The following is a 56,972-nucleotide window of genomic DNA, read 5'->3' on the forward strand; positions in this document are numbered from 1 at the left end:
AGAATATCTGTTCAAAGTGGAACAGACCAGTACACAACTGGAACCAGACTTTAGCCCAGCTTTCTATTATATTTGGAGATAGGCTCAAGCTTAATATTTAAAGACTGACACAGTTAATGTAATACAACCGTTGGCGATCTGATATTATCCCGAAAGATATTCCAAAAGCTCAGCATTTGCGGCATTCTTAATTATTCTTGCTCTTGCCGGACCAACGTTATAAATTTTCTCGATTAACTCTGATTCCGTCTTATTGTGCAAATCCCTTAGGGTTTCTATACCAGCTTCATTTAGCTTTTCTTTCTGCCAGTGAGTTAAGAGTTGCAAAACAGAGATCGGTTTACTCATCATATTTGCCAAGGACTCTTTGAAATTCTCTTCAGATTTCATCTCCTTTTTGAGATCCGAAATAGCTCGGTATGCACTATGGTTTTTACCAAACTCAGGGAATTTCTTTACAGAAAGCGCATTAAAAAAAGCAATAGCCTCATTCGAAGGGTTTGCTTGCAATGCAATAATACATCCAAACTTAACCTCATATCTTGAGCCAAGTTCTGACCGAGTAGCCCGGATGCTTGAGTCGATCTTTCTGATTATACCTGTATAGGTTAACAGTCTCAAAGATTCTTTCACTGTTTCTGGGGAATCTTTATGGATCCAAAAATAAACGCTAGTCTCATTTAGGTCTTTCTCTTTCCTCGACTCATTGTATTTATTGATAGCCGAGAGAACCTCATTTTCTAAAAAATCTCTTCCCCAATCAATTAGCTTTTGATGGCCTTTATATTTTTCGCCTAATTCTGTATGCTCAGTCCAGATTTTCCCTCGGTAGAAATCCTTTATTAATGAATTCACCTCGTTTGTCCTGAATTTGGGCAGGTCTTGTATCGTCTTTAGTAACATACGTGGATTACCACCACAGCCAAGCGCCAGTGTGTTGAAGAGGCTTTTATTCTGATCAATGGTAACCTTTAATTTATCATCCGCCTGATTGTAAACAATCGCTTGAAAATATGTCAAATAGTCACTGTCTTTGATGTTCCTCTCTAGTTTTTTGAAAATACAATCATGTAACGGTTCAAATGAGTCACCAAAATATGTTACTCCGGGGTATATGGCCGCATTACAAGTGATAAAGGGAGATCTCAGGTCTTTATATAGGCTAAAAAATTGTCTTTGTTGTTCAGGGCGGAAAACATGTGCTGCTTCATCGAAAAAGAAATAGATCCTATCTAAACCATTCTCTTCGCATATTAATTGAATGGCATCTTTAACATCTTCAATGTCTGGCAAAAGATCAGTGTCTACATTGGATGCACCACGATATGAATTCTCAAAATCCTTAACTATTTTTTTAAGGTCATTCTCTATTTCGTCCTCCCGTTCCCTTTCATCATTGCTTAACAAATTGGATGAATGTTTGGAGACCACCAGTCCATTCTTTCTTAGCTTATTAATTAATGCCTTTAGCGATTTGGCTAACATCCAGTGGTAAAATTGTAAATGGTCGTCCGTATCAATCAGCGAGCTTATGTTAAATGAGACATAAACAGGGATGCTTTTCGGTTGATCTCTTTCAAGATTCAATTCCGCCACTCTCATTAAAAAGGATTTCCCAGTTCCTCTAGATCCTTCTAGTAAGCAGGGTTCTGGTGAAAGCAGTGATGAAAGAATATTCAAATCACTTTCATTCATCACAGACAGGTCTAATATATCCTCTGGCTTTATACTTTCAGTTCTTAAATAAAATGTCGACATCTATAGTTCTTTTGGCCCTCCCATAAGTTCTCTAATCGGCCCTATAAAATTAAGCTCTTCGGAAACGAATTCCATTGAATCTAACTGACTTGTTGGAAATGTTTTTAAATACCGACAGCAGTAAACGAATAGCAGTGTTTCCGATACTCTGCTAAAAAGTTCGAAGTAAGATTTTAGTAATTCAGAATTCATTTTGATTACAATACCGCTTTTGATCCAGGTTTGGAAGTTCCCATGTACGAATTCGGAAAGTGTCCTGTAGCTTTTTGAAGCTAAATCAAGGTATTCTTCAGTGAAGTCATCTAGCTCAGGAAAAAATGCACTTACAAACCTCTTAGACAAAACACCATTCTCTTCATCAATCAATTTAGACCATTTTATATCACTTTTTCCACTCAACCATTCGATGTGCTCCAATTTATGAATTGAAAAATAAGCAACGCTTAACCCCATTTCAAATGCTAATCTCAAAGTTGAAAAAGCTTGACGATATAAACCCAGCCCTAGACTTAAAGTTGCCGCCTCTAGTTGGCTGCTTACTGTCCCTATAAGTTCTTTTTCTTGCGAATCCGCAATGAAGTTGGAGAAATCATAGATGCAAGTAGATAAATGATGGGCATTACCAAACAGCTGTTTTTCTTTCATTGATTCCCTAAATATTTCCTGACACTTGGAATTAACTTCCGTAAAATATGTTTCGATATTCATGTGCTTCGTTTTTAGAAATTACTACCAACGATAGTATAAACCACACTCTGTCCAAGCCTTGGTGCCTATACTCTCTAAAGTCGTAGGTTGAGCCCCGTGCAAAACTCCTAGTCATTTACCCTATGTAAACTATCATTTTGCCCTTCCATTTCCTAACCCTCATCCGAGCAGATCAGCGGATCTACCTCTTTGGTAGTAATCTTCGTATAAATTGCTGCGGTTAGCCAATGCCCCCTACTCCCCTTCCTTCTTTTCCTTTGCCAGCTTCCTGAGTTCCTCCAGGGGTAGGTTGTGCAGGGCGGTGAGCCATTCCACGGCCTGCTGCTCGTCTTCTTTGCGGGCCAGCTGGTGCAGAGCATGGCCGGGCGGCACCACCTCCCTGCCCGGCGAGAAGCGAAACAGGTCGTTGGGTGTGCAGTTGAGTAAATGGCACAGCTTTTCTATGTGATCGAGCCGGATGGCACGGATTTCCTCATTGGCCATTTTGTGTGCCAGATTGGGCGAAATGCCATTCCGAACCAGGTAACCATAGGGCTGCCTGATCCAACGTACCCGAAGCACCTGCAGTAAGTTGAAAGTAAGCATGAGTTTGGCTTTTAGTATAAAAAATTTACCTTTTGTGCATGAACTACCCACTTAAAAGAATAGCCATTTCACTTAAATGGTAAGTAATTTAAATAAAAAACTATCTCATTTGACAAAAAATAGAAGCTATTTCAGCAAAATAAAAATCTGTTGAATCAACAAGGTAAGTTTGGTCATTTAAAAACTTAGTAAGAGGAGTAAAAGAAGAAGTAGTCTCATCTAAATACAGAATGCTCTGTCTATAAAGAGAAGTATAGCCAACCAAAAGACATAGAATGTCATCTAACCACATACTTATCTTGCCTTGAAGAGTAGTAGAGTCAATAAAATACAAAGTAAGTTCAATCGGATACAAGGTTTCTCGATACAAACACTTGCTCTGTAGGGTGTTTATTCCTTGCACCATTAGAAGCTCCGTCAAGCTTCAGTTGGCGGCGAAAGCTATCTCGCACCGCTCCTTTTCCAGCAACGACATCACCTTTTCCAGCTGAAAAACCTTTTTTGTTGCCTGCATCCTTTCGGCAGCTTCTTTCTTCAGGTCTTTTCGGTGGATGGCCTCCACGAATCGCCTTACCTCCTCTTTGTCGGACAGAATGAGTGCTGGAACCGTAGTTAGCTTATCGTTATCGTCTTTGGCCACCATGGTAAAGTAGCTGTTGTTGGTATGCTTCACCACGCCGTCCTTTACGTTCTCAGCCACCACGTGAATGCCCACCACCATGGAGGAATTGCCCACGTAATTGATCGACGCTTTCAACGAAACGAGATCACCCACCTCCACTGGTTGCAAAAAATCTACGGTGTCGACAGAAACCGTGACACAATAAGCCCCCGAGTGCTTGGTAGCACAGGCATAGGCCACTTTGTCCATAAGCGACAGCAGAATGCCACCGTGGATTTTGCCACCAAAGTTGGCGTAAGACGGAATCATGAGCTCAGTAATGGTGACCTGAGAGTAAGCTACGGTTCTGGGATGTGTGTGCATTTTGAGAGCATCTTATTTGAGAATGCCAACGCCTGACAGGCTACCGCTGGCACTCAACCTTTTGCCCAAATTAACCATAATTCCTTCCGTAAAAAATATTTCACTGCGCCGCAAATCAACGGATCGGGCAATCCCATATCTTTCCGCATTTATACACCATCAACCGTTGACCCTGAATGAAAAAACTCGCTCTTCACTGGCAGATTATTATCGGAATGATCGCCGGCGTTCTGGCAGGCCTTTTGGCCGGCTCTCTTGGCACCTCTGCATTCATCAGGGTTTGGATAAGCCCCTTCGGCACCATTTTCATTAACCTGCTGAAGCTGATCGCCGTGCCGCTGGTGCTGGTGAGCCTCATTGTGGGCATGAGCAACCTGAAAGACATCAGCCGGCTGAGCCGCATGGGTACGAAGACCTTCGTTTTGTTCCTTCTCACCACTATCATGGCCATCACCATTGGCCTCCTCACCGTGAACATCATCAATCCCGGCCTTTCTTTCTCCCCTGAAAAACGGGAAGAGCTGAAGGCGATGTACTCTTCGAAGGTGGAAGAAAGGAGTGCGATGGCGCAGGATTTTCAAACCAAGGGGCCGTTGCAGTTTGTGGTGGATGCCGTGCCGGAAAACCTGTTTATGTCGCTGGGCGATAACAAGCGGATGTTGCAGGTGATTTTCTTTGCCCTGATTTTTGGCATTGCCATGGTGATGCTGCCCGAAAAGCAGACGGAGACTGTCCGTAAGTTTTTTCTGGAAGCCAATGACATTGTGCTGAAAATCGTGGACATCATCATGAAGTTTGCTCCCTATGGTGTGTTTGCCCTGATGGCTGGCATGGTGGCCGACTTCTCAAGCGGCGGCGGGGTGCTTGAGCTGTTTCAGGCACTGGGGCTTTATTCCTTTGCCGTGATATTTGGACTATTCATGATGCTGCTGCTGGTGTATCCGCTGATGCTCAAAATTTTTACCAAAATCCCGGTGAAGAAGTTTTATCAGGACATTCTTCCGGCGCAGATGCTGGGCTTCAGCACCAGTTCCAGCGCAGCGGCGCTGCCAGTAACCATGAAGTGCAGCGAAGAAAAGCTTGGCCTCAGGGAAGAGGTGACGAGCTTTTGCCTGCCGATTGGCGCCACTGTGAACATGGACGGCACCAGCCTTTACCAGGCAGTGGCGGCTGTCTTCATTGCTCAGGCCTTTGGGGTTGACCTCAGCCTGGGGCAGCAGCTTACGATTGTGCTCATGGCCACGCTGGCCTCTATTGGTGCTGCTCCGGTGCCCGGTGCAGGCATGGTGATGCTGATCGTGATTTTGCAAAGCGTGGGGCTGAATGCTGAAGGCCTGGGGCTTATTTTTGCTGTCGACAGGATACTTGACATGTTTCGTACGGTGGTCAATATTACCAGCAATGTGACGGTGGCGGCCATCGTTGACCGGATGGAATACAAGCAAACCTAAACATCATTTGTTATGTTTGAGGAAGTATTGGCATTACTTTCGAAAACAATAAAAATGACGCTCAAAAAGTACCTTACCATTCTCCGGCTGGTTTACATTTCTCTCATGTCGACCCTGGCCCTCTTCACGATGGTTTCTTTCTTCGTTTTCTTCTCCGGCGAGGGGGCCACTATCATTCCCACGGGACTGCCCAAATATGCCATCCTCGCTGTGGCACTGGCGACACTGGCAGGGTGGACGTTTACAGGAAAGCTGCTGAAAACTGATCCTAACATTCCTTTGCAGCAAAGGCTACAGTCGTGGTACAACTACAAGGTGATCAGAGGGGCTGTGCTGGAAACAGTGGGCCTGATTGGCGTGGTTGGGGCTATCGTTACCTACGACCCGCTTTACTTTCTGGCACCTGTCTTCATTTTTGGCATTTTATTCACTGTTTTGCCCTCAGAAAGACGCATTCAGATCGACCTTGCCCTGAGTGAGGAAGAAATGGAAGAGTTGAAAAAACTGAATCAATAAAGAAAGATCGGTGGCAGGAAAAGAGCATTTGTACTTCATCATTCACAAGCCCTATGGTGTGCTGAGCCAATTCACCGACGAGGACGGTAATCCCGGCCTGGGCACCCTGTTCAAGCTGCCGAAGGATGTGTATCCCGTAGGCCGACTGGACACCGACAGCGAGGGGCTGCTGCTGCTCACCAACGACAAAGGGCTGAACGCCCGGCTGCTTCACCCCAGCAATGAGCACAAGCGCACTTATTGGGTGGAGGTGGAAGGCGTGGTGGATCACAAGGCACTGGAGGCGCTTGCCAAAGGCCCCGTGATCAGGATCAAGGGAAAAGAGCACAATAGCCTGCCGATTGAGGCAAAGGTGATACCCAGCCCCGAGGCGCTGGGAGAAAGAAATCCGCCGGTGAATCACCAAAAGTACCCCAACACCACGTGGCTGGAAATGAGGCTGATTGAAGGCAAGAACCGGCAGGTGCGGCGCATGACGGCGGCAGTGGGGCACCCCACGCTCAGGCTGGTGAGGGTGGCCATTGAGGAGTTGGGCCTGTTTCCATTAAAGTCGGGGGAAATTAGGCAGATTTCAGGAAGTGTTTTGATGAGAAAGTTACATTTGGGATAGAGGTGAAAGACTCTCTTAGCTACCTGAAATTCACCTGATCCTTTTGCCCTTAAGCCGGGCAGGCTCTTACTTTTTCATGACAAAAAGTAAGCAAAAGTCTACGAAAAATTAACGCACAAGCCAAGAACGCTCACCCAGCCACCATTTTTCGCCCGCCCTCCTTCAAGGGCACCATTCATCTTAATGATCTATCTTTACTGAAAGATACTTGGCTAACTCTTTTTTGAGCGCCATTGATCTCATTATTGTTTTTGTAAATCCGCTTAACATTCAATGAAATCGATAACCATCAACAATCTGCCCGACGACGTTGACGAAAAAGAAATGTCGATGATTGTGGCTGCAAAGCTGTTTGATCAAGGGAAACTATCGTCCGGTCAGGCGGCGGCTATCGCAGGGATTTCCAAACGGGAGTTTATCGAGAGTGTAGGAGAATATGGTGTCTCCGTGTTTCAACAATCGGCAGAAGACTTGCTTAATGATGTTGAAAATGCTGCGAGGAGAAAATAACGATGGAAAATAGCCTTAGACCTCCGTACATTGCTTACCACCATGCCGAGAGCCACAAATGAAAACTAACTTCCCCGCATCATTTTCGAACAGGCTGCAAGCACAAATGGGAGCCGAGGCATCGTTGCTGCTGGAGGCTTTGAGTACCGACTCTCCTACCTCCATTCGCATCAACACGGCGAAGTTTCATGCTCCGGTGCAGCTGGAAAAAGTGCCGTGGTCGACCAATGGGTATTACCTGCAGGAAAGGCCCTCCTTCACCCTTGATCCGCTGATGCATGCCGGTGCCTATTATGTGCAGGAGGCCAGCTCCATGTTTTTGGAAGAGGTCGTGAAGCAGTCGGTAGATCTTTCACAACCCCTGAGAGTCCTCGACTTGTGCGCAGCCCCGGGTGGCAAGTCTACATTACTTGCGTCTATTCTCAGTCAGGGTTCTTTGCTGGTGTCGAACGAGGTGATCAAAAGCCGGGCGGAGATACTGGCCGAAAACATGACCAAGTGGGGCGCTCCTAATGTGGTAGTGAGCAACAACGACCCCAGGGACTTCGACAGGCTGGAAGGCTTTTTTGATGTTATCGTGGTCGACGCCCCCTGCTCAGGCGAAGGCTTGTTTCGCAAAGACCCCAATGCCATCAATGAGTGGTCGCCCGACAATGCCCACCTGTGCTCCGACAGGCAACGAAGGATTTTGATGGACGTGTGGCCGGCGCTGAAACCAGGGGGCGTGCTGATTTACAGCACCTGCACCTACAACCCCGCTGAAAACGAGCAAAACATCCAGTGGCTCTCAGAGCAAACGGAGTTGGAGCCCGTCAGCCTGTCGGTAGACGCCGGGCTGAATATCAGGGAGGTGCAAGCTGCCAACAATGTGGTGGGTTACCAGTTCATGCCTCACCTGGTAAAAGGAGAAGGCTTCTTCGTTTGCGCAGTAAGAAAGCTGGATGGCGACGAATGGCAGGCTCCGAGAAAAGATAAGTCTCCGTTGGCCCCAACCGGCAAGAAAGAACAGGCAGAAGTAGCTCCCTGGTTGACCGACGAACGGGACTATTTCCAGCACTATGAAAACATTCTGGCGATGCCACAGGGCGATAACCCGGCCTGGGGGGCAGTGATCAGAGAGCTGCGCATTGTACAGGCTGGCGTGCTGGTGGCCGAGGTCAAGAAAAAGAATTTGGTACCTGCCCCTGCTTTGGCGCTATCCACCATTTTCAAAAAAGATACCTTCCCGGCCTGGGAGCTTGACCTGAGACAGGCTTTGCAATACTTGCGCAAAGAGGAATGGCCCATCGACAGAGAAAAAGACGGATGGCACCTGATGAGCTATGAACAACTGCCCCTTGGGTGGATCAAGCGGATTGCTACCAGGTTCAACAACTACTATCCGTTGCATTGGAGAATCAGGATGGAGCTGCCTGGGGAGTTGCCAAAGGTTGGTTTGTTGGACGTAGGTAACTAAGAAAGGTGATGATTTTGCCGGGCTGAAGGCAAGGCCATGTATGAAGACACACATGAGAAAAAATGGACTGCTGGCAGCCAAAGTGCTACCAGCATCCAATTAACGTAATAACTATTTGATTGAATCGCCTTTGTGAACGGTCATTTCCAATAAATCATATTGCTTCCCTATTTCTTCAGGATCAGGGCCTGGTAAGTGCCTTAAGTGCCTGTCGAAAAATGAGGTGGTTAGCTTAGTGACAATTTCCATTCCCTGATAAGGGTCAATGTCGCCAGTACCCGCAAGTGACTGAACGGGAATCATAAAGGGAATATCCATGAAATTCGGGTGCCCTGAATGGAGCAGTTTACTTTCATAGAAGTAGTCCGTGCTCTTGTTGAGATAAATATGGGAGTTAACGTCTTCATGTTCGGCAGGCCAATCCGCCGAAATATAGAGGAAAGGGATATAGTAAGTGCTGTCGATCGTGTTGCCCCATGAAATGCCATCCAAATTTGCCGCTGCTTTTACCCGGCTGTCCATAGTGGCCACCACACCGGCTGCCCCACCACCTACTGAATGACCAAAAACGCCGATTTGACTCAGATTTAGTTTGCCTTTCAGTACGCCGTCAGTGTTCCACTTTTCCAGCAGATCCATCGTGTAAATCATGTCTTCAGCCCATCGATTATCTACTCCGGCCATGAAATAATTCTTTGCTGCTTCCCGCACAATCGGATGCCTCTCTTCATAACTGAGACCACTTTTGAAGGCTTCAATCAATGGCTCGACCACTGGCTGAGATTCGGCGGAAATTTCGCTCTGGAAGTCATAATCAAAGTACTTTACTCTCCCATCAGGAAAGGTGGCGCCCAAACTTTCATAGGTGTGATTCATGTTGACGATCACATAGCCCTGGCTGGCCATCTCGGTCAACAAGGCATAGTATCCCGTTGCTTTTGACCCATAACCATGAGAAAAAATTAGCACGGGGAAGGGGCCATCCGCTACCGGAATATGAGGATAGACATAGGTTTTTACCTGATCAAGATAACTGTGCGCTGAGGGTGGCAGGCCATACTTGACAGAGAAGCCGGCCCTGCTTCCTTCATCTACATACTTCTCGCCTTTCAGCGATGAAACTTCCACATCGCTTGGATACCAGATTTTATACATCATCTCTCGCTTATCGGTAGAATCTTTGGTGATGATCTCATCACGCTCTGTTTGCACGTAAACCAATTCAGTACCCACGCTGTAAGGGCCCCGTGGTTCTGGCAAGGAGAAAACAGGGAGGAGCTTTGGAAGTGCCCAAGCAGGCAGTAGCAAAATAATCAATCCCAAATACCCGATCACCCTAACAAAGGACACACGGGGAGGCTCAGTGGCATCAACAGCTTTTACCCTCCATCCCACTAAAAGCGTGAGTAGGTAAGCAGGAAACATTTGCCAGCGCCAACCTTCTACAGCCAGGTGCAAGGCCAGCAACACCCCGAGGAATACTAAAACGTAATTGGCCCGAATGTGCCGGACAATGGGCCGCTTGACAAACGGTAAAATGGATACGACCAGCAAAAGGATAATCTCGAATGTTCTCATGCACCAGTTAAGTTTTGTAGGACAAAATGCTTTTTACAAAACTAGGCTGAGGGTGGTTCAGATGCGATGTTAAATCCGTGCGCAAACTCGTTATCCGTCGATTAAACCCAACATCTATGTCAGCTGTAATCCAAAAATGGGATTTTGCTAGCCCAGTAAGAAGAAGGTTGGCGCCTGATGTGCACCACCAGCTACCCTGGATGAACCAAACCGATTGCTACCCGTTTTAACAACTATTTTCCGCTACTTTTGAGGATAAGTATTGAGCTGCCGGAAGATTTAACTCCCTCATTTTTGAACCACCATGCTTAAAAACATCAACTTCAAACTTGCAGTCCACGCCATGATAGCCCTGCTATCGCTTGTGCTGGTGTACCACCTCACCATTATCACCGGCCTTATTCCTTATGAAGCCACCTGGGGTGGGCGACTTCAAAACAGGGAGCAAATGCTACGGTTCGAAACGGTCAGCATTTTGGTGAACCTGTTTATTCTTACCGTCATCCTGATCAAGGGAGGCTATTTGAAACTAAAACTGCCAACTATGGTATTAAAGGTTTTGCTTTGGGCGTTTGCTGTGCTTTTCGCTCTCAACACCGTAGGGAACCTGGCCTCCACCAGCGTGCTTGAACTTATCATTTTCACCCCGCTGACAGCCGCAGCGGCTGTCTTTTGTGCGAGGTTGGCGATTGAGCCATAAATAACCGCAATGGCGTGAGTCCTATACCAAGCTCTTTAGTTACTCCGCACTTTTATCGCTCTTCTTAGCGGCTTTGGCAGCTCTTTTTTCTTTTAGATTCTTGGCAGGCGCTTTCTTTGATTTATCATTATCCTTCGACATAAGCTTTTGATTTAAAGTGACAAAGAAGGTGATGTGCCTTTGTAAGATTTTTACATGTGAAGACACACGAAAAAAGACAACGCTTCTCCGATGCCAAGGTGAAGAAATGTAAGCGTTAAGGCGTTACACTATCAAAGGGCATTTTTACATATATCCCATGTTTGGGTAGTTGAATAAACATTCAGGTACAGAAACACCTAATCGGCGATGAAAACAAGACATGCCACACGTAAGGAAAGTATTCTGCCAGCCTTTTATCTAAAGTATTTCACAATCATCCGGGCACCCACATACGCCGAAGCAATTTGCACCCAGGCAATGATCGGGCTAAGCATATACACAATCGCCGGGAATTCCTTCCATAAAGTACTCAGCACCCAGGACACAAGCATGATATACAAAATATTACCAATGAGGGAGGGAATAAGTTTGAAGCCCAACGTGTAAATGGGATAAGAAAAGGTGGCCACAATGACCACCATTAGTCGGGTTATTTCTTTCGACCAACCTATTCTTGAGTAAATGAGAAAAATGGCAAGAACCATGAGCAAAAACAGGCCCAGCCACACATACCTGACCACATCGTTGATCCAACCTGGCTTATCTACTACCTCTTGAGCGGTGGCTTTCATTTTTGCTGCTATTAAGGTCTAAATTTCATCCTTTTGACTTGCTTCGTCTGCACTTTTCGCTGCAATAGATCACCTCGCTCCAATTGAGTTCCCATTTCTTTCGCCAGGCAAACGGCCTTTCACAAACGGGGCAAATTTTGGTCGGCAAATGCGGCTTTCTCATTTACTAAAATCTGGCACCTCACTCACTCTGGCATAGGGAAAATCGGCGACCTTCTCAAGTTTGTAATAGGAGTTTAGGCCTGAAATACCAACACCGTCTGCCACCCCCAGGTCAATATATCCCTGCTTATTTATCGCTTCGTCGGGCACAACCAGGTGTTCAATTTGCCCCACAATCATGGTTGTGCCTGTGGATTGGATGACGACATCTTCCACGTGCCTCAAACCGATTTTAAGCGTGCTTTCCTTCACAAAAGGCGCATGGAAATCATACAACGTCTCCTCCGTCAAGCCACAGGCATCAAACTCGGACACGGCATGATCAAATTTGGCCGACGTATAATGGGCATTCTTTATGAACGACGTACGAATATGATTGATGGTAAACCACCCATTGTCGAGGATATTCTCCTGCGTGTGCCGCCGCACCTCCTCGCTTGGGCGCACAATGAAACCTAAATAAGCTGGATTACTTCCAAGATGCACCACAGAGCTGATAATCGCCAGGTTGGCTTGGCCGGCATTCGACCGGGTACCAATTAAATTGCCCGGTTTTATACCGGAAATAGAATTGATGATATTGAGTCGCCTGACCTTTTCTGTATTGACTAAATCGGTTTTTGAGAGATACATCTTAGTTGTTTTGGGTAGGTGTTTATCGAACGAAAAAGGGTAACCGTTTGCTGATTTTATTGTGTGTAATCTGGCGTTGGCTGGTACATTTGAAACGATCGATCGCTCCGCTGCGCTTTTTCAAATGCTTTTGGCTGACGCCACTGTTCACCCGCTTGCGCCAAAGCCTGAAACTGGACGCTTTCAACGTCTTTCTCATAAGATCAATCACTTCTTTTTCTGGCAACTGAAACTGGTGTTCAATCGCCTCAAAAGGCGTGCGATCTTCCCAGGCCATTTCGATTACCCTGTCTATGTCATTTTGTGCGAGTTGGCTCATTGACGCTTTGCGTAGTAGCATTCATTCTAAGAACCACTGGGAACCAAAACTGTTTGTATTTGAGCCAGGAAAGTCTCGTACTATGTTTCTCAATAACTATTTGGAGTGACTAAACCCGATCGGCATGAGCTATTGAGCCTGCTCTTGACAGCTGGGAGATTTAGCCAGAGCTGCAAGGCTTCATCATTCCTGCCTCTTCCTCGCAGCCTTGAATTCACTTGCGTCGTACCATTTGGGGAAGTAATCTTCATTGGCCAACCTTAGGCCCACCTCAAACATCAACTGGGCATCAAATTGCACGCCGGTCAAATTGGTGGTCGCAGGGTCGTATTCATCGGAGGGTTGGTGGTACCTGTAAGTTTCATAGTGGTCAGCCATTTCTTTGATCTGCTCCACGGAGTAGTCAAACCCCTCATAGGTACCAGAGGCGTACAAAGCAGGAATGCCGATTTTGGCGAAGTTGAAGTGGTCGGAGCGGAAGAAGTAGCCTTTCTCCTTGTTGGGATCGGGGATCACATAGCGGCCCTGTTTTTTGGCAGCGGCGGCGGCATACTCATCCATTTCAGAGTGCCCGAAACCGGTAATCGTCAGGTCTTTCATGCGCCCGGGACTGGACAACGCATCCATATTGATATTGGCGACCGTTTTTTCCGGATCATAAATGGGATGCTCTGAATAATACGCCGAGCCTAGCAAGCCTTGCTCTTCGCCAGTTACGGCTATAAACACAATAGATCGCTTGGCCGGTGCTTCTTTTTTGAAGGCTTCAGCAATGGCCAGCAAACAGGCAGTGCCCGACGCATTGTCGACGGCGCCATTATAAATGGAATCGCCATCGATGGGACGGCCCACACCAAAATGATCCCAATGGCCGGAGTAAATAATGTACTCGGCCTTTTGGTCGGTGCCGGGCAGCAAAGCCACCACGTTTTTGGACACGTCTCTTTTGATGCTGTTGGTAACTTTTACAGACGCTGTGAAGCCAAGTGGCACGGGCTTGAATCCTTTGGTTCTGGCCATTTGGTTGTAATCTTTGTTCTCCATAGTGGTGGCGGCAAACAATTCGTCCGCTGCCTGGGTAGAAATCCACCCCTGCACATCGGCCACGGGCCGGTCGCTTTCCAGATTGAGCTGAGGGCCTGTCCAGCCCGACTGAATCACATTCCAGCCGTACGACGCCTTCTCGGTTTCGTGGATAATGATCACTCCTGCCGCTCCCTGTCGGCCTGCTTCCTCATATTTGTAAGTCCAGCGACCGTAGTAAGTCATTTCATCACCTTTGAATAGCGTAGAATCGCCCGACTTAAAACCCGGGTCGTTGACCAGCACCACGGCCGTTTTACCAGCCCAGTCGATGCCTTCGTAGTCGTTCCAGCCATACTCCGGTGCCACAATGCCATAACCGGCAAACACCAACTCCGATTTCTCCAGGCTCACTTCGGGCGTGGGCTTGAGCGTTAACGCCACAAAATCGTCGAAGTAGTCCAGCTCCATCTTTTTGCCAGCGCCCGCTATCACCATCTTTTCTGACGGCGTGCCTGTAATCTCCACCATGGGCACCTCCTGAAAATAGCTGTCGCCATTGCCCGGCTGCAAACCGAGTTTGGCAAACTCGTCTTTTAGATAATTCACTGTTTTCGTTTCTCCTTCGGTGAAAGGCATCCTTCCCAAAAATTCATCGGAGGCCAGCTGACCGATGTGCTGGCCGATGGTGGATTGCTCTACTGTGGCTGGGTTGGCTTCTTGTTTTGTTTCAGGGCTGCAGGCAGCCAGTACGGCTAGCAGTGCCAGGGAGGTATATTTTTTCATTGTGATCAGGTTCATGAGTGGTTTTAAAGTTTGCTAGCAAAAACACAGAATGATGGAGATTATTTCTCCATTATAAAAGTAGAGGCTTAAGGTGAGGTTCTCTGACTTGAATATAGGTTTAAAGGGCAAGGGGAGCAAATTCGAAGGGAACATGCTTATCAATAGCTTCGATAAACTGGTCAATGCCAGTTCTCGCTAGCCATTTTAGCGATAGTAGGAATAAGTAATTTTAAGAATTCAGGAAATTCAGAAAAATAAATCAACTGACCTTCCCTGGCAGACAGAATGTGATGTGGTTCTTCTTTATAGAAACTGGAATCAAAAAGGTGGACAAAATCGAATTGAGCGAACAACCGGTCGAGATTCTCAAAACCCAATTTATAACGCTCCTCAATTTCGTTGTCAGGCACAAAGTGACCCCCATTCTCCACTCTAATACGTACTCTCTCCTTCGCTTTTTCGACAGAGTCCAGGCAAAAAAAGAATAAATTTAACTCAAAACCCGCTGCACGGAACATCTCTGGCCAGTGCATTGGCGTTGAGTTAAAGTTTGTTTCATAACAAAAATCCCGCTGTAGCTTAATAGAGTTTGTCACCGAATCTTTTAGTAATTGCCTGGTTTTGTTGTGTGCAATCTCAGCCCGAAGTTCTGAATCATACATTGCGTTATAGACCTTCAGAAACTCCTTGTCGTAGTCAAATGATTCAACTCCTATTGGTGTAACTGCCTTGGCATAGGAAGACTTCCCAGATCCATTGCAACCGCCAATAACAAACAGCCTGGCCTTAGACATTAATTAAATTGGGGGGAAGGAGTAGGCTTTTTTGTCAACTTTTCGGAAGAAAGCTTTTCCTCATATACTTTGATTTCCTTTTTGATTCGAGGCATTTCCCTCTTGAACTTTTTCTGAAGCTCTTTCAAGAATTCTTCTATCGTGTTATGATCTCCCACACACAAATTTATAAAATTTCAAACTAAGCGGCAATGCTGTAGTGGTTTACCCAAAGCATTTAGCAAACATCGTCCACACTACCCTTGCGATTTGAAAATCAATCGTGGTGTCTTGAACCACTTCTTGTAGGAGATGATCAATCCAAACGGATGTATATCAATTGCCGAGCTATGCATTTGCTAACCTTAGTGTGTCGGGGGCTACTTGTAGTTTTTCTTATTCGGATCAGAGATACTACTGCGCCTTCGGGGTTTCTCCGAACAGATTAAAAATCCCGAAGAGCGACCGTATCAACTATGCGATGCTACTCTCTAAGTATCCCCGTTTCAAATCCATCGATACTCTCAGTATTTCTATTCTTCCAGTAGTCTTCAATTCCCTCAGTTCCTTGCTTTGTAGACCAGTCGTTTAAGATAGTTCGCTCTTCCTTGAAATCCATATACGGCACGGCAAATCCGCACGACGTTTGCACCAAATCGACATGCATTTCAATGATTTGCCTGGAGCCCGTGTTTTCAGGAAACTGACCGATATATTCCTGGAATTTGCTGTCTCGTTTATGATAGATCTTAGCGTTTCCATAAAGCCTGAGAATCAAAGGCTTCCCTTCAAATGCACAGAACATAACCGTCATTCTATCATTCTTCAATAAATGAGCGGCTGTTTCGTTTCCGCTTCCTGTTAAGTTGAGCCAAATAATTTTGTTGTCATCCAACACCCGAAAGGCATCGGTACCCTTGGGGGATATGTTCACCCGGCCTTCCCCGGCCGCAGTCCCCACAAAAAATATTTTTTGATTCTCAATGAATGTCTTCAATTCTGGTGTGATGGCATCTAATCTCTTCCCCATTCTTTTCTAATTACTGCCGCAAGCGGATGTCCCCGCCTATCGGGTGATGAAGGTATCGATTTCTGGTAAATTTCTGAGCTGAAAGTAGGTCGTTTTAGGGTGAGGAGGCCCTGCCTCGTGGATCGAGACACCCTGGATAACCTAGGAAGATCCCCCAGGGGTTCAGCCGACACTAGCTTTCACTTCTGAATTGTCTTCCGCAACATGGGCAATACGCTAGCGATGCTGGTCAATCAAAATCACATTGCCATCGGGATCGGTGACCATCATGCTGGCCGGGCCGGACGTTTTGGGGTCAATTTCCTTCCCCGTTTCAATGCTCTCACCTTTCAGGTGTTGCTGAATTTCTCTGATGTCATCGAAGCTTGCTATGTCTTTGCCATTTTCGTCCCAGCCTGGGTTAAACGTCAAAATATTGCCTTCAAACATGCCCTGAAACAGTCCGATCAGTGCATTCTCATTTTTGATGATGAGGTAGTTTTTCTCGACATCGCCCCCTAAGACAGTAAATCCGAGTTTTTCATAAAACTGTTTTGAAGCCCTTAGGTCCCTGACACTAAGACTTACTGAGAATGCACCTAGTTTCATATGTGTAAAATTTGTTTTTCAACGGCCACATGGAATAGCCAAAACCTTTTGGAAGCGATAGTCGACTGTTCTCCGACTTTATTCATCGTTCCACGCCGGTCCGCTGGGTAGGGTATTCCTTATGGCTATTTCATATTATTAAAATTTTCAGGTTATCACTTCAATCGCTCCAGCTTGCCTTTTCGCTTGACTATGTTTTTATAGTCCCACTGAATTTCTCTGGACTTTCCGAGCCATCGCTGCAATTTAGTTACATCGATTTCTTCAACGGCTTCGTAAAAAATAGATGCGTCTTTGAACTTCTCACCTCTTACAGCTAAATCCTCTTCTTCAAAATCAGCTCCGCTCCAAAACATCAGCCGCATCCCCTTCTTTTGCTTGCTGTACCCCACAATCGGATTGCCTTCCAAAAACCAAACAGGATGAGCATGCCAGATTTTGCTTTCGGCCTCCGTCAAAACGCTGTCGATTATGGTGGCAAGCAAGTCGCAGATTTCGTTGTCAACTGCCGCTTGGCTTTCGTTATACGATTTTATCCCTGCATTCATACTTTCAAAAAATTCGATTAGACGAGCATTCGTCTCCTTTCTGGAAGCACAATAGACCACAAGGGTTTTTTTTTCCCCAGCCCTACATAAACATATCTCTTAACAACAGCAATTCCAAGGTCTAAGATCAAGGTCGGGACAGCAGCTACCTAAGATGACGATCAGCAAAAAAATGCACAGCAGTGTAACAACAGTCCCCTACCTCCTCCTCCACCTTGCCCACTTTTAAACACACCTAACAAAGCAAAGATCGTTGTACTCGATGCAGGCATTTCTGACCATACCGTTACTACTCTTTCATTGTCATTGACATAAGAACATCCCTCCTCAGACTTAAAGCACTTGGCAATAGCCAGTGAAAATGGTTATACTCACAAAATTTTTGGTAGATAAGGATGCGGCAGGTGAGCGAAGGAAACAATATCGAAGAAGCGTTTAGGCTAGATCCCTTTTTTGAACTATCTCCTTATTTGCTGTGCATTGCCGGATACGACGGCTACTTCAGAAGAATAAACCCTGCCGTGTGCAAGCTACTGGGATACAGCCAGGAAGAACTATTGGCAAGGCCCATCAGCGATTTTATCTACCATGAAGACAGGCATCAAACAAAAGTCCACCGGGATGCGCTTTTAAAGAATGTTCCGCTGCTGGATTTCGAGAACCGATATGTAACGAAAGGTGGGGAAGTGGTTTGGCTTTCCTGGAATTCGATGCCCTACGATTCGAAGCAACTCGTTTATGCTATTGCAAAAAACATCACCCACAAGAAAAGGATAGAAGAAGGAAGAGAGGCACTGCTGGCTGACCTCGCCGAGGCAAACAAGGACCTGAAGCAACTAAATTACACGACCTCACATGACCTGAGGTCTCCGGTCAACAACCTCCTTACGATAGTTGATCTGTTGGGGAACTCAAATATTCAGAGTAAAGTTGCTCTTGAGCTAATTCCTATCCTTAAGTCTGCTACAGAGAACCTCAATCAAACACTCAACGACTACCTGAACATTATAAGCCAAAAAGAGAGCCAGGTTGCTCCGATTGAAGAACTCGACCTGAAGCAAGTGTTGAGCACTGTAGTCAACTCTATCAATTCTTTGGCGAAAAACGCCAACGCTCAATTTGAAATTGACTTTTCGGAAGCAACCCACATCAGATTTAACAGGGCCTACCTGGAAAGCATCTTTCTCAATCTTATTACCAATTCGATCAAGTACCGGAGGCTCGATGTGGCACCGGTGATCTCCATTTCGAGTATCAGGTCGCACAATGCCATCCAACTTGTTTTCGCAGACAATGGGCTTGGTTTTGACATGAGCAAAGTAAAAGGGAAGATATTCGGGCTACACCAGCGCTTTCACAACCACAGCGACAGCAAGGGCATCGGCCTCTACCTGGTGCATAGCCATGTAACAAGTCTCGGCGGAAGCATCGAAGTAGCAAGTGAAGTCAATAAGGGGACTAAGTTTACCATTTCATTCAACGAGTGAAATGGTAAAAATCACCTCGCCTCCACCTCAAATGGTATCCACAGCCACTTTGTAGGTCGGATCTTCCATCACATTCACATCAATCAGCTGATCGGCATTTTGCAGCAGTTGTTTGCAGTCGGGGCTCAGGTGCTTCAAGTGCAGCTTTTTGCCCACTTTCTGGTAGCGCTCCGTAATTTTGTTGAGGGCCTCTATGGCCGACATATCCACCACCCGGCTCTCGGCAAAATCGATAATGACCTCGTCGGGGTCGTTGGCCACATCAAATTTTTCATTGAAAGCAGCCACCGAGCCAAAGAACAGGGGGCCATATATTTCGTAGTGCTTTACTCCTTCAGCGTCGATGCTCTTTCTGGCTCTGATTCGCTTGGCGTTGTCCCAGGCAAAAACAAGTGCAGCAATGACTACACCCACCAGCACCGCCAGGGCAAGGTTGTGCAGAAACACAGTGACGAGCGTCACCATTACCATCACAAAAATATCGGACTTGGGCATTTTGTTGAAAGTCCTCAGGCTGGCCCACTCAAACGTGCCAATCGACACCATGATCATCAAGCCGGTAAGTGCCGCCATGGGCAGCTTTTCAACTAGGCCTGCGCCAAACATGATAAACACCAGCAACATCACAGCCGCCACAATGCCCGACAAACGGGCCCTGGCACCTGAAGAAACGTTGATAAGGCTTTGGCCAATCATGGCACAGCCGCCCATGCCGGAAAACAAGCCGGAAAGGATATTGGCAGTGCCCTGGGCCACTGCTTCCTTGTTTCCCCTGCCCCTTGTTTCGGTTATTTCATCAACAATGTTAAGCGTAAGCAAGCTTTCGATCAGCCCTACGCCTGCCACTATAGCGGCATAGGGAAAAATGATGGCTAGCGTTTCGAGGGTAAAAGGAACTGAAGGCAGGTGAAATGGGGGAAAGCCGCCCTGGATGGAAGCAATATCGCCGACCGTCTTGGTGTCGATGCCAAAGAAATAAACGATGCCAAATACCAAAAGAAGGGCGGTTAAAGCGGCTGGAACGGCTTTCGTCAGCCGGGGCAGCCCCCAAATGACGAGCATAGTCAATAACACGAACCCAAGGAATATGTACAGTTGGCTACCCGACAACCAGTTGCCTGCGTCATCTTTGAATTGCGCCAGCTGCGACATGAAAATGATGATGGCCAGGCCATTCACAAAACCAAAAATAACCGGGTGAGGTACCAGGCGCATGAACTTGCCGAGACGGAGCGTGCCAGCGGCCAGCTGAATAATGCCAGCCAGGATCACCGTGGCAAAAACATATTCTACTCCGTGAGACACCACCAGCGAAACTATCACTACGGCTACTGCTCCTGTGGCACCAGAAATCATGCCCGGTCTTCCGCCGAAAATGGACGTAATCAGGCCCATGACAAATGCAGCGTAAAGTCCTGTGAGGGGAGACAGCCCTGCAATCAAAGCAAACGCAACAGCCTCAGGCACGAGGGCCATAGCCACCGTAAGACCTGATAAAATTTCAGTTTTATAGTTGACCTTTTGTGAGAGGTCGAATAGGTTAAAATACTTTTTCATTAAAGTTTGATAAATGGCTTTTCACTCAGGGAATAGTGGCCCCAGGAGGAAATCAATATATTGTATTCGGAATTTATGGATGGGCGTTAAGCAGGTTGTTGGCTTGCCCTCTATTCATTTTCGGACTGCAAAGGTAGGGATAATCCGATGCAAACGAATCATTGGGTTTGAAAATACATCGGCTTATTTTGCATAGCTACCGCTTATATGCCCTCTTGTCGGTGCAAAGCAGGCACTTTGTGTATATTGTGATTTACCTGATCCTATTCAACTATGAAACTACTATCTTTAAAAACAGCCCTGCTCTGTTTCTTCCTCGGCTGCTTCCTCGGCTGCAGAGAACAAAGCGACAAGACATCAAACGAGAGCAAAACCTGGGTTTTTATCATGGCGGGCCAGTCGAACATGGCAGGACGGGGCGTTGTGGAGCCGCAGGATACGGTAACTAACCCCAGGATACTGACAATAGATTCGCTGGGTAACGTAATCAAAGCCAAAGAGCCGCTGCACTTTTACGAACCAAGCAGGGTGGGCCTCGACTGCGGCTTGTCTTTTGCCAAAACCCTTCTGTTTGAACTCCCAGGAAACGACACCATCATGATCATACCAACTGCTGTTGGTGGAAGCGCCATGTCGCAATGGCTGGGCGACTCTCTGTATCGCAACGTAAAGCTTCTCTCGAACTTCAAAAAAAAGGTGGCGATTGGAAGGCAGCACGGAGAAATAAAAGCCATTCTCTGGCATCAGGGAGAAAGCGACGCTAACGATAGGTCAATTGAAGCCTATCCGAGCAAAATTCCCCAGCTGTTGAGCACTTTCCGATCCATCGTTCAAAACGATTCATTGCCAGTGTTAATGGGCGAGCTTGGCAGCTATTCCAACAACAATGACTATTGGCAGATGGTGAACAGAGCGATTCACGAGTATGCTGCTAGCGACAAAAATGTATCGGTGATTAGTACACAGGATTTGATTCACAAGGGAGACACCATACACTTCAATTCGCAGGGGCAAAGGGAAATTGGGAAACGATTTGCGGAGGGTTATTTGAATCTGACTAAATCAGCTTCTGGAGGGTGAATTTTCCAACCAATACCCCTACCCTAAAGGGTGGACTGGAAAATTAACCTCGGCAAAAAAGTGACTATAAGTAAAAAAATGAAACGAATTTAATGACAATAGATGAACTACAGAACTTTAGATAAAACCAACTTCAATATCTCAGAAATCTCGCTTGGCACCTGGCAAGTGGGTGGTAAATGGGGCTCGCCATTTAGCGATGCCGAAGCTGACAAAATCATCAACACGGCTATTGATCGGGGTGTTAACTTCATTGACACAGCCGATGTATACGAGAACGGCCTGAGTGAAACGGCTGTAGGTCGGGTAGTTCGTTCCCGATCAGAACGCATTTACGTAGCCAGCAAATGCGGCAGACAAATCAGCCCGCACACTAGCGAAGGCTATCAGCCTAAAGTGCTCCAGAAGTTTGTGGAAGATAGCCTCAGGCGAACAGGCCTGGAAGCGCTGGATTTGATCCAGCTGCACTGCCCCCCTACTGAGGTCTACTATCGCCCCGAAATATTTGAGCTGTTTGAGCGACTGAAAGAGCAGGGGAAGATTCTTAATTTGGGCGTCAGCGTTGAAAAAGTGGAAGAAGCGTTGAAAGCCATTGAGTACGACAATGTGGCTACCGTGCAGATCATCTTCAACCTGTTTCGTCAGAGGCCTTCAAAGCTGTTTTTCAAAGAAGCTAAAAGAAGGAATGTGGGCATCATTGTGAGGGTTCCGCTGGCCAGCGGCTTGCTCACCGGCACCTACCATGCAAAAACAACTTTCGATTCGGGAGATCACCGAAACTTCAATAGGAATGGGGAAAAATTCGACAAAGGAGAGACTTTTTCGGGTATCGACTATGACCTGGGCTTGAAAGCCGTCGATGAACTGAAGGCACTATTTCCGGGCGTGACCAATCTGGCACCCATTGCTCTCCGGTGGATACTTGGCTTTGAGGAAGTAAGCTGCATTATTCCCGGCGCATCGAAGGTTGAGCAGGTGTTGTCCAATTTATCCACCTACGACACGCCGCCACTTACAACAGCGCAGGTAATGGCGATGAACAAAATTTATGAAGCATACATCAAAAAAGAGGTGCACCAATTGTGGTGAGTACCCATTTCCGAAGCACTAAATCAACTTTATGAAGTCAATTAATGCCTGTTTTTTCGCAATGTTGCTAATAGCTGGCAGCTGCTCAAGCCCGAAACCCACTCAGCCACCAGGCCCCAACCCTGCCATCGACAGCCTTTTTGAAGCGTACAATCAATTCAAGCTTCGGATCAACCCCATAGAAGCCACCAAAGCAGGTGAATCTGAATACAACGACAAGGTAGCCAACTTCATTGCTGACGACTACCAGGCAGACCTTATAGAGAACTACACCAATTTTCTGGAGGCCCTTAGTGAATTCGACTCCACCATGGTGAGCCCGTCGCAATGGATGAGCATGCAGGTGATGGCCTGGGATTGTAAGATCAAACGAGAGGGCCTCACCAATACAATTGTGACCATGGCATCGCCTATTTACAACCTGCCCAACTTCGAACTGATGCCCATCCTTCAAATCCAGTCGCTGCACCTTTACTTTTCGCAGCTAGCCGGGGGGCAAAGCGTTCAGCCGTTTAATACAGTGAAAGATTATGACAACTGGCTGAAACGGATCGATGCGTACCTGCCCTTTTTGGACACCTGTGTGGTAAAGATGAGAGAGGGAATCGCCACGGGCATCGTGCCTCCCAAAACCCTTATTAAGAAAACCATTCCTCAACTGGATGGCTTTATCAACGACCCGCTATCCGAGCACTTGTACTACGCCCCTATTCGCCAGATGCCTGAGAGCTTTTCGTCAGAAGAAAAGGAAAGGCTCGCCAGCGTCTACAGCGACGCCATTCAAAACAAGCTCAAGCCGAAGTACAAAGAGCTGCAAGACTTTCTCGTGAACAGCTATTTGTCTGCTGGCATGGAGACCTCCGGACTTGGGGCTTTACCCAATGGTCCCGAAACATACAATTACCTGTTGCGGCTGCACACCACCACTAACCTGACGGCCGATGAGATTCATGAACTGGGTAAAAGTGAAGTAAAAAGGATTTTGGCTGAAATGGAAAAAGCGAAAGCTGCGACCGGCTTTGAAGGCGACATGAAGGCCTTTTTTGAGCATGTGCGAACCAGCAAAAGCCAAATGCCTTACACCGAACCAGAGCAGGTGATTGCCAGCTTCAACACAATAAGGACACGTGTCGAAGCCAGACTGGTGGAGGTATTTGACCTGAAGCCCAAAGCCACTTTCGACGTGCGAAGAACGGAAGCGTTTCGGGAAGCCTCGGCCAGCGCAGAATATGTGCCAGGCAGCAAAGATGCCACGAGGCCAGGCACCTTTTATGTGCCCATCCCAGATGTAACAAGCTACAACAAGTTTTCAGATGAGGCCCTGTTTCTTCATGAAGCTGTACCGGGGCACCACTATCAGCTTTCGCTGCAGCAGGAAAACGCTGACCTGCCTGAGTTTCTGCACCCGGAGAGCCTGGGTGTGTTTGTGGAGGGTTGGGCCTTGTATGCCGAGTCGCTGGGTAAGGAGCTTGGGCTGTATGAAGACCCTTACCAGTATTTCGGCATGCTCAGCATGGAAATGCACCGGGCGATCCGGCTAGTTGTCGACACGGGCATACATGCCAAAGGCTGGACGAGAGAGCAAGCGATCCAATATTCGCTCGACAATGAAGCAGAATCCGAAGCCTCCATTATTGCGTCTATCGAGCGCTACATGGCCACACCCGGTCAGGCTGTTTCCTACAAAATAGGCCAGCTGAAAATTCAGGAGTTGAGAAAAAAGGCTGAGGCTACCCTTGGTGACAAGTTCAGCATCAGGGAGTTTCACAATCAGGTGTTAAACTCAGGGAGTTTGCCATTGGTTCTTCTGGAAAAGAAAATCAACGGTTGGATTGAGAAAATAAGGTAACTGATTGATAATAGAAACAATGGTCACAGTATCTAATATCAGTATGTTTGTACTACTATCAGTCTTCGCTTTACCCAGTGACGTAGGCAAACTTTTAATACCGCTCAAAGCGATCAACCGAAGTTCAACGAATTCCATAGTGCTGACCGACATTGGCGAATTTGGCTTGCTGAGAAAAGAAAGACCCGGCATTCCGGCGCACTATCACACTGGCATTGATATCAAAAGACCTTCAGACAACTATATCAGCGAACCCATTTTTGCCATCAGTGAAGGCGTGGTAATCAGCAAACGGACAGACGGGCCTTATGCCCAACTAATTATTGAACATCAGGATGAAAAGGGAAAATTTTGGACTCTATATGAGCATATCGCTGGTGTTGAAGTAGAGTTGTATCAACCAGTAACCCCCGACAGACCAATAGCACGGTTCATGAACACAATGGAGCTGGATAAACATGGCTGGCAGTTCGACCACTTTCATTTTGAAGTATTGAAAGTGGCACCAACTCCCCTCCAAAAAGACACAACGAAACCAGAAAGGTATTTTTCCTCATATACATTGGCTTGCTATACCAGAGAGGACTTGAGAAAGTACTTTCATCATCCTTTGGAGTTTTTGAGCGAGCGGTTATGACCGAATGCTGTAGCAATGGCTTCCGAGTCGCCGTTTTGTTAATGCTGCTGATCCAGGGCGAACCGCTGACGACTAGAAGAACTGATGGCTGAGAGTCCGTCAATTTTTCCTATTTTTATTGAACACCCAAAGTCAAGCATCTCTCAACTATGGCAAAGCCTACCCGTGTACTACTGTTCCTTTTTGTTTTTTGTTTTAACACCAATTCTACCACGGAAGCCCACCCCAGGCACTCCGACCCCGTGCTGGCTGAATTGAACGACTACCTCATGGCCATACAACTCCTGAGGGTTGACGACCCCGCTGCGGCAAGGTTATTCAATATCTGGGATGAGCTAAGGGTGGCATCGTGGAAGATTCGTGAGTTGACCGATGAGCAAAACTTGCCAATGGTCGACAGCAAGGTTATGAAGCAAGTAGGCGCAACCAGAGCTAAGCAAAAGCAGCTTTTGGAAGAATGCCGAGCCTACTTTGCCGGAATGGCCCGCAAAGGTCCTTCGTTAAATGTAGTGATTGATCAGTCGGTCAAAAGCACGCCAGAAGCACCGGTAGTAAATGTGCAAGTCGGGCATTTCAAAGTAGTGGTTATCGAAATTGAAAATCGACGAAGCGTAGCCACAAAACTAGCCATGAAAGCCGATTTGAGCGATGAGATATTGTTTTGGAATAAGACCATCACCCTGGCTCCGGAGTCAATTGGCTACACCTTTGCCGTTTGCACGCCGCTCACTGAGAAGGCATTGACTCAAATCATCCAAATGAGCGACAGTCTTGGAAACAAGGCGTCAGCCACCATACGGATGCAGGGTATCCCCATGCAGAATCCTCCATTTTCGCTGCTGCCTGCCAATAATGCGTACAAGGTAGTGCTTCCAGCGCCTGGGCGGTCGCCCGCCAAAAGGCATGCCCCATTTAAAGAGGGAATCAAATTCACGATTACCGATAAGCTTAGTGGCCAACCACTGGCCACTCGTATTGAGGTGAAAGACGCTGCAAACAAAAGCTATTGGACGCCCATTAAAGGGCCTTCCTACGCTGTAGGCCGAAACGAAAACGATGGCTGGAGGTCCATTTTTTGGGAATATCAGCCAGGCCCATACTTCTATATCGATGGCAAAGCGGAGCTAGGCGTGCCACCAGCGGGAAAAACTGCCACTGTCTATCATGGCTTTGAGTATAATCCGGTGACAGTGGCAGTACCTGAAAATGGCGTTGTGGAAGTAGCCATGGAACGATGGATCAACATGCCTGAGTTGGGTTGGTACTCAGGACAAACGCATATCCATACCACCGACGTGGGCATACCAGTTCAATTCAGTAAATACTGGCCTTTGATTTCCAAAAGTGAAGACCTCAATGTGTCGGCCATCCTCACCCTGAAAGGTGAATGGGAAACCCACGCCATTTATGCCAACGAATTTCCCATGGGCGAAAGAAAGGCGTTTAGTACAGCGGAGCATTTGATCACCTATGGAGAAGAGTTTCGAAACAACCCCTATGGTCATCTGGCCTTTCTGGGGTTGAATGAATTGATTCAACCTATTAGCTCCGGTGCTGTAGGTGAGCTGGGTGGCCCTGATTATCCACCCAATTCATATATTCTGGATGAAGCCATCGAGCAGGGCGCCACCACCATTGCCGCCCATTTTGGAAACTTCAAAGGCACAGACCAAATCAAAACGCCCTGGCCTTCCTCGGGATTTGAGATGCCGGTTGATATTGCATTGGACAAGATCCAAATGGCAGAAATAGCTGGCAACGGCGGGCAGCTCGATATCTGGTACGACATCCTCAATTGTGGCTTCAGAATACCCGCCACTGCGGGCCCCGACTGGATCATCAAAGATACGCCAAGGGTGTATGTGAACCTGGAGGACGAGCCCTTTACATTAGACAACTGGCGAAAAGGGCTACAACAGGGAAAAAGCTTTATCACCAACGGCCCTATGCTCTTTTTCACAGTGAATGGCGAGCAGCCCGGAAGTGTGTTGAAAGCTGGCAAAATGCCCGCAACCTTTGAGGTGATGACACAGGCGCTCACTCCCAAAGGAAATGTGCCCGTAGAGATTGTCTTCAACGGCAAAATGATTGCCAGCACTACTGATAAGATTACAAAAATTACGCTGGAAGACTCCGGCTGGCTGGCGATCAGGTGTGGCGGAGCTCACTCAAATCCGGTGTATGTAGACTTTGAAGGCAGGCCCGCTGGCTACGCCGAACCGGCACAAAGATTCATTGCCATCATCGACCGGCTCGCCGAATGGGTAGAAACAAAAGGCCTTTTCTATGAAGCCGACCAAAAGAAGCTTGTTCTCGAAGAGCTTGACAAAGGAAAAGCAGTATATGCTAAAATAATTGAGAAGGCGGAGAGGCTGGGAAGGAAGATAGAGTAGGCACCAGCCTGAGGAACACAAGCTTACTCTCACCAAGATGACCTGCAAACACTTCGCTCAATACATGAGGAGTTGGGCGATGCGCCTGCAAGAGATGTACACGAAAGCTTTATCGTGTATCCGGTCACCTAACCTCGATTCATTCAATTTTTACCGAAAGAGCAGCCCTGGTGCCAGACAGTCGATTATTTGATAACTGGACGGGCCTGATGATGGATAAACCAATTAAAAAACCAAAATTAGGGTGTTGAAACAAATTTTACTCTCATGAAAAGAAGACTCTTCCTCAAAAACACTGCGCTCACTGCCTCCTCAATAGCTTTTTTATCATCTTCGTCCTGGGCAAAGCTAAAAGCCGACCGATTGAGAACTGCCCACATCGGACTGGGTGGTATGGGAATGGCCGATCTGGACTCTATCTCCTCGCACAAGCTGGTGGATGTAACTGCCTTGTGCGACGTGGATGCCAATAACCTGGCCGCTGCCAACAAACTGCACAAAGGGGCAAAAGCATTTACCGACTACAGAAAGCTTTTTGATGAAATAGGCAAAAGCATTGATGCCGTGATTGTGTCTACGCCCGACCACACACATGCGCCTGCTTCGGTCATGGCCATGCAAATGGGCAAACCAGTATATTGCCAAAAGCCATTGACACACCATGTGTCGGAGGCCAGGGCTATGCGCAAACTTGCAGAAGACAACAAGTTGGTCACGCAAATGGGGATACAAATTCACTCATGGAACCAATACCGGGGAACCGTTGAATTAATTCAGTCGGGTATTATCGGAAAAGTGAATACTGTCAGGGCCTGGTCCAACAAAAACTGGGGATACGACGGCCCTGCACCGACGGGTAGCGACCCGGTTCCTTCCACACTTGACTGGAACCTCTGGCTGGGCACTGCACCGGAAAGGGCCTACAAGGAAGGCCTTTATCATCCTGGCAACTGGAGAAAGATGCTGGATTACGGCTGTGGCACCTTGGGCGACATGGGCGTTCACATTTTCGACACCCCTTACACTGCATTAGCGCTTGATGTACCAAAAACTGTCACCACAAGTTGCAGAAAACCCACGGGATTTGGCCACCCGGAAAAGAACGTGGTGACGTACGAATTCCCTGCCACAAAATTTACCACCGACAACTTCAAGTGGGTGTGGTACGACGGAGTGGATGCGCCTGACAGCCATGAAGAGCTTGCCATGCCAGGTAACGACAAACTTCCCAGTCAGGGTGCGATGTTTATTGGTGAAAAAGGCCGGCTACTTTTGCCCCATATCGATTATCCTAAATTGATTGTTGAGGGCAAATACGAAAAAGTTGATTTTCCAGACCTTCCGAAAGCTGATCATTACCACCAGTTTGTGGACGCCTGCCTTGGAAAAGACAAGACCAGTGCGCCGTTCTCATACGCAGCCAGGTTAACGGAGGCCATCCTTTTGGGTGTTGTTGCCAATCGCTTCCCTGACCAAACCCTGAATTGGAATAACAAAGGCCAAAAGTTCGATGAGGCAGCTGCCAACAAGTTGCTCGAAGTACCCTACAGAAAGTTTTAATGTTGATGACATAAGTTCCCATGCACCGGAAGAGTGATTTTCCGGTGCTTTCATGGAGATGGCAATTAACTACCTCGCCTCTGTCTTCAGGAGTATGGCACCCCCATCTGTCAACCCATTGTGTCGAAGAACTGCACCCAACGTCCACTTGTAACAAATCGCCGGATGGCCTTCAGATGTCGGAGAGAAATGACCTACATTTATTGCTTCTAATTGAATGGCACAGGTGCAGAAAATGGAGTTTAGCTAACTAAAGATGACATTTCCCAATGACATAGCGAAGCGAAACTGTGCTTACGTATTCCTGTTTAGCTTTCTGTTCAATTATTTTGGTATATGCACCATATTCGAAGTTCAGCAGTTCATTATACGACGGGAAGTAAAAGAGCAGATCGAGGCTGGAGTACCTGATGATAAGCTTCACAAGCTCTCTTTCGCAGTTGATCAAATACCTAACCTCGAGTGGGAAGAAGAAGGAAGAGAATTCCGCTTCAAAGGTCAAATGTACGACATCGTTCGCAGGGAAGTAGTAGCTGATTCGGTTTACTACTTCTGCATCAACGATGTGAAAGAAACCAACCTTGTGATGCTGGACGAGCTGGTGCGAAAACACATGGACGACGACAGTGGCCCCATTAGCAAAACCACAAGAAAGGTCACCAAAACGGTCAAGTCACTTAAATTTTCAGCCTCCGAAAAGTTGTTCACCTACGGGATACTTGTTCCAAAATCTACCATCGACTCATCATTTGCTCATTTCTATTCCTCACCATGCATCGAACTGGTAGGCCCACCCCCAAAATCTGTTTAGCCATTTCTTAGTGAACGAGGGTATTGCATCTTTTCTGTAGCAAAGATACAGGAGTGCTATGCCTGTGATTATTCAGAACAAACAAACAGATAAATAATGAGACACATATTTTTACTCACATTGAGTATGCTGGTGACGTATGCGTCATTGGCTCAGAATGGGCAGCTAAAAGGAAAGGTGGTTGATGCATCGACCAACGCTCCGCTGGCAGCTGCTACTATTGAAATTGACGGAAAAGGGAGAACAACCACTAATGACAACGGAGAGTTCTCGGTTGATTGCGCAGGTTCAGCCATCGTTCGGGTAAGCTACGTAGGCTATGAAACCTTTTCAAAAACAGCAGACTGCGCCACTGAGCTTGTCATTTCACTGATTTCTTCAACAAAAAGTCTCCAGGAAGTGGAAGTTACGGCTCTTTCAAACCCCAACCGGTCACTACTTGAGCAGCCCATCTCTATTGTGAAGCTGGGCAGCCAGGAGCTTAAGCGGTCAACGGGCCTTTTTCTCGATGACGCTATCAATACCAGCGTTCCCGGTGTGTTTATGGAAAGAAGAACGATCTCGGGTGGTCAGCAGATCAATATCAGAGGCTACGGCAGCGGAATGGGCTTCCGTGGTATTAGCAGTAACTTCGACTCTCAGGGGGTGAAGATGTATCTGAACGGGATTCCGATTACCGACGCCGAGGGCATCACAGTGATGGATGATGTTGACTATGGCTCGGTGAGTAACCTGGAGGTGAGCAAAGGGCCATCGGGCACTTTGTATGGGCTGGCAATATCCGGCGTTGTGAACCTGCAAACACAGAAAGCCGAAAAAGGCCAAACCTCTATTGGAGAAGACTTCATGGTAGGAAGCTACGGTTTGCAGCGCTCCACTACCCGATTGGCCATCGGAGGCGAAAAGTCATCGTTTCTGATTAACTACGGACACCAGAAATATGACGGATTTATGCCTCACACCAGGTCGCACAAGAACTTCGTGAACATGATGGGAGACTATGTGCTGAACGATAAGCAGAGCATGACCTCATACCTGGGTTTTAGCGACAGCTATGATGAGAGAAATGGTGAGCTAACGCAAGAACAATATGAAACTTTCGACTACTCCGGCAACAGCCGCTACATCGCCAACAATGCGCATTCGGCAGTTAAAACCTTCAGAGCCGGCGTCGGGCACACCTATCATTTCAACGACCATGTTTCCAACACCACTTCCTTGTTCGGTTCAGCACAAGAAATGGACAACAGCTCTGCCGGAGGCTGGACAGACAAAACCCCGCTGAATTATGGCTTCCGATCTACTTTTGACAAGCAGTTCAAACTATCTGAAGCCGTAACCCTTTCTGGCATTACAGGCGTGGAGATGCAGCAGATGGAGGCCTTTACAGCTGGCTATGGTATGGGCGCTGACAGCACCAACCTGAGTGGCTACAATGTCATTACAGCTATCAGAAGCAATCAGGCGACGACAAGCTCCACCTCCTCCTATTTTACTCAGTGGACTTTGTCGCTACCTTCGGATATCAGCGTCACAGCAGGCATTGGCATCAGCAACATGAAGCTGCGCCTGGAAGATCGACTTTGGGGACTTACCAACGACCACCCTGGGAATGCCAGGCTGAAAACCTATGAAAACACCTATAACGGGCTGGCATCACCTAACTTTGCCATCAATAAAAAGATCAGCAAAGTGGCCTCGGTGTATGCGTCTTACTCGGTAGGTTACAAGGCCCCGGTTAGCTCCAATATCCTGATTTCAACCACGGGGCAGCTCAACACAGGCCTGGAGCCGGAGAAAGGCACTCAGATCGAGATCGGCACCAAAGGAAGCATGATGGACAACCGATTGTTTTATACAATCGCAGGTTTCAATGCCAAATTCCAGGACAAGTTCACCAATGTAACCGTGCAGAACCCGTCGAACACTGCTACACTGTACTCTTACATTGTTAATGGCGGTAGCCTGAACAATACAGGGCTTGAAGTATTGGTGAACTACAACGTAGTGAGTTCCAATACCGGCGTCCTGAAGCTCTTGCGTCCTTTTGCTAACTTGACTTACTCTCACTTTACCTACGACAATTTCACCTATGAGACAATAGGCAAAAGCGTTGTTAATCAGGACAGCACGATCGTGAATGACTACTCCGGCAATGCGGTCACAGGCGTTTCTCCCGTGGTGTTCAATCTTGGCGTAGATGTAGATACGAAGCCTGGCTTGTACGGAAACTTGAACTTCAACTACCGTAGTTCTATGTTCTACACATCGGATGAAGTGAATGAAACAGAGGCCTACAGCCTGCTGAACATCAAAGCAGGCTTCAGGAAATCCTTCGGGCACTTCAATTTGGATGCTTATTTCGGTGCCAATAACATCACCGGAGAGCAGTACTACCAAATGGTGTTTGTAAACCAGATTCCTGACGCCTATATCCCAGCTCCCAACGAAATCAATTTCTTTGGAGGTGTGAACCTGAAATACACCTTCTAATCCATTTAAAGAGTAGCAGCCAGAGCGCCGCTACTCTCTTTTTTAAACCCGATTAACTATGAAAAAGCTATACTTAGTAGCCATTGTCGCTCTCCTGCTTGCAGGCTGTGGGCGCTTTGGCAATGAAGATAAAAAGACAAACAACGCTGAAAGGATCGTGTGCATTGCCAAGCAGTACACCGAGATCATTTTTGCACTTGGAGCAGAGAAGGACATCGCCGCAGTAGATGTCTCGAGCACCTACCCTCCTGAGGCCACAGAGCTACCAACCGTTGGTTACCACCGGGCTTTGAGTGCAGAGGGCGTGCTGGCCGCCAAGCCTACGCTCATCATTCACGACAATAATATCGGCCCTGAGCATGTCGTAAAACAGTTGGAGGATCTTAAAATCCCTATGAAAGTGTTTGACACCAAAGGTGAAGACATTGAAAGCACCAAGGCACTGATGAAGGAAATGGGCCAGTATTTTCACAAGGAAGCTACGGCCGATTCGCTTTGCAAAAAACTGGACGCCGATATGAAACTAGCGCTGGATAACACGGCCAATTATACCGATTCACTGAATGTGCTGGTAATCCATTTTGGTCAGGCATCCAACGTATTTTTGGTTATGACGAAGAAAAGCACCGCTGCCAAAATGATTAATTGGGCAGGCGCCAAAATGGCCGTAGATGACGAAAGGGGCATGCGTCAGCTATCTGCTGAGGTCGTGGCTGCGTCCAACCCCGATGTCATCCTCCTCACCGACTTTGGCTATGATAGACTGGGAACTTCAGAAAAGATCATGGAGCTGCCTGGCATTGCGGGCACCAAAGCCGCACAGAACAACAGAATTTATCGGGTGGAAGAACATGACATGGTGTATATCGGCCCCAGAACCGGGGAAAATGTACTGATGCTTCAAAAGCTAATTCATCAGGATGAAGCTCAACTTTAAAAAGCGGGGCGTCCTCCTCGTTCTGCTGATACTGCTGGCCATCACAGCCTTTCTTTCTGCCAGGTTTGGGGCCATCAATATCAGCTCTGATGAAATCAGCTCCTCGCTGGGCAAATATCTGAGCGGAGCCGATACCGACGCAAGTAGTATGCCTCTGAATGAGCGAATTTTCATGGATATACGATTACCCCGGGCTTTGCTTTGCCTGCTGGTGGGGGCCAGTCTGGCGGTGGGCGGCACACTCATGCAAGCTTTGTTTCGTAACCCCATTGTAGAGCCAGGGCTTATCGGAACGTCCAGCGGAGCTGCCTTTGGAGCTGCCCTGTATTTTGTGCTGGGTGCTACCTTCCAATTCAATACTGGTGAATGGACATTGCCATTGGCAGCATCGGCGGGTGCGGTAGCGTCCACTTACATGGTTTTTCTTCTTTCTGAATCAAAGGAAACCGGCAAAAGCTCCGTCGTCGTGCTACTGCTGATTGGCATCGCCATCAACGCCTTGTTTATGAGCGGGGTTGGCTTCCTCTCCTACATCGCCCGTGACCCGCAGGCCCGGTCGATTACCTTCTGGGGCATGGGTACGCTGTCTGGTGCCAACTGGCATTCGGTGGTCATCGTTGGTATTTCTACGTTCGGCTGCATCGGCCTGGCCATGCGCTACTCCAAACACCTCAATGCCCTTATGATTGGAGAAACAGAAGCCATGTACCTCGGCATCAATATCAGAAGATTGAAGCTGACCATTCTCACTATCAATGTGGTGATGATTGCTGTGGCAACCGCTTTTGTCGGGGTTATCAGCTTTGTAGGACTGATCGTGCCTCATCTGTTGCGCATGATCAGCGGCTCCGACAACCGGGTGCTGATCCGGGACTCCGCCCTTTTGGGTGCCATCATTCTGAGCCTGGCCGACCTCACGGCAAGGATGGTACTTCGGCCCGCCGAGCTGCCCATTGGCATTGTTACCTCAGTCGTTGGTGTACCGATTTTCATCATTCTCCTCCGGAGAAAAAACTACTTCTTTTGATATGCTAGCAGCTTCCGATATCACATACAAGATAGGCTCAAAGACGTTACTCGATAACGTGTCTGTAGCGTTTGAACCGGCCAAGCTCAACCTCATCATTGGCCCCAATGGAGCCGGCAAGTCGACCCTCATTAAGGTATTGTGTAATCAGCATGTAGCTGATCAGGGCACGGTCACCTATGATGGGAAAGACATCAACAAGTTTTCGGTGGCTGCGCTGGCACAACGGCGAGCCGTGTTATCACAAAATATCGAACTCGCCTTTCCGCTGACTGTAGAAGAGGTGGTGATGATGGGCCGCTATCCGCATTTTAGCGGCCAGCCGGAGCAGAAGGATTTCACCGCCTGCAAGGAAGCCATGACCTTCTTTGACGTAGCCGCTATGGCCGACCGAAACTACATAACGCTCAGTGGCGGCGAAAAGCAACGGGTGCATTTTGCCAGGGTGGTAGCACAAATCTGGTATCCGCCAAAAGAAGGCAGCCGCTACCTCATTCTCGACGAGCCATTAACGTTTCTCGATGTATACTACCAGTTCGACTTCATGTACAAAGTGATGGAGCTGATCAAGCAGCAGGACATTGTGGTAGTAGGTGTAGTGCATGACCTCAATCTGGCCGCCCGATTTGCCGATAAGGTGGTGCTGGTGTGCAACGGCAAAATTTTAGCGGATGGATCGAAAAAAGAAGTGCTGACCATAGAAAATATTAAAGCAGCTTATCATATGGAGGCAGACATAACTTCTCATAATGGTAAGCTGCAGTTGTTTTTTTGACATTCGGATGAGGTGACCTTATCATCGCATTTTCAGGATGACAACCCAATTTCAACTATTTGGTAAAATCTTCGTATTTTCACAATAATGAATAACTCATCTGGTAGGATAACGATTGATCCGACTATCTGTCACGGAAAGCCTGTGATAAGAGGTATGCGATGGCCTGTTGAAGTCATTCTTGATATGCTTAGTGCAGGGATGTCTACCGAAGAGATTATTTCCGATCACCCGGAACTAGAAAAAGAAGACATACAAGCAGCTCTGAACTTCGCCAGGCTTTCGGTTTCTGGAGAAACGATTCAGCAGGAAAACGGATGAAGTTTCTTTGTGATGTCCACATTTCGATAAAAATTTCCAAACGAATCCAGGAACTTGGCTATAGTTCAGAACACGTCAATTTCATTTTGGATCGGTGGCATTCAAAAGATCAGGCGATTGCGGACTTCGCTGATGACAATAATCTTATTTTGATTTCAAAGGATCAGGATTTTAGAAATAGTTTTCTCGTTTCGAACAAACCTAGAAAGTTGATTAAGATAAATCTGGGCAATGTTTCTAACGCTGAGCTTATGAACATCATCGAAAAACACATGGACTATTTTCACGATCTAGATCAACAGATACCAGTGCTTATGATTGAGATTTACGGCAATGGCCTTCTTAGCGTTACCAAATAACTGGTTAACTTAAGCTTACCTCAGTTCTCTCATCTCCACAACCTTCAAATCCTTCCTTTCTAACTGCTTTAACGGGGTGCTCTTGCTTTGATCATAAGAATAGCCTGCATCGCTAAGCGGCCACAGCATAGGTGCCAAAAACAGCAAGCTTGCCTTATAGCCCTGCATAATCGCCCCTTCATTTCCAGTACCTTTAGAAAGCTTAGCCTCATTTTCCATCTCATAGGGGCCATTGAAACCTCTGCCGTTCAGCACATCGACAAACTTTCTCCAGTCCATCGAGTCCGATCCGCCAAAGCCCGGCATCATGGCTTCGTAATTATGTCGATCCCAGCTGTGGGCTGCAATGGGTATGCCTGCTTTGGCTGCCAGGTCTTTGTTCACCGACTGCATCGGATACATCGCCCCCCAGTGCGTACGGGTCGTGTTATCAAGATTTTTGGTGGCTTTCACATGGATGCGATGAAGGCGGGTGACGTCCATGGCTTTGATTACTTCTGCGGGGTCAATATTCTGCCAAACGTCGTGGGACGGGTCGTAGATTTCACCATGTGCCTTGCTGGGAATCAATTCATACATGAGCTTGCGGGCAGCGAGTACCCCCGGCAGGTTGTTGAAAGTGCCGGTGAAGCCTTCTGACCTCCAGCCTTCCATGGGACAGTTTTCGTACAGGATGGTTACTCCCAGGTCTTCAGCATATTTCACAATCGGTGAGAAAATGCGGGCGTACTCATCGAGATTCTTCTGGAAGCCGCCTTCCGTATTGCCCATCTCATGGTTGTAGCCAACGAAGGTGCCCACCTTCACATCGTTTTCATCGCCGCCCAGCAAGTGGGCAATGCGGATCAGTTTGAGCAGGTGGTTTTGGTTTCTTATCCGCTCCGCTTCGTCTCCGCCTATCAGGTTTTCGAAAGCTCCAATCGACAATTTCAAATGATGGCTATTGAATAAGTCGATGATGCGACTGGCTTCTGCCGGGCTGAAGTCCTCGTAATCCAGGTGGGTAGCTACATGGTCTTGCCTGGTGCCGTCTCTTCTGAATACGCAAAGGTCGAGCCCCTGCACGCCTACTTCTTTAGCCTTGTCAATGATCTCCTCCAGCTTCAGGTAATCGAAGGCGGAGGTCATAAACCAGAGTTGATTGTTCATTGGGTGGAGTTATTGGTTAACAGATTTGTCAGCATACTGAATGTCAGTCTGAGCCTGTCGAAGACGGTTCCCCTAAACACTTCGACAGGCTCAGTGTGACATTTCGTTTTCAAAAAAAACGAACGATGGCTAAAGTAACCAACAAGCCAATAAATCAAAAGACATCCTCCCGCAGCGGTTGATCATTCATGCCTCAGCACGTCTGCCGGATTCGTTGCAGCGCTGCTGATCGACTGGTGCAAAATGGTGGTGAGCGTAATGCCAAGGGTAAGCAATGCCACTGCCGCTAACATGGTCGGCTGAACTGTGATGCGATAGGCATATTCTTCCAACCATAAATTCATTAGCCAATAGCCCACCGGCAGACCAATGATATTGGCCACTATGACCCAGCCAAGAAATCTTTTCGAAAACGCAAAAACGATCTGCTGCATGGTAGCTCCCAGTACTTTTCTCAAACCGATTTCTCTTCTCATTTGGGCGGCCACAAAAGATGCCAGTCCAAACAACCCGATACAGGAGATCAAAATGGCAATGACAGAGAATGATGTAAATAGCTGACTCACCTGGGTCTCTTTTTCGTAGACCTCATTAAACTCCTGATCCATAAACGAGTAGTCGAAAGGCTGGTCAGGTACTGCCTCTTCCCAAATGGTTCGCACACTTGCCAGCGACTGCTGCAAATTGGCGCCTGATATTCTCACCATCACGTTGTTACTTCTTCTCGGGCTCAATGAAATAACCTGCGGGCTAATTTTAGCATTCATTTTTTCAAAATGATAGTTCTTTGCCACACCAATGATTTTTCCTTCGTTTTTCCATAACCTGAACCTTTCTCCCACAAGTTCGTCTGGAGATCTGCCAATTAATTCAGCCATGGCTTCGTTGATCACCACATTCATTGTGTCAGTGGAAAACTCCCTCGAATGTGTACGCCCGGCCGCCAGGTCAATGCCCAGCGTTTGAAGGTAGTCGTAGCCAGTATTAATGAAATAGACGTTAACATCTGATTCAGGATCCTTCCCTTCCCAGTCCATATTGGAGGTGGAATATCCCCCATTGATAGGCACCTGATCGGCGACAGTGAGGCTCAAAATTTCGGGAAAACGATTAGCATTTGCCTGCAACGCCTTATAGCCTGGCTGAGGGTCGCCTTTCATTTCGAGGTAAATGACATTCTCCAGTTTGTAGCCAAGGTCTTTGCTCTTCATAAAAGAGAGTTGTCTATTCACCACCACCGTGGAAAGAATAAGCACTGTTGACAGGGTAAACTGAAGGATGACCAACGCCTTACGAAAAAGACCTCCCTGCAATTTCACGGTGCCTTTCAACACTTCCACAGGTTTGAACGATGAGAGATAAAAAGCTGGATAGATACCAGCGAAAATGCCAGTAAAGCCGACAATGATGGCCAGACCGGCAACAAATATAGCGTCCACGTCCGTCCAAAGTAGCTGCTTGCCCGATGCCTGATTGAACCAGGGCAACAGCACAGCAGCCAGGCCAACGGCCACAATGGAAGAAACCAATGCCAGCACCAGTGACTCCATCAGGTACTGCCCGATCAGCTGGTTTCTCATAGCGCCAATAGACTTCCTCACCCCTATTTCCTTCGCTCTTTTCATTGCTCTGGCTGTAGCCAGGTTGGTGAAGTTGATACAGGCAATGAGCAGGATGAAAATGGCTGCGACCACAAATATTCTCAAGTAGGTTTTGGGGTCGTTCTTGCCATTGAGCGCTGTGAGATGCAGCTCCGCAAAAGGCAGAAGAAATAACTCCACGTTAGACCCCTCGTTGTGTGTTTCTACCTCATACCTTAATGCATCGGCGAGCGCCTCCGCATTGGCTCCATTGGCTAGCTTCACATAAGTTCGCAGGGCATTGGAGCCCCAATCTGTTTCAATCCAACTGCCCCACCGGTCGGCAAGAAAATGAAAAGGCACGACAGCATGAAACTGCAAACCCGACTGTCGGGGAGGGTTTTCTACCACGCCACTTACAGCCACATTCCACTTGTCGTCGAGACGGATCGCCTGTCCGACCACATCTTGCTGCTCCCAGTCGCTACCAAAATATTTGATGGCCAAGTCTCTGGTAATAACGATAGAAGACGGATCGGTGAGAAGCGTTTCCCTTTTTCCTCTCAAAACCCGAAAGGAGAAAACATCAAAGAAGCTCTGATCAGTCATGTATACCTGATCTTCATTCACCAGCACATCTCCGACTTTGACGGTAAAGTTGGCCCAGGTAAAACGTACTGCCCCCTCTATTTCAGAATACCTCTCCAGCAAGGCTGGCGCTAGTGGCCCGGGAGTGACGTAGGAGTAAAAACTCTGGCCGTTAGAGTATTCCTGATGCTCATACACGTAGTAGATGTTTTCGATCTCTTCATGGAACTTATCAAAGGAGATCTCATCTTTTACCCACAAAAAGATGAAAAGCACAGTTGTCAGTCCGACAGAAAGGCCGAGAATGTTGACAATGGAAAAGAGCCGGTCTCTGCGAAGAACCCGCAATGCGATAGTGAAGTAGTTTTTGACCATGACAGGATTGAGTTTCGGTGGTTACTCAATTTTCTACCTGTGGTTACAGCTCAGTCGATTTCCTTTTTTTGATAAACGATATCCTCTTCTTCTTTTGTCATTTTAAGCTGCTTGCTGATCCGTCGCATTTCCGGCCGAACCTGCGCAAAAATGATCAGCATACCCAGGTAAAGCAGCACAAAAAATGTCATACGGGTAAGGTAGAGGCCAGCCACTGCCATGATGGTGGCTGCTTCCATGCAGCTATACTGAACAATCGAAGCATGGAGAAACAGGTCAAGCCTGTCACGAAGTGAGGTCAGTGACTTCAGAGGCTGAATTTCCTGTTTGTAAAGCCGCATGCCCAGTACCACGTTGCCAAAAGCAAGCACGGCCAGTATGGCTGTAATCGTCGAATTAAGTTCACTCCCAAAAGGAGGCGTCACTGCTCCCTCTTGCATTTGAAGATAAACGATGATAAAAGGCACCATGGGAGCCGCCGCAAGCACGTAGAAAATCAGAGAAAGCCTGAAATAATATTGTTCGGCGGTTTTGTAGGCAAATGGCTTGATCCGAGGCAGGTTCATAGTTACTATTTGACTGCAAAGGTAAAACAGCTATCCGAAATGCCTATTCCGGCGGAAACTTTACCAGGGCAAGTAAAGAACGGCCAAAGTGATCTCAGCAACTCCTATTTCTTATTTGCTAATTCTTATATTGAAGGTTGCTAACGACCGACCCATGAAGCGTAACTTCCCGCATCCTATCATGATCATGCTCCTCTTCATTGCCCTGGCCACGGTCATGACCTGGGTCGTTCCGGCAGGGCAATACGATAGGGTGCCGGACGAAGCCACTGGAAGGGACGTGGTGGTACAGGGAAGTTATCATACCATCGAAAATCAACCTGTTACTTTTTTCGATATGCTGGTGGCCATCCCCAAAGGCATTGTGAGCAGCGCCGACGTCATTGCTTTCATTCTTATTTTAGGTGGCTGCTTTTATGTGATTGAAAAAACAGGAGCCTTCAATGAAGCCCTGGGCTGGCTGGTGACTAAATTTAAGAGTGCCGAAATGGCCCTGATGGTATTCGTTGGTATTGTTTTTTGTATTGGAGGCGTGCTGAATGGCCTTGCAGAAGAAGTGATCGCCATGATGCCCATCGTATTATTGCTCACCGCCAAAACCGGTTACACCAAAGAGGCCGCTGTGGCGATAAGCTTCGGGAGCGCCAATATTGGCGGATCCTTTGGCCCGTCCAATCCATTTGTAGTGCTAATTGCCCAAAAGGTAGCCGGCGTAGAACCGTTTTCCGATAGCCTGTTCCGCATCGCTTTTACTGCCATCGCTCTGGCCATTTGGATTTTCTTTGTGCTGAAATATGGGAAATCAAAAGCAGGCAGCACAATGAACCCGGCGTCTCCATCTCCCAGGTTGTCGACAAGGTCTGTGGCTATCTTGTCCCTTCTGTTGGTAACCTTTGGGGTCATGATCTATGGGGCCGTGACGCTGGAATGGGATTTTCTGCAAATGGCCGCCCCATTTTTTGCCCTGGGAATTACCGCTGGTGTCATTGGAAAATTGGGGTTCAACGGTACCGGGGAAGCCTATACTAACGGCTTCCGAGACATGGTATTCGCCTGTGTGGTAGTAGGATTTGCCAGGGCCATTTTTCTGATTATGCAGGAGGGTATGATCGTCGATACCATCGTACATGCCCTGTTCTCGCCGCTGGATGGCCTCCCACAAATGATCACAGCTGTGGGCATGATGATCTCTCACGTCATCATACACATTCCTGTTCCCAGCACTTCCGGGCAGGCCATGCTTACCATGCCACTACTGGCACCCATTGCTGATCTCACGGGCATGTCACGCCAAATTGTGGTGTTGGCCTACCAGTATGGTGCCAGCCTCACCGACCTGATCACCCCCACCAACGGCACACTCATGGCAGTGATTGCTGCTGCCGGTGTCGCTTACGACGACTGGTTCAGATTTATCTGGAAGGCTCTGCTGACAATTTTTGGTGTGGCTGCTACTGCCCTAATAACGGCCCTGCTGTTCAATATTTAGCCTTTCGGGGCTGATTTACCAGCCCTTAGTTTCGTTCACTTCTCAATAATTATTTTGCCTGACTGTAACCATTCCAAATTTTTGTCGTATATTGATATCAAATTAATATCATATTAAATCATTCTGATATGGACACTGAAAAGATTAACAAACCTACATCCGGCTATCCTATGATCGCATTATTCCTGATTTTTCTCATCGGCGGCATTCTTGGGCTGGCTGTAGCCCGTATGCCTTTGTCAGCCATTTTTGTCGTGCTGGCTATTGTGATGACTCCCGGTTTCTTTTTTGTGAACCCCAATGAGTCGAGAGTGCTTACCCTGTTTGGTGAATACAAGGGTACGGTGAAGAACAATGGTTTCTTCTTTGTTAACCCACTGTATCAAAAGCAGAAAATTTCTCTGCGTGCCCGCAACTTCGACAGCGAAAGACTGAAAGTGAACGACAAGCTGGGCAACCCTGTGATGATCAGCGTGATCCTTGTTTGGAAAGTGAAAGAAACTTTCAAAGCTGCCTTTGAGGTAGATGATTATGTGAGCTTCGTTCGGGTGCAAACAGATGCAGCTGTTAGAAAGCTGGCCGGTCGCTATCCTTACGACAATTTCGACGACCACGAAGAGGAAGTTTCGCTAAGGTCAGGCCTTGAAGAAGTGAATCACAACCTCGAAAAAGAGCTGGAAGAAAGACTTGACATCGCAGGCATTGAAGTACTCGAAGCGAGAATTGGCTACCTTGCCTATGCCGAAGAAATTGCCCAGGCGATGCTAAAGCGCCAACAAGCGACAGCCATTGTTGCTGCCAGATTCAAAATTGTGGAAGGAGCTGTGGGCATGGTAGAAGCGGCACTCGCAGAACTTTCGAAAAAGCAGATCATCGACCTGGACGAAGACAAAAAGGCGGCAATGGTCAGCAACCTCATGGTTGTGCTTTGTTCCGACAAAGACACCAGTCCGGTCATCAACACAGGAACCTTAAATCACTAAGCCATGGAAAAATATAAATTCCTACAAAAAGGCGGCTTTGAGAGCCTGGCGAAGTTTGAAAAAAAGTTGAATGAAATGGCGGCTAGCGGTTGGAGAGTGGTCAATTTTACCAATGACCACGGAGGGTATGTGGTTTTGCTCGAAAGGATACGGTAATGACGGAGTTTAGAGAAACGCAAAGAATAGACCGGGGGCTGCTTATATTTTTGGCCCTCACGTCTATTGGCGCAATTGTTGGCCCGCTTGTTTTGACTTATCAGGAAGCTCTGAAAGCAACCGGTGGTGATGGAAATGACATTACGGTAAAATATCTGCTCGTCGCATCGGGGGCTTTTGTTTTCACTGTGTTGGTGTTCAGTTTAGTGGCCAGCCAGCGACTCGAAATCGACATCAGCAAGTACAGGTTTCGCTTCAGGATGCCTCCGTTCGTCAAGTGGAAAGAAATTACTCCCGAAGAAATAGACAGCTTTCGGGTGGAAAAAGCTAAATGGTTTCAAAAAATGAGAAAAAGCCGCATGCACTACAATCCCTTCACGAAAAAGGCATCGTACATGATGGCAAGGAAATATTTTGTAGAATTGAAGCTTACCAATGGAAAAACCATTTTGCTGTCAACCAACATGCCTGACGAGATACTCAATGCTTTGGAAGAATTTAAGCTGAACGGGAAATAATTTGTGATGGGGAAGAAAAAAGCATTTGTGATTCGAATTGACGAAGAGATGCTCAAATCTATTGAGAAGTGGGCTGCTGACGAATTTCGCAGCACCAACGGGCAGATAGAATGGATCATCAACAAAGCCCTGAAAGATTCGGGAAGGGGAAAGAAGGATTAAACTTTCTTAACATAGCTCGTTAGCCTTGCTTTCCGGCTAATTCATGGCCTATTTGGCATCTGACAATTCATTATTTTTACGCTATGAAAGTTGCACTTCTTCTCACTCAAGCCATTCTTGCATCTACCCTATCTTTTGCCCAGGTAATTCCCCTGCCCAATGCCCACGCCCACAACGACTACGAGCATGACAGGCCGCTCTTCGATGCACTTTCGAACGGTTTCACCAGTGTGGAAGCCGACATTTTTCTTATCAAAGACGAGCTCTATGTGGCGCATAACAAGCCTGCTTCAACAAAGAACGCCAGAACGCTAAAAGAACTCTACCTCCAGCCACTTGATGAGGTTGTCAGGGCCAATAATGGGCAGGTGTATCCGGGCTATGGTGGATCATTTTACCTCATGATCGACTTTAAAAACGACGCCGAAGGCACCTACGCCAAGCTCATTGAACAGTTGCAGCCGTACAAGCATCTGCTCAAAACAAAAACGCAGGATGGCCCATTAACGATCTTCATTTCCGGAGAAAGGCCTATTAGCGCAATATTGAACGACCCAGAGAACCTGGTCAGCCTCGATGGCCGGCCCAACGATCTTGGCCAGGGCATAACTGCTGATAAAATGCCTGTAGTAAGCACCTCCTTCAAGTCGCTTGGTTTCTGGAACGGCAATGGTGAAATTCCGTTCGACATCAGGCTTAAGATCAGGCAGCTGGGCGATGCAGCCCACAAGGAAGGGAAAAAACTAAGGCTTTGGGCTACACCTGATGATCCGGCCTCATGGCAGGTGTTGCTTAACAACGGTGTTGATTTGCTTAACGCTGACAATTTAACGGAACTAAAAACCTTTCTACTGTCGAAATAATGACGTCAAAATTGCCAGGGCTAACTTTTGTCGGCCTCACTTTTCTTAGCCTCAATTTCGGCCCGTTTGTGGCCAGCGGCCAAACAAAGCCAACTGCTATTGGTCACGGATACGATTTCGAGGGAAACGGAAAAGACATTACAGCTGCCACGTTGCCTTTGCTTTACACTAAGAAAGAAAGTTCGGAAGGGTTTCGGCAGGCACTTGAGCATAACGACTCGGCCCTGATCGTGTCTTTAAAAAACCAATACCGATACCTCTTTTTGAAGGATCCCGATCAAAAGTACAACCTCGAAAACCTGAAACCGACCAACGAAAAGCTTCGAAATACGTTGCGGGCACTGATCCAATCCATTGAAAACCCAACAACTGCTTCCTCATTCAGTCTGTATCAGATCAAAGGTGAGGACGGCAAAGGCAACGTGCACTTTACGGCCTACTTTACCCCTGTTTTGGACGCCAGCCCAGTAGCCACAGAGAAATACAAATACCCGATTTACAAAAAGCCTTCGGAATCCGGCCAAAAGCCCCTTACCCGAAAGCAGATAGACGGACAGGGTGCTTTGAAAAACAAAGGCCTTGAAGTCGCCTGGACATCCAGTCTTCTCGAAAATTACTTCCTGCAAGTGCAGGGCTCTGGTTATGCGGCCTTTTCCGACGGCTCACTACAGTTTTTGGCTTTTAATGGACAAAACGGGCTACCCTATTCCAGCCTTGGCAAGTACATGATTGCACAGAGACACATTTCAGAAAGCGACATTTCGTTGCAGAGTATCAGGAATTGGTTTGTACAAAACCCCGACAGCCTTGAGACTATTCTTTACAAAAACCAGTCTTACACTTTCCTGGCGCCCGTCAAAGAAGAGCCAAAAGGGGCCTATGGCTTCCCTCTTACCCCGGAGCATTCCATTGCGGTGGACACGCAGTTTATTCCGCTGGGCGCTGTTTTGCTGGCCCACTTGCCAGTGCTGGACGAAAGCGGCAAGCTGCTTAGACATGACTTTACCATAGTGACAGCCCAGGACAAAGGCGGTGCCATTAAAGGCCCCGGCCATGTAGATGTGTATATGGGTGTGGGCGATGAAGCGCTCAAAAAAGCCAGTGCCATGCATCATTATGGGAATTTGTGGCTGATTTTAGCAGAATGAGACTACAAAAGTTTCGCCAAAGGTGCTGCTGTTAGCTCTCATACTAAGCTTGGAGATACACTAACTTTCAAGCTCCCTTACAAACTTTTGTAGTCTTTGCGACAGAGCAACAGGGAATAAAAACAAGTTAAGTCTACTTTGACACATTCGAAAAATCTGCCTGTTTTCGCCCTGAACCTAAAGGAAACAGACAAATTTTTCTCCTGACTCCCTTTAGGGCAGGGGTAAATCAGGAGAAAAATCACACGGTACTTAATCTGTCAAGGTATGATTAGACAAAATCACGCATCAGCCTGATCAGCTGAGCCCGGCTCTTCACATCGGTCTTTTGGTAGATCCTCGAGGTGTGGTCTTTTATTGTCTGCAACGTCACAAACAGCGTATCGGCTATCTCCTGGTTGGTCTTGCCACTGTATATCTCCCTGACAATTTCGGATTCACGGGCTGTGAGAGCGAACCTGGCAATAAACGCTTCCGCTGACGGAGCCTCGATTTCTTTGGCAGCTTCATACTTAATGGTATACACGAAGTAAACGGCAATGAAAGTGTTGAGCAGGAAGAAGACGAAGTGGCTGAGGGCCTGAAGCATGACATTAACGGTGGATGTCATGTACTCAAAACCATAAAAAATGGCGAGGGCAAAAAGTGCCGCAGTAAGTGCCAGGCGATCTCTGGTCAACAGGAGGGTCGTTTTCTGAGTGAGAAACAGCGTTCCACAGAAAGCCGATGCAACAAAGCCAAACACCGCATAAACGTTGGGTAACGACGTGAGCACTGTCCATTCCAACGCATAGTATTGAGTGATTACAACAATGCTAACGATAACTGCCAGGGAAGGAATAACGACCCAATGTGTGCTTTTTAGCGTGACTTGTTTGCTCCAGTACATTTGCTGCGCCGCACTGAAGGCGATAAACGGAATGCCCAGCACAGTCAGCACCTTTGAAAAAGGTTTTACCTGTTCTGCAAAAGGCATAAAGGCAATAAACGACTCACTCCAAAGGCTGTAGAAACCAAAGGTGTACAACAAAATCAAAAAATACTGCAGGTGTTGGAAAGCTGGCAGTGCCTTTAGTTTGGTGAATCTGAAAATCACCATAATGCCTCCAGCCGCTAGCGCCAGGCAAAAAATAAAGCTTATCCAGAAAACCAGTCCTTCTACAGTCATCAAATAGTTCGTCGGTTACTTTGGCTAAAGTAGACACCACTACCAAAGTAGCTTCAATACTAAAGTAGTGAAAGTAAAAACACTACTTTGGTAGTTAAAGGATGGCGACCACTCCCCCTACATTTGAGTCATCAACAAAATTATATCTCAATGTCAAACTCAAATGATTTTACAACAACAACTCCCGGCGTAGGAAAGGCTTTGTCCTCAGGCTGGGAAACGATGAAGGCCAACTTCCTTTATTTCTTTCTTATCATCATTCTGCTCAGCTTGCTGGACGGATTGATGGAACTCTTTGGCCGTGGCCTTACCGGTGAAGGCAATTTCGTCAAATCACTTTTCAGTCTCGACTTCGAACGAGGTCTAACCCCAGGCATCATATTCGCTGAGTTCCTTGCTGCCGCTCACTTCTTTTTAGTGATGCCGGTATTCGACTACGGCGCCGACTATATTTTTGTGCAGGGGGTAAGGCGACAAAAGCTCAACTTTAAGGATTTCATCAATGGCGTTAATAACTATCTGACCATTGTGCTCAATCACCTGCTCATAGTGGGCCTGGTAGGCATGGCCATGGTGGCTTTCATCATACCTGGCATTATCGTCGGCTGCAGGCTGGCCTTCTCCTCCTATCTGGTAATGGACAAGGGTCTTGACCCCATCAGTGCAGTGGAAACTAGCTGGAAGCTGACCAGGGGCCACGGCTGGAAAATCTTCGGTCTGGGCTTTCTGTCCATCTTCATTTTCATCCTCGGGTTTATCTGCTTCTTCGTCGGCGTATTCCCAGCAGTGATGTGGATCAAAGCCTCGTTTGCTTCACTATACCAGTCTGTGCTGGATGAAAAGGGTGAGGATTTCTTTCCTTCAAACGAAGAAGCAGTTTGATCACTCGCTTAAAATGAGAGACAAAGCTTAACAAAAAAGCCCTTGCTGCGTGGTAAGGGCTTTTTGTTGCTAGTGGCACCAGCCAAAGTCATCCCACAAGGTTCGGTGCGGGAATAGAATTTATCTACTCAAGTCACGTATTTTTTTAACTTAGAGACTTCGTAAATATTTAATTTCCTAACGAATGGAAGAGTTCGTATTAAAAGCTAAACACTATCAGATTTTTCTGTCACTTTCGATTCCTTCTTTGATAGCTGGCTTTGTGCCTAATTTTGACCCCAATATTCAACTTGTCAAAATCATTTTTGTTGGTCTGGCATTTACTGTGTGGATTTTTACACTAGGGAGAGCTTTAAATAATTGTATCCCAAGACGGTATCAATTAAGTGAGACCTTCCTCATTATTAACCTCTTTGCCTTTGCCATAATATTTGCCCTAATAGCCATTCTTTTAGACTATCAGCTTCGCTTCTTTGGCTGGGCAGTGCTGATTCCCCTCTACATGCTGTTCAGCTTTGTTTACTTGTACTATTTTGCTTCAAAAGCCTTAACAACTGCTGAAAAAAGAAAACGCACCTCGTTTGGAGAACATGTTGGTGAGATGATACTCTTGATGACAGGCTACGTGGGCATATGGTTTATACAACCACGCATTAACCAAATTTATCAGCAAAATAAGTCCAAAATACTATTGGAGGATACAGAAAATATCTCCTAAGCCGCCGGTGCGACCCTGCGGCTCGAACCCGTTAAGTTAACCCTCTGGTGGAAATTGGTGCAGCCAAGCCTTGAAAGTGAAAAGCCCCCGTACAAGCTCTTCTTTCTTTGTGGCTAATGGTACTAGACGCAGTTTCGCACCAGCGTTCGTTGCTATTGGATGGCTTAGCTGCTCAGACTTGCGGCGAATTCCCTTTTTCATCTGCAGGATACAGCAATAGCTTTCCCCTAAAGGACTTTTTTCTTTTCTGGGAAGTCGAAATTTCTTCACGATTTCTGTACTCTTAACCGAATAGCCTCTGCTATAAAATTGTTCAAAGACACCTTCGCTTCCTTTGCCAATAAAGCTGCCTTTTGATGAAGCGACGGTGAAATTCTTACATTGAAGCTACCTTTAAATGGCCTCTCAGGTTCGACACCATTTGATTTACAATCCTCTAAATAAGCATCGACCGCTTGGTGAAAATCGTTTTCAAGATCAGCACCTGTTTGCCCCTCAAAAGAGATTAGGCCATTAATTCCCAGCACTTTACCATAGAGCAAATTATCCTCAGGACTGTACTCTATACTGCCTGTATAGCCTTTGTATTCCAGGTATTTCATAACTCTAATATTTCTTTTACTTGTCGCATTTGGTATTGCTTCATAAGACCGTTCGGGTGTGGTTTGTGAAGCATGATCGGAACGCCTTCTCCATTTTCGAATTTTACTCTTGATCCAGCCGTTTTCCCCTTCTTAACTTCTACAAAGCCGAAGTATCCAAGCAGTTTTACCATCTCATCATAATGAAAATCGGATGGCATGCTTACAAATCTTGCAATAAGCTTTTCCTTTCTGGACACAACCAAAAGTAACTATATTTAGTTGCATATCGCAAGTTTTTATACCCTAACGTGTTGGAAAAGTGAAAGAACATTCTTCTAGTAGAAGTAGACCTGGGCTTCTATGTGAAGAAAGAAGAGAAGGTGCGCCTGGCCCGCATTAACGCCCCGGAACTTACCGCTGACGTTCCCTACCAACTGCGATTAGCAAAAAGTGCCAGGGCTAAAGCGAAGAAGTTTTGCCCGGAAGGTTCTCTAGTAGTTTTACAAACACAGAAAGAACGAAGGGATCGCTATGCTCGATATCTGGCTGAGGTAATACACGAAGGCAAAAACCTCTCCGACTACCTGCTGGAGATTGGTGCTGCCAAGCCGTGGAAGTAGGAAGCTACAAGCTTCAATAAAAATACCGCAAGTTACCCGGCGGCAAACTTGCGGCATGGGAGGCGGAAGCCGACTACTTAGTAGTATTTTCTGCTTCGATAACGTAGTAGTTTAGCTCACTTTCAATATGGTCTGTCAGAAACCTGGTTCGCTCAGAGCTAGGATTTCTGTACTGTGATAAGAAATTGCCGTAGTGAGTATTGATGTTAATTGATATCGTCCATATCAGATGGCGAGCATTATAATTGGCTTGCTTCGTCGCCAGTCTGATCTTCTCGTAAATGTCAGTTTCATAAATTATCCTGGCTATTTCGTCTTCTGTGGTAGAGTTGTCTCTTTTCATGATATTAAGATAACTATATCGATAGATGGAACCTATTATTTCCCTGGTTCAGCCCGCTTAGGAATCCCGCTCTTCAGAGTGTGCAATCCGGTTGGGAAACTCCGAAGAACCATTATAGAATTTTCAATCCGTTTGACTCGCTTCTCAAAGTTTAGAAAAAAATAGGTAGTTGCTCAGTTCTCCAACACTTTGAACTCCACCCTCCTGTTTGTCTGACGGTTTTCTGCGGAGGTGTTTGGCACCTCTGGCTGGCTTTCGCCGTAGCCCAGGGCGGTGATGCGGTTGGGATCGATGCCATTGTCTACCACATACTGGCGCACTGCCTCTGCCCTCCCCTGCGACAAATTCTTGTTGTAGTCGTCGCTGCCCACATCGTCGGTATGCCCGCCAATTTCGATGGTAATGCCAGGGTTCTCGTTCATAAAATCTACCACCTTGTCCAGCTCTTCAAAAGACTCTGGACGTAAAATGGTCTTGTTAGTATCAAAGAATACCTTTTCCAAACGCACCTTAGTACCTACTTCAATCGGATCAAGGTAAAAGGGCTTGTCGTAGTACCTTTCCAACCCGTCATACGCCACATCAATCTCGTCGTTCGCTGAAAGAAATCCCTCTGCCTTTACTTCCAGCTTGAAATTACCATCATGAGGAAGCTCCACTTCATAAAAACCATCTCCTTCTCCGCTTTCCACAAACCCGTCGTCTGATTGGGCAGATTGGTAGCCAACCACCGCACCCGAAATTGGCGTCCGGTCTTTGCTTGACATTACAATGCCGGTAAGCACAATGATTGGCTCCGGTTCTGGTTCCGGCTCAGGCTCCGGTTCGGGCTTGGCAGGCACCAGACCGAAAATATCGAGGCTTCCACCATCCTGCGTTGTGTACGACCTTGTGGTAAAAGCATTTTGCCCATCACCACTGATAGAGAAGTAAGCATCAAAACCTTTGGTATTCACCGGTTCACCCAGGTTTACCGGTTTCGACCATTTCATCCAGGTGTCATCCAGGCGTTTGGCCATGTAAATGTCAGTACTGCCTAGTCCACCCGGGCGGTTGCTGGCAAAATAAAGTGTCACACCATCGGCAGCCAGAAACGGCCCAAATTCGTCATATACTGTGTTGATACCCTCAGGCATTTTTGCAGGTGGCGTCCACTTGCCACCTTTATCAAAACTGATGTACAGGTCACTGTATTTGCCTTTTACTCTTTCAGTAAAATACATGATTACCACTTTGGCGTCGTTGCTCATGAAGCTGCCCGAAAACAAGCCTTTGTTCATGCTGTCGTAGTTGGGAATATTCACCTGCGTAGGTGTTGACCAACTATTTCCTGACCTGCGCACAATGGAAAAACCAGGCTCGTTCTTTCGGGCTCCGCCATTGAGCATGAGCGTGTTTCCATCTGTGGTAATTCCCAGCACTTTGTTGAACTTATGGATATTGAAAGGGGGACCGGCATGCACAGCCTGCGTCCAGTTTCCATCTGCATCTCTGGTCGAGTACCAAATGTCCTGCGAACCGTCTTCTCCGTAGGTGTTTTCAGGGCTGTTAGACACCACCCAATAAAGCGTATTGCCATCAGGAGAAATAATTGGGCCGGACTCGTGGTGGCCAGTATTCAATTCTTTCCCTAGTTTTTCGAGGTCAAATTTTGGTGCTTCGTCCTCCTCTTGTGCTTTCCCAAAATGGGCGATAGAAAGAAATATAATGCATAAAAAAATACTCGGTAGAGCGGCTGGTTTCTTCATTTGACTATCAATTAAGCTGCAAAATAATGATAGTGTGACATTTAGCCAATCTCTGGAAACTTTATTGACTTTTTGGAAGATGCAATTGTATAAAGCAAATGCCTTCTATGGCTTAAAAAAGATCCCCACACTCCAGGCAGGTCGGGCCAGCACATTTTTTCCTGATAAAGCATAATCAACAGCCAAGCTTGCACCCATTTTTCCTCCCTTGTGCAAATAGGCAACTTGGGGGCCATAGGCAAAGTATTCTGTGTTGTTAGAAAAAATACCATTAACGGCATCAGGGGCGTCACCATTGAAAAAGGAAGAAACACTTCTGATCATGGCAGAGACGAGCACCTTTTCTTTAATCGTGTAGCCAATCTCGGCATTGTAATGAAACTCTTCTGAGAAACCCTTCGTCCTATTGTTGAAACCCACGCCAAAAGTGGCATAAGCCGGCAATGGATAAAGCGACACTCCTCCTTCAAGCCTAACTAGCTGATTAAATTCACCGTCTCCCGTTTGCAAAAGCATGGTGTTTCCGCCGCCCGGATTACCCGTTGGCAGTCCCAAATAGACGCCAGCTGCCAGCACAAAAGCCTTGTCCTGAATGATACCGTATTTAGCGCCCACCAGCATGTCGCCCAGTGAAGTAACTGCATCGCCGGGTTCGGTGCGGCCGCTCAGGGTGAACTGGCGCTCGTTCAGGACGTTCCTGGCAATCAGCGGCACGGTACCAATGATATCAATGCGATCCGTTATGCCATACTCTCCGTAAAAGTTGGTGAGATAGATTGAAGAGGTCGTAATCGGCACTACATTGCCCTCCTTGTCAAAAAACTGGTTGGCGATGATCCAACGCTCTTCCAGCTTAAAGTAGCCATGTCCTTTTTTAGATGTCCAACCTCCGCCTGCCAGGGAAGTGGCAGACAAAGCAAGTCCGGTAATGAGCAAGAGGAAATGTTTCATATCTATTAGTTCAGCTCGGCCAAACCGAATACAACGTTGAATGGCTTGCACAGTATAATCACATATTTGTAGTCGTCTATAGCAACGCCGTCGGCCCGGTAGCTGCTGGGCCCTGTGGTGCTGGCCAACGCAGCCAGTTCTTTTCCACCGGCCACCGAGTTGTCCTGATTAGAAAGGTAGACAAACAAGCCAGGACCATTATTGGAATTGAAATTATCTTGTAAACTTACCTGCAAGGCATTGCTGTCAAGGATACTTACCCTCACATCGCCGCTTACATTGTAGCCACCTTTGCCGATGAAGCTGCCGGTTCGCACACCAAATTCTCCACCGACAATTATTTGGTAAGGCTCACTATTGACGCCATCGGCTGAGGCAATAATGTTTGTGGTGCCGTCAGCCACGCCCAACACCAGCCCCTCATTGTCAACAGAAGCGATAGTGGGATCAGTGGATGACCACGTGACCTCTATATCATCGATGGTAACGTCAGCCGAATTGTAGACAAAAGCATTCAGGTCGACAGATTCACCTGCCTCAAGCCTCATGTCCTCACCGGTTATTTTAATGTAGGCTACCTCGTTGGCCAAGTCAATAACATTGAGCTGCAGACCTTTTGATACCTGCCCCCCGTAACTGGCAGTAATTGTCACCTGCCCCCTGGCAACACCAAAAACGATCCCATTCAAGTCAACTGTCGCCACAGTTGGGTCAGACGACTGCCACGTAGTGGGCACATCGAATCGATCTCCGAATTCATTCACGCCGTTCGAGGTCATCTGCAGGCTTTCATTGACGCTAAGAAATGCCTGAGGCGAAAAAATTTCCACGCTGCTCACGGTGTCCTCAACCAGATCGGTGCCTATGCACGAAATCATTAATGCGGAGAATGTGCTGAATGCAATAAAGCGCTGGATCAATGACATCCTTGTTCGTTTTAGGTCTAAATATACCAAGAACGCTAAATCAAGAATGTCTCGAAATGGACAAAGGCGGAGTTTACATCCAATAGCCCAGCACCAGCCCCATCAACGGGTAGGCCACAAGGCAGTATCCTACAGAAATAAGGTAGAAGCGTATTGGGCGGGTTTCGTATACAAAATTGATGGCTTGCGCCACTGCCACGAAGGCGGCAGCCAAAAGTCCAAGGAGCACCCCTTCAAAAGCACTGGTACCATGCTCTGCATGAATAAGGATGGACAAGAGAAATGAGGTACATATACTCAAAAACAAGCCGGTCAAAAAACCGTACTTTTTATCACGTGAAGCAACCCCTTCAGCACCAAGCCCAATGTCTTTGGCCCAAAAATACCCAAAAAGCCCTCTGCTAAACCACAGCAGCTCCAAACTCTGGCCAATCAAAACGGCAAAAAAAATAGCGATGTAGTTGAGTTCGGAGATAACGTCCATTTATAGGTGTTTGTTGATTTAGGCAAATTTATAACAAATTAGCTTATACGCAGTATACAATTCTGCCAGCGTAACACCAGAGTTAAAATTTACGGTCGGCCCAGCCGAAGTGGCCAATCAGATACCCCAGTTAATAAGCCTGAAACCTCTCGGCTTGGTCTTACGCAGCCTTTCCTTTATTTTGGGCAGGTACATTGTGTTGTATCGCAGCCGGCTGATGTAGTTGGGGTTTTCATGATCACCGTTCCAACAGTGCTCAGCCCGGTCACCATAGTCTACCTCGCCTCCATAATATGGGTCGGTGGTGCTCTCCAGAAACTCTTCCGCCAAATAAACAGCGTTGTTCAGATAGTAGTTGTCCATGTCTCCACAGTAGATATGCACTTTGCCTTCGAGCTTTTTGCCAATCTTAGCCCAGTCCCTTTGCATGATATGGCTGAGGTCATAATTCTCTTTCCAATAGTTAGCCACCTCTTTGTCAATCACGCCAGTCAGTTTGTCCCAAATCGGGCGGGGATATCCATTGGCACCCGTCGGCGAATATACTGCCTGCCAAATGTCCCACTGGTCACCCGACCGGCTCTCCCTGCCTCCAATCACGAGCTCTTTGTGGTTCGACTCCTGAATGGTGCTTTGCACGTGGCCCAGATAATCCCGGTGTCCGGGTCTCGGTGTTTTATTGTAATCATTATCAAGGTAGTAGGCGTTCTCATCTTCATACAAATTGACTACTGTATAAGCACGAAAGTCGATAGGATCAGGGCAAGCGGCAAAGCAACCGTTGTACTCATCAGGGTAAAACACCTGAGCAGCAAGCGCCTCCCAGCCGCCAGTGGAGCCGCCATACAAAAACCGCCCCCAGCCCTCACCAATCCCGTTAAACTGCTCTTCGATATAGGGAAGCAGCTCATAAGTAATGGCATCGCCGTAAGGCCCCAAATTGGCTGAGTTCACAGCATAGGAATCATCGTAGTACGGATTCTGGTGCTGAATTTCAATAGCAATATACCGGGGAAATCTCGGCCCGGTCCACTGTTTGTAGAGATCGTATGCCTCCTGCTGGACAATCTTATTGTATCCCTCTATTTTAAACCTTTCGCTATAGTCTGGCTTCAGATTAGGGTCAGGAGGCGTCTCACTGAACCCACCAAAAGTATAAGGGAAATGCCCATGAAATATCATCAGAGGATACCTCGCATCGGGCTGCTTGTCCCAGTCATGAGGCAATAGAATATTAGCACCTAAATACATTGGCCTACCCCAAAACTCAGACAGTAGCTTACTCTCAATCTTCACATGCTTGATGTATTTCGTGTCGACCGGATCAGGAATGGGCGGTATCTCATTGGTCAGTGAAATCTTGAAATTGCCTCCGGTAGCGGGATTGATGGTGACCTTTTGAGGTGTGCTGAAAAGGTTTTTCGGTGACGAGGCCCATTGCTGCCCTTCACCCTGATCCATATGAAGCTTCACGGTATGTCCGTTGGCTAAATTGAAGGTGGTGTACTTATTCAAAAATCCCTGGATATAATAATCACCGGGAGGGATGTTCTTGATACTTTGAATCGGATACCCGAAGACCGACGAGTCAATGACAACTTCACTGCCAGCCTGAAGCTGATCCACAGTAATTCCAAAAATCATTTGAGATGAAGGCCCATCGGAGATTTGGAAGCGTGGTTCGGGGTCGTTGGTCTTAGCAATGACCAGCAATATTCTACCGTCAAAAGGCCCATCGGCGAATTTCTTGTCAATAGAAATCCCAAAATTAAGCACAGGTTTGAGTGGGGGAGTATTGGGTTTCTCTTTGTTAGAGCAACTGCCGACAACGACAACAAAAATGAGTAGAAATAAAGGAGATAGATTATCCAGGCAGCGCTTCAATTGCATACGGTTAAGGTTTCTTAGTAGGAATGTAGCCTTAAAATCTCAAAGGTGCAAAGGGGTTTCTGTGAGCGTTATACAAGTCAGAAGAAAAGCCACACGCCCTCTATTCTTAACGTAGTGCTGATCGGCTTAAATTTTATTTGAAAGGTGAAAAATATGTTTTAGACTCCAAATAGTCAAAATGTAACATCGCAAAACACAGTCTTCTTTACTTTTCAACGAAAAACCCTGGTGGCTATTGGTATAAATGGTTTTTTTTAAACCATGATCGGTAATTATCCTATTTCTATCACAACGTCGCTTGTGATAGGATGCCCCACACAGCAAAGAACATACCCTTCCCCTTTTTCAGACGCTGACAGGCCATCGTCCTCATCCATCTTCACTTCACCCGAAAGCAATTTGCCCCGGCACGCAGTGCACAAGCCACTTTGGCAGGAATATGGCATGTCAATATCGAGACTAAGACCCGTCTCCAAAATCGTTTTGCCCGAAGGAACGTCAAATGTGTGCTCTTCTCCGTCGAGAATAATTTTAACAGGCAAGCTTTGCCCGGATTGATCGACAATCTCAGCAGGAGATGTTTCTCCGGCGGTAAAGCTTTCTCTTTTGATAGCGTCAGCAGCGACTCCCAGTTTCACAAGCCCGTCGACAGCGATATCCATCATTGGCGCTGGCCCGCAGGTGAAAAAATCAGCTCCTCTGTAATCAAACCCAGGTACGTTGCTTAGGATTTGCCCCACTTTTTCAACAGTGAGTAAGCCCTCAAGACTTTCAACGTCAGCTGACGGTTTTTCCAATATGTGAACCACCTTCAGCCTTTCCCCGTAGGTAGCCTTCATTTTCTCCAGCTCGGCCTTGAAAATGATCGAGTCTTTGTCACGATTGCAGTAGACCAGCAAAACTGTGGATAGGGCTTCCTTGAACAAAACCGATTTTGTTATGGACATCAGCGGCGTGATGCCGCTGCCCCCGCCAATCATCACCAAATGGCGTTTTTTATTTTCATCAATTGGGGTCACAAAATGCCCCATCGGCTCCATCACTTCTATTTCATCACCAGCCTTGGTCACAGTATTGACATTCGTAGACATGCTGCCTCCCTCCACTTTCTTCACGGTAACGGCTGGCAGCTCATCCAAAAACGGACTACTGCAAAGAGAATAAGCCCTCCGAATCTTCTTCCCGTCAATAGTAAGTATTAGCGTTACAAATTG

The 56,972-nt window shown here is 47.0% G+C and carries 58 protein-coding genes (1 of these 58 running past the window's edge); 30 read left to right on the top strand and 28 right to left on the bottom strand.

Going from position 1 to position 56,972, the window contains the following annotated elements; translation table 11 throughout:
- Positions 1-144 precede the first annotated feature (144 nt).
- The 4 genes from AAC052_RS24610 to AAC052_RS24625 form a co-directional block, all read right to left on the bottom strand.
- The gene (locus tag AAC052_RS24610) at positions 145-1,758 is read right to left on the bottom strand and encodes a hypothetical protein (RefSeq protein WP_339815864.1); all 1,614 of its coding nucleotides are present in this window, start codon (positions 1,756-1,758) and stop codon (positions 145-147) included.
- Positions 1,759-2,466: a hypothetical protein gene (locus AAC052_RS24615; protein ID WP_339815865.1), complete on the bottom strand. Its 708-nt coding sequence runs from the start codon at positions 2,464-2,466 to the stop codon at positions 1,759-1,761. It lies immediately after the preceding gene.
- Between the two features lie 234 nt (positions 2,467-2,700).
- Positions 2,701-3,051 carry a helix-turn-helix transcriptional regulator gene (locus AAC052_RS24620; protein WP_339815866.1) on the bottom strand — a complete coding sequence of 117 codons (351 nt, stop codon included), beginning with the start codon at positions 3,049-3,051 and terminating at the stop codon, positions 2,701-2,703.
- A 424-nt stretch (positions 3,052-3,475) separates the two neighbouring features.
- Positions 3,476-4,036: an acyl-CoA thioesterase gene (locus tag AAC052_RS24625; RefSeq protein WP_339815867.1), complete on the bottom strand. Its 561-nt coding sequence runs from the start codon at positions 4,034-4,036 to the stop codon at positions 3,476-3,478.
- Between the two features lie 176 nt (positions 4,037-4,212).
- Here AAC052_RS24625 and AAC052_RS24630 point away from each other — a divergent pair, with 176 nt between their 5' ends.
- From AAC052_RS24630 to AAC052_RS24650, 5 genes are all read left to right on the top strand, one after another.
- On the top strand, positions 4,213-5,487 hold the full coding sequence (locus AAC052_RS24630) for a dicarboxylate/amino acid:cation symporter (protein WP_339815868.1): 1,275 nt from the start codon (positions 4,213-4,215) through the stop codon (positions 5,485-5,487).
- 12 nt (positions 5,488-5,499) lie between these two features.
- Positions 5,500-6,003 (top strand): hypothetical protein, encoded by a 504-nt coding sequence (locus tag AAC052_RS24635; protein ID WP_339815870.1) that lies wholly within the window; start codon positions 5,500-5,502, stop codon positions 6,001-6,003.
- Positions 6,004-6,013: 10 nt separating this feature from the next.
- Positions 6,014-6,613, top strand: a complete 600-nt coding sequence (locus AAC052_RS24640) for a pseudouridine synthase (RefSeq protein WP_339815871.1) — start codon at positions 6,014-6,016, stop codon at positions 6,611-6,613.
- 273 nt (positions 6,614-6,886) lie between these two features.
- Positions 6,887-7,123, top strand: a complete 237-nt coding sequence (locus AAC052_RS24645; protein WP_339815872.1) for a UPF0175 family protein — start codon at positions 6,887-6,889, stop codon at positions 7,121-7,123.
- Between the two features lie 58 nt (positions 7,124-7,181).
- Positions 7,182-8,579: an rRNA methyltransferase gene (locus AAC052_RS24650; RefSeq protein WP_339815873.1), complete on the top strand. Its 1,398-nt coding sequence runs from the start codon at positions 7,182-7,184 to the stop codon at positions 8,577-8,579.
- A gap of 111 nt (positions 8,580-8,690) precedes the next feature.
- Here AAC052_RS24650 and AAC052_RS24655 read toward each other — a convergent pair whose 3' ends face one another.
- Positions 8,691-10,157, bottom strand: a complete 1,467-nt coding sequence (locus AAC052_RS24655) for a hypothetical protein (RefSeq protein WP_339815874.1) — start codon at positions 10,155-10,157, stop codon at positions 8,691-8,693.
- A gap of 304 nt (positions 10,158-10,461) precedes the next feature.
- Here AAC052_RS24655 and AAC052_RS24660 point away from each other — a divergent pair, with 304 nt between their 5' ends.
- Positions 10,462-10,857 carry a hypothetical protein gene (locus tag AAC052_RS24660; protein WP_339815875.1) on the top strand — a complete coding sequence of 132 codons (396 nt, stop codon included), beginning with the start codon at positions 10,462-10,464 and terminating at the stop codon, positions 10,855-10,857.
- 395 nt (positions 10,858-11,252) lie between these two features.
- On the opposite strand, the gene AAC052_RS24665 is transcribed toward AAC052_RS24660, so the two are convergent.
- The 9 genes from AAC052_RS24665 to AAC052_RS24705 all read right to left on the bottom strand — a co-directional run bounded on the left by AAC052_RS24665 (position 11,253) and on the right by AAC052_RS24705 (position 17,492).
- A complete protein-coding gene (locus AAC052_RS24665; RefSeq protein WP_339815876.1) occupies positions 11,253-11,630 on the bottom strand; it encodes a hypothetical protein in 378 nt (125 codons plus the stop codon).
- A 25-nt stretch (positions 11,631-11,655) separates the two neighbouring features.
- Positions 11,656-11,793 (bottom strand): DUF2256 domain-containing protein, encoded by a 138-nt coding sequence (locus AAC052_RS24670; protein ID WP_339815877.1) that lies wholly within the window; start codon positions 11,791-11,793, stop codon positions 11,656-11,658.
- Positions 11,790-12,425: a flavin reductase gene (locus AAC052_RS24675; RefSeq protein WP_339815878.1), complete on the bottom strand. Its 636-nt coding sequence runs from the start codon at positions 12,423-12,425 to the stop codon at positions 11,790-11,792. Before AAC052_RS24675 ends, AAC052_RS24670 begins: the two co-directional genes overlap by 4 nt.
- A 22-nt stretch (positions 12,426-12,447) precedes the next feature.
- Complete coding sequence (locus AAC052_RS24680) at positions 12,448-12,744, bottom strand: TIGR03643 family protein (RefSeq protein ID WP_339815879.1); 297 nt, start codon at positions 12,742-12,744, stop codon at positions 12,448-12,450.
- Positions 12,745-12,927: 183 nt separating this feature from the next.
- On the bottom strand, positions 12,928-14,553 hold the full coding sequence (locus AAC052_RS24685; RefSeq protein WP_339815880.1) for a M28 family metallopeptidase: 1,626 nt from the start codon (positions 14,551-14,553) through the stop codon (positions 12,928-12,930).
- A 179-nt stretch (positions 14,554-14,732) separates the two neighbouring features.
- Positions 14,733-15,347 (bottom strand): zeta toxin family protein, encoded by a 615-nt coding sequence (locus AAC052_RS24690; RefSeq protein ID WP_339815881.1) that lies wholly within the window; start codon positions 15,345-15,347, stop codon positions 14,733-14,735.
- Positions 15,348-15,810: 463 nt separating this feature from the next.
- Positions 15,811-16,356 carry a pyridoxamine 5'-phosphate oxidase family protein gene (locus AAC052_RS24695; RefSeq protein WP_339815882.1) on the bottom strand — a complete coding sequence of 182 codons (546 nt, stop codon included), beginning with the start codon at positions 16,354-16,356 and terminating at the stop codon, positions 15,811-15,813.
- Between the two features lie 216 nt (positions 16,357-16,572).
- Complete coding sequence (locus AAC052_RS24700) at positions 16,573-16,944, bottom strand: VOC family protein (protein ID WP_339815883.1); 372 nt, start codon at positions 16,942-16,944, stop codon at positions 16,573-16,575.
- Between the two features lie 155 nt (positions 16,945-17,099).
- A complete protein-coding gene (locus tag AAC052_RS24705) occupies positions 17,100-17,492 on the bottom strand; it encodes a DUF1801 domain-containing protein (RefSeq protein WP_339815884.1) in 393 nt (130 codons plus the stop codon).
- Between the two features lie 395 nt (positions 17,493-17,887).
- On the opposite strand from AAC052_RS24705, the gene AAC052_RS24710 reads away from it, so the two are divergent.
- Entirely contained in the window at positions 17,888-18,979 is a 1,092-nt protein-coding gene (locus AAC052_RS24710) for a PAS domain-containing sensor histidine kinase (protein WP_339815885.1), read from the top strand.
- A 27-nt stretch (positions 18,980-19,006) separates the two neighbouring features.
- On the opposite strand, the gene AAC052_RS24715 is transcribed toward AAC052_RS24710, so the two are convergent.
- Positions 19,007-20,536, bottom strand: a complete 1,530-nt coding sequence (locus AAC052_RS24715; protein WP_339815886.1) for a SulP family inorganic anion transporter — start codon at positions 20,534-20,536, stop codon at positions 19,007-19,009.
- Positions 20,537-20,809: 273 nt separating this feature from the next.
- On the opposite strand from AAC052_RS24715, the gene AAC052_RS24720 reads away from it, so the two are divergent.
- The 13 genes from AAC052_RS24720 (at position 20,810) to AAC052_RS24780 (ending at position 35,867) form a co-directional block, all read left to right on the top strand.
- Entirely contained in the window at positions 20,810-21,616 is an 807-nt protein-coding gene (locus AAC052_RS24720; RefSeq protein WP_339815887.1) for a sialate O-acetylesterase, read from the top strand.
- Between the two features lie 102 nt (positions 21,617-21,718).
- A complete protein-coding gene (locus AAC052_RS24725) occupies positions 21,719-22,705 on the top strand; it encodes an aldo/keto reductase (protein WP_339815888.1) in 987 nt (328 codons plus the stop codon).
- Positions 22,706-22,736: 31 nt separating this feature from the next.
- Positions 22,737-24,554 carry a DUF885 domain-containing protein gene (locus tag AAC052_RS24730; RefSeq protein ID WP_339815889.1) on the top strand — a complete coding sequence of 606 codons (1,818 nt, stop codon included), beginning with the start codon at positions 22,737-22,739 and terminating at the stop codon, positions 24,552-24,554.
- Between the two features lie 19 nt (positions 24,555-24,573).
- The gene (locus tag AAC052_RS24735) at positions 24,574-25,191 is read left to right on the top strand and encodes a M23 family metallopeptidase (RefSeq protein WP_317488035.1); all 618 of its coding nucleotides are present in this window, start codon (positions 24,574-24,576) and stop codon (positions 25,189-25,191) included.
- A gap of 149 nt (positions 25,192-25,340) precedes the next feature.
- Positions 25,341-27,584, top strand: a complete 2,244-nt coding sequence (locus AAC052_RS24740; RefSeq protein WP_339815890.1) for a CehA/McbA family metallohydrolase — start codon at positions 25,341-25,343, stop codon at positions 27,582-27,584.
- 267 nt (positions 27,585-27,851) lie between these two features.
- Positions 27,852-29,144: a Gfo/Idh/MocA family oxidoreductase gene (locus tag AAC052_RS24745; RefSeq protein ID WP_317488037.1), complete on the top strand. Its 1,293-nt coding sequence runs from the start codon at positions 27,852-27,854 to the stop codon at positions 29,142-29,144.
- 256 nt (positions 29,145-29,400) lie between these two features.
- Complete coding sequence (locus AAC052_RS24750) at positions 29,401-29,955, top strand: hypothetical protein (protein WP_339815891.1); 555 nt, start codon at positions 29,401-29,403, stop codon at positions 29,953-29,955.
- Positions 29,956-30,051: 96 nt separating this feature from the next.
- Entirely contained in the window at positions 30,052-32,448 is a 2,397-nt protein-coding gene (locus AAC052_RS24755; RefSeq protein WP_339815892.1) for a TonB-dependent receptor, read from the top strand.
- Positions 32,449-32,506: 58 nt separating this feature from the next.
- Positions 32,507-33,385 carry an ABC transporter substrate-binding protein gene (locus tag AAC052_RS24760; protein ID WP_317488040.1) on the top strand — a complete coding sequence of 293 codons (879 nt, stop codon included), beginning with the start codon at positions 32,507-32,509 and terminating at the stop codon, positions 33,383-33,385.
- Positions 33,369-34,412, top strand: a complete 1,044-nt coding sequence (locus tag AAC052_RS24765) for an iron ABC transporter permease (RefSeq protein ID WP_339815893.1) — start codon at positions 33,369-33,371, stop codon at positions 34,410-34,412. The genes AAC052_RS24760 and AAC052_RS24765 overlap by 17 nt, the downstream gene beginning before the upstream one ends.
- A gap of 1 nt (position 34,413) precedes the next feature.
- Positions 34,414-35,187 (top strand): heme ABC transporter ATP-binding protein, encoded by a 774-nt coding sequence (locus tag AAC052_RS24770; protein WP_339815894.1) that lies wholly within the window; start codon positions 34,414-34,416, stop codon positions 35,185-35,187.
- Positions 35,188-35,274: 87 nt separating this feature from the next.
- Positions 35,275-35,508, top strand: coding sequence for a DUF433 domain-containing protein (locus AAC052_RS24775; protein WP_339815895.1), 234 nt, complete (start codon positions 35,275-35,277; stop codon positions 35,506-35,508).
- Complete coding sequence (locus AAC052_RS24780; protein ID WP_339815896.1) at positions 35,505-35,867, top strand: DUF5615 family PIN-like protein; 363 nt, start codon at positions 35,505-35,507, stop codon at positions 35,865-35,867. The genes AAC052_RS24775 and AAC052_RS24780 overlap by 4 nt, the downstream gene beginning before the upstream one ends.
- 15 nt (positions 35,868-35,882) lie before the next feature.
- Here the strand turns inward: AAC052_RS24780 and AAC052_RS24785 are convergent, their stop codons facing one another.
- From AAC052_RS24785 to AAC052_RS24795, 3 genes are all read right to left on the bottom strand, one after another.
- Entirely contained in the window at positions 35,883-37,016 is a 1,134-nt protein-coding gene (locus AAC052_RS24785; protein ID WP_339815898.1) for a sugar phosphate isomerase/epimerase, read from the bottom strand.
- 182 nt (positions 37,017-37,198) lie between these two features.
- Entirely contained in the window at positions 37,199-39,559 is a 2,361-nt protein-coding gene (locus AAC052_RS24790) for an ABC transporter permease (protein WP_339815899.1), read from the bottom strand.
- Between the two features lie 50 nt (positions 39,560-39,609).
- Complete coding sequence (locus AAC052_RS24795) at positions 39,610-40,125, bottom strand: hypothetical protein (RefSeq protein ID WP_339815900.1); 516 nt, start codon at positions 40,123-40,125, stop codon at positions 39,610-39,612.
- A 154-nt stretch (positions 40,126-40,279) separates the two neighbouring features.
- On the opposite strand from AAC052_RS24795, the gene AAC052_RS24800 reads away from it, so the two are divergent.
- The 7 genes from AAC052_RS24800 to mltA all read left to right on the top strand — a co-directional run bounded on the left by AAC052_RS24800 (position 40,280) and on the right by mltA (position 45,444).
- Positions 40,280-41,614, top strand: a complete 1,335-nt coding sequence (locus AAC052_RS24800) for a YfcC family protein (protein WP_339815901.1) — start codon at positions 40,280-40,282, stop codon at positions 41,612-41,614.
- Between the two features lie 128 nt (positions 41,615-41,742).
- Complete coding sequence (locus AAC052_RS24805) at positions 41,743-42,597, top strand: SPFH domain-containing protein (RefSeq protein ID WP_339815902.1); 855 nt, start codon at positions 41,743-41,745, stop codon at positions 42,595-42,597.
- Positions 42,598-42,600: 3 nt separating this feature from the next.
- The gene (locus AAC052_RS24810) at positions 42,601-42,753 is read left to right on the top strand and encodes a DUF4177 domain-containing protein (RefSeq protein ID WP_317488050.1); all 153 of its coding nucleotides are present in this window, start codon (positions 42,601-42,603) and stop codon (positions 42,751-42,753) included.
- Entirely contained in the window at positions 42,753-43,271 is a 519-nt protein-coding gene (locus AAC052_RS24815; RefSeq protein WP_339815903.1) for a hypothetical protein, read from the top strand. Before AAC052_RS24810 ends, AAC052_RS24815 begins: the two co-directional genes overlap by 1 nt.
- Positions 43,272-43,277: 6 nt before the next feature.
- Positions 43,278-43,433: an Arc family DNA-binding protein gene (locus AAC052_RS24820; protein WP_151997859.1), complete on the top strand. Its 156-nt coding sequence runs from the start codon at positions 43,278-43,280 to the stop codon at positions 43,431-43,433.
- 83 nt (positions 43,434-43,516) lie between these two features.
- Entirely contained in the window at positions 43,517-44,296 is a 780-nt protein-coding gene (locus AAC052_RS24825; protein ID WP_339815904.1) for a phosphatidylinositol-specific phospholipase C/glycerophosphodiester phosphodiesterase family protein, read from the top strand.
- Positions 44,296-45,444: a murein transglycosylase A gene (mltA, locus tag AAC052_RS24830; protein WP_339815905.1), complete on the top strand. Its 1,149-nt coding sequence runs from the start codon at positions 44,296-44,298 to the stop codon at positions 45,442-45,444. The genes AAC052_RS24825 and mltA overlap by 1 nt, the downstream gene beginning before the upstream one ends.
- 271 nt (positions 45,445-45,715) lie before the next feature.
- Here the strand turns inward: mltA and AAC052_RS24835 are convergent, their stop codons facing one another.
- A complete protein-coding gene (locus AAC052_RS24835) occupies positions 45,716-46,612 on the bottom strand; it encodes a helix-turn-helix transcriptional regulator (RefSeq protein WP_339815907.1) in 897 nt (298 codons plus the stop codon).
- Positions 46,613-46,762: 150 nt separating this feature from the next.
- On the opposite strand from AAC052_RS24835, the gene AAC052_RS24840 reads away from it, so the two are divergent.
- Both AAC052_RS24840 and AAC052_RS24845 read left to right on the top strand, forming a co-directional pair.
- Positions 46,763-47,494, top strand: coding sequence for a hypothetical protein (locus AAC052_RS24840; RefSeq protein ID WP_339815908.1), 732 nt, complete (start codon positions 46,763-46,765; stop codon positions 47,492-47,494).
- A gap of 184 nt (positions 47,495-47,678) precedes the next feature.
- Positions 47,679-48,212, top strand: coding sequence for a hypothetical protein (locus AAC052_RS24845; protein WP_317488058.1), 534 nt, complete (start codon positions 47,679-47,681; stop codon positions 48,210-48,212).
- 266 nt (positions 48,213-48,478) lie between these two features.
- Here the strand turns inward: AAC052_RS24845 and AAC052_RS24850 are convergent, their stop codons facing one another.
- Together AAC052_RS24850 and AAC052_RS24855 are read right to left on the bottom strand one after the other, a co-directional pair.
- Entirely contained in the window at positions 48,479-48,814 is a 336-nt protein-coding gene (locus AAC052_RS24850) for a type II toxin-antitoxin system HicB family antitoxin (RefSeq protein WP_151997852.1), read from the bottom strand.
- On the bottom strand, positions 48,811-49,014 hold the full coding sequence (locus AAC052_RS24855; RefSeq protein ID WP_339815944.1) for a type II toxin-antitoxin system HicA family toxin: 204 nt from the start codon (positions 49,012-49,014) through the stop codon (positions 48,811-48,813). Before AAC052_RS24855 ends, AAC052_RS24850 begins: the two co-directional genes overlap by 4 nt.
- 144 nt (positions 49,015-49,158) lie before the next feature.
- Here AAC052_RS24855 and AAC052_RS24860 point away from each other — a divergent pair, with 144 nt between their 5' ends.
- Positions 49,159-49,416, top strand: a complete 258-nt coding sequence (locus tag AAC052_RS24860) for a thermonuclease family protein (RefSeq protein WP_339815910.1) — start codon at positions 49,159-49,161, stop codon at positions 49,414-49,416.
- A 73-nt stretch (positions 49,417-49,489) separates the two neighbouring features.
- Here AAC052_RS24860 and AAC052_RS24865 read toward each other — a convergent pair whose 3' ends face one another.
- The 7 genes from AAC052_RS24865 to AAC052_RS24895 form a co-directional block, all read right to left on the bottom strand.
- Positions 49,490-49,759: a hypothetical protein gene (locus AAC052_RS24865; protein ID WP_339815911.1), complete on the bottom strand. Its 270-nt coding sequence runs from the start codon at positions 49,757-49,759 to the stop codon at positions 49,490-49,492.
- Between the two features lie 173 nt (positions 49,760-49,932).
- Positions 49,933-51,507 (bottom strand): OmpA family protein, encoded by a 1,575-nt coding sequence (locus AAC052_RS24870; RefSeq protein ID WP_339815912.1) that lies wholly within the window; start codon positions 51,505-51,507, stop codon positions 49,933-49,935.
- A 105-nt stretch (positions 51,508-51,612) separates the two neighbouring features.
- Entirely contained in the window at positions 51,613-52,458 is an 846-nt protein-coding gene (locus AAC052_RS24875; protein ID WP_339815913.1) for a transporter, read from the bottom strand.
- Between the two features lie 5 nt (positions 52,459-52,463).
- Positions 52,464-53,384, bottom strand: coding sequence for a DM13 domain-containing protein (locus AAC052_RS24880; RefSeq protein ID WP_339815914.1), 921 nt, complete (start codon positions 53,382-53,384; stop codon positions 52,464-52,466).
- Positions 53,385-53,457: 73 nt separating this feature from the next.
- On the bottom strand, positions 53,458-53,868 hold the full coding sequence (locus AAC052_RS24885; protein WP_317488067.1) for a DUF1761 domain-containing protein: 411 nt from the start codon (positions 53,866-53,868) through the stop codon (positions 53,458-53,460).
- Positions 53,869-53,985: 117 nt separating this feature from the next.
- Positions 53,986-55,758: an alpha/beta hydrolase-fold protein gene (locus AAC052_RS24890; protein WP_339815915.1), complete on the bottom strand. Its 1,773-nt coding sequence runs from the start codon at positions 55,756-55,758 to the stop codon at positions 53,986-53,988.
- A 272-nt stretch (positions 55,759-56,030) separates the two neighbouring features.
- Positions 56,031-56,972, bottom strand: the 3' portion of a protein-coding gene (locus AAC052_RS24895) for a ferredoxin--NADP reductase (RefSeq protein WP_339815916.1). Its footprint extends 153 nt past the window's final position; 942 of the gene's 1,095 nt are visible here — the last part of the coding sequence; its start codon lies beyond the right edge, outside the window — the gene reads right to left on this strand; the stop codon is at positions 56,031-56,033.

It is taken from the genome of uncultured Imperialibacter sp. (assembly GCF_963974565.1).
Lineage (GTDB): Bacteria > Bacteroidota > Bacteroidia > Cytophagales > Cyclobacteriaceae > Imperialibacter > Imperialibacter roseus.

Bases quoted from the DNA above. Each gene is read 5' to 3' on its own strand.
- AAC052_RS24865 (WP_339815911.1), bottom strand. From the start codon at position 49,759: ATGAAAAGAGACAACTCTACCACAGAAGACGAAATAGCCAGGATAATT.
- AAC052_RS24650 (WP_339815873.1), top strand. From the start codon at position 7,182: ATGAAAACTAACTTCCCCGCATCATTTTCGAACAGGCTGCAAGCACAA.
- AAC052_RS24870 (WP_339815912.1), bottom strand. From the start codon at position 51,507: ATGAAGAAACCAGCCGCTCTACCGAGTATTTTTTTATGCATTATATTT.
- AAC052_RS24835 (WP_339815907.1), bottom strand. From the start codon at position 46,612: ATGACTGTAGAAGGACTGGTTTTCTGGATAAGCTTTATTTTTTGCCTG.
- AAC052_RS24660 (WP_339815875.1), top strand. From the start codon at position 10,462: ATGCTTAAAAACATCAACTTCAAACTTGCAGTCCACGCCATGATAGCC.
- AAC052_RS24805 (WP_339815902.1), top strand. From the start codon at position 41,743: ATGGACACTGAAAAGATTAACAAACCTACATCCGGCTATCCTATGATC.
- AAC052_RS24655 (WP_339815874.1), bottom strand. From the start codon at position 10,157: ATGAGAACATTCGAGATTATCCTTTTGCTGGTCGTATCCATTTTACCG.
- AAC052_RS24770 (WP_339815894.1), top strand. From the start codon at position 34,414: ATGCTAGCAGCTTCCGATATCACATACAAGATAGGCTCAAAGACGTTA.
- AAC052_RS24815 (WP_339815903.1), top strand. From the start codon at position 42,753: ATGACGGAGTTTAGAGAAACGCAAAGAATAGACCGGGGGCTGCTTATA.
- AAC052_RS24705 (WP_339815884.1), bottom strand. From the start codon at position 17,492: ATGAATGCAGGGATAAAATCGTATAACGAAAGCCAAGCGGCAGTTGAC.
- AAC052_RS24715 (WP_339815886.1), bottom strand. From the start codon at position 20,536: ATGAAAAAGTATTTTAACCTATTCGACCTCTCACAAAAGGTCAACTAT.
- AAC052_RS24695 (WP_339815882.1), bottom strand. From the start codon at position 16,356: ATGGGGAAGAGATTAGATGCCATCACACCAGAATTGAAGACATTCATT.
- AAC052_RS24825 (WP_339815904.1), top strand. From the start codon at position 43,517: ATGAAAGTTGCACTTCTTCTCACTCAAGCCATTCTTGCATCTACCCTA.
- AAC052_RS24840 (WP_339815908.1), top strand. From the start codon at position 46,763: ATGTCAAACTCAAATGATTTTACAACAACAACTCCCGGCGTAGGAAAG.
- AAC052_RS24620 (WP_339815866.1), bottom strand. From the start codon at position 3,051: ATGCTTACTTTCAACTTACTGCAGGTGCTTCGGGTACGTTGGATCAGG.
- AAC052_RS24820 (WP_151997859.1), top strand. From the start codon at position 43,278: ATGGGGAAGAAAAAAGCATTTGTGATTCGAATTGACGAAGAGATGCTC.
- AAC052_RS24690 (WP_339815881.1), bottom strand. From the start codon at position 15,347: ATGTCTAAGGCCAGGCTGTTTGTTATTGGCGGTTGCAATGGATCTGGG.
- AAC052_RS24880 (WP_339815914.1), bottom strand. From the start codon at position 53,384: ATGTCATTGATCCAGCGCTTTATTGCATTCAGCACATTCTCCGCATTA.
- AAC052_RS24780 (WP_339815896.1), top strand. From the start codon at position 35,505: ATGAAGTTTCTTTGTGATGTCCACATTTCGATAAAAATTTCCAAACGA.
- AAC052_RS24675 (WP_339815878.1), bottom strand. From the start codon at position 12,425: ATGTATCTCTCAAAAACCGATTTAGTCAATACAGAAAAGGTCAGGCGA.
- AAC052_RS24730 (WP_339815889.1), top strand. From the start codon at position 22,737: ATGAAGTCAATTAATGCCTGTTTTTTCGCAATGTTGCTAATAGCTGGC.
- AAC052_RS24760 (WP_317488040.1), top strand. From the start codon at position 32,507: ATGAAAAAGCTATACTTAGTAGCCATTGTCGCTCTCCTGCTTGCAGGC.
- AAC052_RS24810 (WP_317488050.1), top strand. From the start codon at position 42,601: ATGGAAAAATATAAATTCCTACAAAAAGGCGGCTTTGAGAGCCTGGCG.
- AAC052_RS24615 (WP_339815865.1), bottom strand. From the start codon at position 2,466: ATGAATATCGAAACATATTTTACGGAAGTTAATTCCAAGTGTCAGGAA.
- AAC052_RS24720 (WP_339815887.1), top strand. From the start codon at position 20,810: ATGAAACTACTATCTTTAAAAACAGCCCTGCTCTGTTTCTTCCTCGGC.
- AAC052_RS24750 (WP_339815891.1), top strand. From the start codon at position 29,401: ATGACATTTCCCAATGACATAGCGAAGCGAAACTGTGCTTACGTATTC.
- AAC052_RS24625 (WP_339815867.1), bottom strand. From the start codon at position 4,036: ATGCACACACATCCCAGAACCGTAGCTTACTCTCAGGTCACCATTACT.
- AAC052_RS24680 (WP_339815879.1), bottom strand. From the start codon at position 12,744: ATGAGCCAACTCGCACAAAATGACATAGACAGGGTAATCGAAATGGCC.
- AAC052_RS24610 (WP_339815864.1), bottom strand. From the start codon at position 1,758: ATGTCGACATTTTATTTAAGAACTGAAAGTATAAAGCCAGAGGATATA.
- AAC052_RS24645 (WP_339815872.1), top strand. From the start codon at position 6,887: ATGAAATCGATAACCATCAACAATCTGCCCGACGACGTTGACGAAAAA.
- AAC052_RS24885 (WP_317488067.1), bottom strand. From the start codon at position 53,868: ATGGACGTTATCTCCGAACTCAACTACATCGCTATTTTTTTTGCCGTT.
- AAC052_RS24740 (WP_339815890.1), top strand. From the start codon at position 25,341: ATGGCAAAGCCTACCCGTGTACTACTGTTCCTTTTTGTTTTTTGTTTT.
- AAC052_RS24685 (WP_339815880.1), bottom strand. From the start codon at position 14,553: ATGAAAAAATATACCTCCCTGGCACTGCTAGCCGTACTGGCTGCCTGC.
- AAC052_RS24850 (WP_151997852.1), bottom strand. From the start codon at position 48,814: ATGAAATACCTGGAATACAAAGGCTATACAGGCAGTATAGAGTACAGT.
- AAC052_RS24890 (WP_339815915.1), bottom strand. From the start codon at position 55,758: ATGCAATTGAAGCGCTGCCTGGATAATCTATCTCCTTTATTTCTACTC.
- AAC052_RS24790 (WP_339815899.1), bottom strand. From the start codon at position 39,559: ATGGTCAAAAACTACTTCACTATCGCATTGCGGGTTCTTCGCAGAGAC.
- AAC052_RS24845 (WP_317488058.1), top strand. From the start codon at position 47,679: ATGGAAGAGTTCGTATTAAAAGCTAAACACTATCAGATTTTTCTGTCA.
- AAC052_RS24785 (WP_339815898.1), bottom strand. From the start codon at position 37,016: ATGAACAATCAACTCTGGTTTATGACCTCCGCCTTCGATTACCTGAAG.
- AAC052_RS24635 (WP_339815870.1), top strand. From the start codon at position 5,500: ATGTTTGAGGAAGTATTGGCATTACTTTCGAAAACAATAAAAATGACG.
- AAC052_RS24800 (WP_339815901.1), top strand. From the start codon at position 40,280: ATGAAGCGTAACTTCCCGCATCCTATCATGATCATGCTCCTCTTCATT.
- AAC052_RS24700 (WP_339815883.1), bottom strand. From the start codon at position 16,944: ATGAAACTAGGTGCATTCTCAGTAAGTCTTAGTGTCAGGGACCTAAGG.
- AAC052_RS24710 (WP_339815885.1), top strand. From the start codon at position 17,888: ATGCGGCAGGTGAGCGAAGGAAACAATATCGAAGAAGCGTTTAGGCTA.
- AAC052_RS24765 (WP_339815893.1), top strand. From the start codon at position 33,369: ATGAAGCTCAACTTTAAAAAGCGGGGCGTCCTCCTCGTTCTGCTGATA.
- AAC052_RS24755 (WP_339815892.1), top strand. From the start codon at position 30,052: ATGAGACACATATTTTTACTCACATTGAGTATGCTGGTGACGTATGCG.
- AAC052_RS24665 (WP_339815876.1), bottom strand. From the start codon at position 11,630: ATGAAAGCCACCGCTCAAGAGGTAGTAGATAAGCCAGGTTGGATCAAC.
- AAC052_RS24855 (WP_339815944.1), bottom strand. From the start codon at position 49,014: ATGCCATCCGATTTTCATTATGATGAGATGGTAAAACTGCTTGGATAC.
- AAC052_RS24735 (WP_317488035.1), top strand. From the start codon at position 24,574: ATGGTCACAGTATCTAATATCAGTATGTTTGTACTACTATCAGTCTTC.
- AAC052_RS24775 (WP_339815895.1), top strand. From the start codon at position 35,275: ATGAATAACTCATCTGGTAGGATAACGATTGATCCGACTATCTGTCAC.
- AAC052_RS24630 (WP_339815868.1), top strand. From the start codon at position 4,213: ATGAAAAAACTCGCTCTTCACTGGCAGATTATTATCGGAATGATCGCC.
- mltA (WP_339815905.1), top strand. From the start codon at position 44,296: ATGACGTCAAAATTGCCAGGGCTAACTTTTGTCGGCCTCACTTTTCTT.
- AAC052_RS24795 (WP_339815900.1), bottom strand. From the start codon at position 40,125: ATGAACCTGCCTCGGATCAAGCCATTTGCCTACAAAACCGCCGAACAA.
- AAC052_RS24670 (WP_339815877.1), bottom strand. From the start codon at position 11,793: ATGAGAAAGCCGCATTTGCCGACCAAAATTTGCCCCGTTTGTGAAAGG.
- AAC052_RS24745 (WP_317488037.1), top strand. From the start codon at position 27,852: ATGAAAAGAAGACTCTTCCTCAAAAACACTGCGCTCACTGCCTCCTCA.
- AAC052_RS24725 (WP_339815888.1), top strand. From the start codon at position 21,719: ATGAACTACAGAACTTTAGATAAAACCAACTTCAATATCTCAGAAATC.
- AAC052_RS24875 (WP_339815913.1), bottom strand. From the start codon at position 52,458: ATGAAACATTTCCTCTTGCTCATTACCGGACTTGCTTTGTCTGCCACT.